Origin of the sequence: Pseudomonas putida (assembly GCF_022627325.1) — a bacterium.
Taxonomy (GTDB): Bacteria; Pseudomonadota; Gammaproteobacteria; order Pseudomonadales; family Pseudomonadaceae; genus Aquipseudomonas; species Aquipseudomonas putida_X.
Map to the genome: position 1 here is coordinate 1 of NZ_JAETZZ010000021.1, position 57,671 is coordinate 57,671.

General features: G+C 58.1%; 39 protein-coding genes and 6 pseudogenes (1 of these 45 running past the window's edge). 23 read left to right on the plus strand and 22 right to left on the minus strand.

From position 1 onward, the window contains the following. Positions 1-160: 160 nt before the first annotated feature. From uvrA to JNA92_RS24570, 17 genes are all read right to left on the minus strand, one after another. Positions 161-2,677: an excinuclease ABC subunit UvrA gene (gene uvrA / locus JNA92_RS24490; protein WP_241807096.1), complete on the minus strand. Its 2,517-nt coding sequence runs from the start codon at positions 2,675-2,677 to the stop codon at positions 161-163. 63 nt (positions 2,678-2,740) lie between these two features. Continuing rightward, complete coding sequence (tssA, locus tag JNA92_RS24495; RefSeq protein WP_241807097.1) at positions 2,741-3,835, minus strand: type VI secretion system protein TssA; 1,095 nt, start codon at positions 3,833-3,835, stop codon at positions 2,741-2,743. A gap of 94 nt (positions 3,836-3,929) precedes the next feature. Then, positions 3,930-4,448 (minus strand): Hcp family type VI secretion system effector, encoded by a 519-nt coding sequence (locus JNA92_RS24500; protein ID WP_241807098.1) that lies wholly within the window; start codon positions 4,446-4,448, stop codon positions 3,930-3,932. A 143-nt stretch (positions 4,449-4,591) separates the two neighbouring features. Beyond that, on the minus strand, positions 4,592-7,087 hold the full coding sequence (tssM, locus tag JNA92_RS24505) for a type VI secretion system membrane subunit TssM (protein WP_241807099.1): 2,496 nt from the start codon (positions 7,085-7,087) through the stop codon (positions 4,592-4,594). Beyond that, on the minus strand, positions 7,084-7,992 hold the full coding sequence (gene tagF, locus JNA92_RS24510) for a type VI secretion system-associated protein TagF (RefSeq protein ID WP_241807100.1): 909 nt from the start codon (positions 7,990-7,992) through the stop codon (positions 7,084-7,086). The genes tssM and tagF overlap by 4 nt, the downstream gene beginning before the upstream one ends. Continuing rightward, positions 7,989-11,795, minus strand: coding sequence for a type VI secretion protein IcmF/TssM N-terminal domain-containing protein (locus JNA92_RS24515; RefSeq protein WP_241807101.1), 3,807 nt, complete (start codon positions 11,793-11,795; stop codon positions 7,989-7,991). Before JNA92_RS24515 ends, tagF begins: the two co-directional genes overlap by 4 nt. Before the next feature lie 30 nt (positions 11,796-11,825). Then, a complete protein-coding gene (icmH, locus tag JNA92_RS24520) occupies positions 11,826-12,542 on the minus strand; it encodes a type IVB secretion system protein IcmH/DotU (RefSeq protein WP_241807102.1) in 717 nt (238 codons plus the stop codon). Beyond that, positions 12,539-13,882, minus strand: coding sequence for a type VI secretion system baseplate subunit TssK (tssK, locus tag JNA92_RS24525; protein WP_241807103.1), 1,344 nt, complete (start codon positions 13,880-13,882; stop codon positions 12,539-12,541). Before tssK ends, icmH begins: the two co-directional genes overlap by 4 nt. Next, positions 13,879-14,601, minus strand: a complete 723-nt coding sequence (tssJ, locus tag JNA92_RS24530) for a type VI secretion system lipoprotein TssJ (RefSeq protein WP_241807104.1) — start codon at positions 14,599-14,601, stop codon at positions 13,879-13,881. Before tssJ ends, tssK begins: the two co-directional genes overlap by 4 nt. A gap of 25 nt (positions 14,602-14,626) precedes the next feature. Further along, positions 14,627-17,224, minus strand: a complete 2,598-nt coding sequence (gene tssH / locus JNA92_RS24535) for a type VI secretion system ATPase TssH (RefSeq protein ID WP_241807105.1) — start codon at positions 17,222-17,224, stop codon at positions 14,627-14,629. Further along, a complete protein-coding gene (gene tssG, locus JNA92_RS24540) occupies positions 17,221-18,291 on the minus strand; it encodes a type VI secretion system baseplate subunit TssG (protein WP_241807106.1) in 1,071 nt (356 codons plus the stop codon). The genes tssH and tssG overlap by 4 nt, the downstream gene beginning before the upstream one ends. Next, positions 18,255-20,075: a type VI secretion system baseplate subunit TssF gene (gene tssF / locus JNA92_RS24545; RefSeq protein WP_241807107.1), complete on the minus strand. Its 1,821-nt coding sequence runs from the start codon at positions 20,073-20,075 to the stop codon at positions 18,255-18,257. Before tssF ends, tssG begins: the two co-directional genes overlap by 37 nt. Continuing rightward, positions 20,075-20,557 carry a type VI secretion system baseplate subunit TssE gene (gene tssE / locus JNA92_RS24550; protein WP_012314368.1) on the minus strand — a complete coding sequence of 161 codons (483 nt, stop codon included), beginning with the start codon at positions 20,555-20,557 and terminating at the stop codon, positions 20,075-20,077. The genes tssF and tssE overlap by 1 nt, the downstream gene beginning before the upstream one ends. 26 nt (positions 20,558-20,583) lie before the next feature. Next, positions 20,584-22,086 carry a type VI secretion system contractile sheath large subunit gene (tssC, locus tag JNA92_RS24555; protein ID WP_012314369.1) on the minus strand — a complete coding sequence of 501 codons (1,503 nt, stop codon included), beginning with the start codon at positions 22,084-22,086 and terminating at the stop codon, positions 20,584-20,586. A gap of 14 nt (positions 22,087-22,100) precedes the next feature. Continuing rightward, positions 22,101-22,634 carry a type VI secretion system contractile sheath small subunit gene (gene tssB, locus JNA92_RS24560; RefSeq protein ID WP_012314370.1) on the minus strand — a complete coding sequence of 178 codons (534 nt, stop codon included), beginning with the start codon at positions 22,632-22,634 and terminating at the stop codon, positions 22,101-22,103. Positions 22,635-22,695: 61 nt separating this feature from the next. Next, positions 22,696-23,445, minus strand: coding sequence for a hypothetical protein (locus JNA92_RS24565; protein WP_241807108.1), 750 nt, complete (start codon positions 23,443-23,445; stop codon positions 22,696-22,698). A gap of 545 nt (positions 23,446-23,990) precedes the next feature. Continuing rightward, a complete protein-coding gene (locus JNA92_RS24570; RefSeq protein ID WP_241807109.1) occupies positions 23,991-24,542 on the minus strand; it encodes a hypothetical protein in 552 nt (183 codons plus the stop codon). Between the two features lie 130 nt (positions 24,543-24,672). Here JNA92_RS24570 and tri1 point away from each other — a divergent pair, with 130 nt between their 5' ends. Continuing rightward, positions 24,673-25,788 (plus strand): ADP-ribosylarginine hydrolase Tri1, encoded by a 1,116-nt coding sequence (gene tri1 / locus JNA92_RS24575; protein WP_241807110.1) that lies wholly within the window; start codon positions 24,673-24,675, stop codon positions 25,786-25,788. A 373-nt stretch (positions 25,789-26,161) separates the two neighbouring features. Continuing rightward, positions 26,162-26,635: a hypothetical protein gene (locus JNA92_RS24580; protein ID WP_241807111.1), complete on the plus strand. Its 474-nt coding sequence runs from the start codon at positions 26,162-26,164 to the stop codon at positions 26,633-26,635. Positions 26,636-27,541: 906 nt separating this feature from the next. Here the strand turns inward: JNA92_RS24580 and JNA92_RS24585 are convergent. Further along, positions 27,542-28,558: a hypothetical protein gene (locus JNA92_RS24585; RefSeq protein ID WP_241807112.1), complete on the minus strand. Its 1,017-nt coding sequence runs from the start codon at positions 28,556-28,558 to the stop codon at positions 27,542-27,544. A gap of 211 nt (positions 28,559-28,769) precedes the next feature. On the opposite strand from JNA92_RS24585, the gene tssI reads away from it, so the two are divergent. The 15 genes and pseudogenes from tssI to JNA92_RS24660 all read left to right on the plus strand — a co-directional run bounded on the left by tssI (position 28,770) and on the right by JNA92_RS24660 (position 49,112). Beyond that, on the plus strand, positions 28,770-30,620 hold the full coding sequence (gene tssI / locus JNA92_RS24590; RefSeq protein WP_241807131.1) for a type VI secretion system tip protein TssI/VgrG: 1,851 nt from the start codon (positions 28,770-28,772) through the stop codon (positions 30,618-30,620). Positions 30,621-30,630: 10 nt separating this feature from the next. Continuing rightward, a complete protein-coding gene (locus JNA92_RS24595; RefSeq protein WP_241807113.1) occupies positions 30,631-31,212 on the plus strand; it encodes a hypothetical protein in 582 nt (193 codons plus the stop codon). A gap of 37 nt (positions 31,213-31,249) precedes the next feature. Then, on the plus strand, positions 31,250-31,717 hold the full coding sequence (locus JNA92_RS24600) for a DcrB-related protein (protein WP_241807114.1): 468 nt from the start codon (positions 31,250-31,252) through the stop codon (positions 31,715-31,717). A gap of 4 nt (positions 31,718-31,721) precedes the next feature. Continuing rightward, entirely contained in the window at positions 31,722-35,942 is a 4,221-nt protein-coding gene (locus JNA92_RS24605; protein WP_241807115.1) for an RHS repeat-associated core domain-containing protein, read from the plus strand. A gap of 9 nt (positions 35,943-35,951) precedes the next feature. Continuing rightward, entirely contained in the window at positions 35,952-36,479 is a 528-nt protein-coding gene (locus JNA92_RS24610) for a hypothetical protein (protein WP_241807116.1), read from the plus strand. A 1,285-nt stretch (positions 36,480-37,764) separates the two neighbouring features. Continuing rightward, a pseudogene (locus JNA92_RS24615) lies at positions 37,765-39,395 on the plus strand (RHS domain-containing protein); the annotation flags it as partial. A gap of 43 nt (positions 39,396-39,438) precedes the next feature. After that, positions 39,439-40,107 carry an Imm26 family immunity protein gene (locus tag JNA92_RS24620; protein ID WP_241807117.1) on the plus strand — a complete coding sequence of 223 codons (669 nt, stop codon included), beginning with the start codon at positions 39,439-39,441 and terminating at the stop codon, positions 40,105-40,107. Between the two features lie 344 nt (positions 40,108-40,451). Then, a pseudogene (locus tag JNA92_RS24625) lies at positions 40,452-42,968 on the plus strand (RHS repeat-associated core domain-containing protein); the annotation flags it as partial. A 9-nt stretch (positions 42,969-42,977) separates the two neighbouring features. Next, positions 42,978-43,562, plus strand: coding sequence for an imm11 family protein (locus JNA92_RS24630; RefSeq protein WP_241807118.1), 585 nt, complete (start codon positions 42,978-42,980; stop codon positions 43,560-43,562). Between the two features lie 283 nt (positions 43,563-43,845). Then, a pseudogene (locus JNA92_RS24635) lies at positions 43,846-44,616 on the plus strand (RHS repeat domain-containing protein); the annotation flags it as partial. Further along, positions 44,601-45,140, plus strand: coding sequence for a hypothetical protein (locus JNA92_RS24640; protein ID WP_241807119.1), 540 nt, complete (start codon positions 44,601-44,603; stop codon positions 45,138-45,140). The pseudogene JNA92_RS24635 and the gene JNA92_RS24640, both read left to right, overlap by 16 nt. 921 nt (positions 45,141-46,061) lie before the next feature. After that, positions 46,062-46,490, plus strand: a pseudogene (locus JNA92_RS26225) (type IV secretion protein Rhs); the annotation flags it as partial. Positions 46,491-46,868: 378 nt separating this feature from the next. Next, entirely contained in the window at positions 46,869-47,276 is a 408-nt protein-coding gene (locus JNA92_RS24650) for an SMI1/KNR4 family protein (protein ID WP_241807120.1), read from the plus strand. 355 nt (positions 47,277-47,631) lie between these two features. Continuing rightward, positions 47,632-48,042, plus strand: a complete 411-nt coding sequence (locus tag JNA92_RS24655; protein WP_241807121.1) for an immunity 22 family protein — start codon at positions 47,632-47,634, stop codon at positions 48,040-48,042. 578 nt (positions 48,043-48,620) lie between these two features. Further along, the gene (locus tag JNA92_RS24660) at positions 48,621-49,112 is read left to right on the plus strand and encodes an SMI1/KNR4 family protein (RefSeq protein ID WP_241807122.1); all 492 of its coding nucleotides are present in this window, start codon (positions 48,621-48,623) and stop codon (positions 49,110-49,112) included. Positions 49,113-49,161: 49 nt separating this feature from the next. On the opposite strand, the pseudogene JNA92_RS24665 reads toward JNA92_RS24660, so the two are convergent. Further along, positions 49,162-49,477: pseudogene (locus tag JNA92_RS24665) on the minus strand (IS5/IS1182 family transposase); the annotation flags it as partial. Positions 49,478-49,924: 447 nt separating this feature from the next. Here JNA92_RS24665 and JNA92_RS24670 point away from each other — a divergent pair. Continuing rightward, complete coding sequence (locus tag JNA92_RS24670; protein ID WP_241807123.1) at positions 49,925-50,521, plus strand: hypothetical protein; 597 nt, start codon at positions 49,925-49,927, stop codon at positions 50,519-50,521. A gap of 215 nt (positions 50,522-50,736) precedes the next feature. Then, a pseudogene (locus JNA92_RS24675) lies at positions 50,737-51,190 on the plus strand (type IV secretion protein Rhs); the annotation flags it as partial. Positions 51,191-51,306: 116 nt separating this feature from the next. Here the strand turns inward: JNA92_RS24675 and JNA92_RS24680 are convergent. From JNA92_RS24680 to JNA92_RS24690, 3 genes are all read right to left on the minus strand, one after another. Further along, positions 51,307-51,678, minus strand: a complete 372-nt coding sequence (locus JNA92_RS24680; protein WP_241807124.1) for a hypothetical protein — start codon at positions 51,676-51,678, stop codon at positions 51,307-51,309. A gap of 609 nt (positions 51,679-52,287) precedes the next feature. Continuing rightward, a complete protein-coding gene (locus JNA92_RS24685; RefSeq protein ID WP_241807125.1) occupies positions 52,288-52,557 on the minus strand; it encodes a DUF3077 domain-containing protein in 270 nt (89 codons plus the stop codon). A 164-nt stretch (positions 52,558-52,721) separates the two neighbouring features. Then, positions 52,722-52,964: a hypothetical protein gene (locus JNA92_RS24690; RefSeq protein WP_241807126.1), complete on the minus strand. Its 243-nt coding sequence runs from the start codon at positions 52,962-52,964 to the stop codon at positions 52,722-52,724. 481 nt (positions 52,965-53,445) lie between these two features. Between JNA92_RS24690 and JNA92_RS24695 the strand changes: the two genes are divergently transcribed. The 4 genes from JNA92_RS24695 to JNA92_RS24710 form a co-directional block, all read left to right on the plus strand. Beyond that, positions 53,446-54,615 carry a M20 aminoacylase family protein gene (locus tag JNA92_RS24695; RefSeq protein ID WP_241807127.1) on the plus strand — a complete coding sequence of 390 codons (1,170 nt, stop codon included), beginning with the start codon at positions 53,446-53,448 and terminating at the stop codon, positions 54,613-54,615. Between the two features lie 156 nt (positions 54,616-54,771). Next, a complete protein-coding gene (locus tag JNA92_RS24700; RefSeq protein ID WP_241807128.1) occupies positions 54,772-56,082 on the plus strand; it encodes a citrate-proton symporter in 1,311 nt (436 codons plus the stop codon). Next, complete coding sequence (locus JNA92_RS24705) at positions 56,079-57,536, plus strand: amidase (protein ID WP_241807129.1); 1,458 nt, start codon at positions 56,079-56,081, stop codon at positions 57,534-57,536. Before JNA92_RS24700 ends, JNA92_RS24705 begins: the two co-directional genes overlap by 4 nt. A 69-nt stretch (positions 57,537-57,605) precedes the next feature. Then, a protein-coding gene (locus JNA92_RS24710) for an IclR family transcriptional regulator (protein WP_241807130.1) crosses the window boundary here: on the plus strand, positions 57,606-57,671 show its 5' portion. 708 nt of this gene lie beyond the right edge of the window; the window shows 66 of its 774 coding nt (coding positions 1-66); its start codon is at positions 57,606-57,608; its stop codon lies off the right edge, out of view.

Consider the following 57,671-nt stretch of genomic DNA (forward strand, 5'->3'; position numbering starts at 1 on the left):
CGCTTTGGTGGAAGGGGTGGGGCGATGTCTCCCACAGTCTGTACTGCGTCAACAGTCAGAATCCGGCATTTAGTCCCACCACCCCTTCAAGTCTAACCATACAAGCCGGCTTGCCGGCGATAGGGCCAGTGCAGGCGCCAAAATGCCAAAGGTCTGAGAACTAGAGAGCTCTGGCCAAAAACTCGGCTGTGCGGCTTGCAGAACACCTCGCCACATCCCCGGGCGTACCACTCACCACCACCGTCCCGCCCGCATTCCCAGCCCCTGGCCCGATGTCGATCACCCAGTCGCTCTGCGCGACCACGCGCATGTCATGCTCGACCACCACCACACTGTGCCCGCCGTCTACCAGCCGGTTCAGCTGCACCAGCAGGCGATCGATGTCCTGCGGGTGCAGCCCGTTGGTGGGCTCATCCAGCACATACAGCGTAGCGCCGCGGGCGGTGCGTTGCAGTTCGGTGGCCAGCTTGATCCGCTGCGCCTCGCCGCCGGACAGCTCGGTGGCCGGCTGGCCCAGCCGCAGGTAGCCCAGGCCGATGTCCTGCAGCACCTGCAGGCAGCGCCGGGCCGGGGGCTGTTGGGTAAAGGCTTCAAGCGCCTGGTCGACCGTCAATTGCAGTACCTGGGCGATGGTCATGCCTTGCCATGTCACGGCCAGGGTCTGCGGGTTGTAGCGTGCGCCGTGGCAGGTCGGGCAGGGCGCATAGACGCTGGGCATGAACAGCAGTTCGACACTGACGAAGCCTTCGCCTTCGCAGGTCGCGCAGCGGCCCTTGGCGACGTTGAACGAGAAGCGCCCGGCATCGAAGCCAAGGGCCTTGGCCTGCTCGGTTGCGGCGAACAGCTTGCGCACATGATCGAACAGCCCGGTGTAGGTGGCCAGGTTGGACCGTGGCGTGCGGCCGATGGGTTTCTGGTCGACCTGCACCAGCCGCTTGATACGCTCCAGCCCCGCACTCACGCGCCCGCTGCTGGGCAGTTCAGGCTCGTCCTCCAGGCTCTGCTCCTCGGGCTCGGACAGCTGTTCGGCATGGCCCAGGTGTGTACTCACAAGCTCCAGCAAGGCCTGGCTGACCAGGCTCGACTTGCCCGACCCAGAGACGCCAGTGACCGCCGTGAAACAGCCCAAGGGAAATTGCGCACTGAGCTCACGCAGGTTGTTGCGGGTGATGCCTTCAAGCCGCAACCAGGCCTGCGCTGGGCGCGGCGTGCGGCGGGTCGGCTGTTGGCCGGCGAACAGGTAGGCGCCGGTGCGCGACGCCGCGACCTGTGCGAGGCCTGGTGGCGGGCCGCTGTAAAGCACTTGGCCGCCGTGTTCACCCGCCGCCGGCCCGACATCTATCAGCCAGTCGGCCCGGCGCATGGTGTCCAGGTCGTGCTCCACCACGTACACCGAGTTACCCGCCTGCTTCAGCTGCTGCAGCGCCTCGAACAGCGCCTCGCTGTCGGCCGGATGCAGCCCGGCCGACGGCTCGTCGAGCACATAGATGACGCCAAACAGCTGCGAGTTGAGCTGGGTAGCCAGGCGCAGGCGCTGCAATTCGCCCGAAGACAGCGTCGGTGTGCTGCGCTCCAGGGCCAGGTAGCCGAGCCCCAGGTCGATCAGCGGCGCGATGCGCTCCAGCAACTCGTGGGCGATGCGTTGGGCCGCCAGGCGTTTTTCCAGGGTCAGGGTGTCGTCATGCTGCTCCAGGTAACCGGGCGCTGCCACTGTGCGCAACACCTCGGCCAGTGCCTGCAGCGGCAGGCGCGACAGCTCGCCGATGTCACGGCCGGCGAAGGTTACAGCCAGCGCCTCACGCTTCAGGCGCTTGCCCTGGCACAGCGGGCATGGGCTGGGGCGCATGAACTGGGAGACCCGTTTGCGCATCTGCGCACTCTGCGAATGCATGAACGTGTGCATCACGTAGCGCCGGGCGCCGCTGAAGGTGCCCTGGTAGCTGGGTTCGAGCTTGCGCTTGAGCGCGGCGCGGGTCTGCGCCGGGGTGAGGCCGGCATACACCGGGACGGTGGGTGTCTCTTCGGTGTAGAGGATCCAGTCGCGTTGCGCTTGGGGCAATTCACGCCAGGGGATGTCGACGTCGTAGCCCAGGGTCACGAGGATGTCGCGTAGGTTCTGCCCCTGCCAGGCCATCGGCCAGGCTGCCACCGCCCGCTCACGGATGGTTAGCGACGGGTCGGGTACCATGGTCGCCTCGGTCACCTCATAGACCCGGCCCAGGCCATGGCATTCGGGGCAGGCGCCCTGGGGCGTATTGGGCGAAAAGTCCTCTGCATACAGCATCGGCTGCCCCACCGGGTAGCTGCCGGCGCGCGAGTAAAGCATGCGGATCGAGCTGGAAAGGGTAGTGACGCTGCCCACCGACGAGCGTGCGCTAGGGGTGCCACGTTGCTGCTGCAGGGCCACCGCTGGCGGCAGGCCCTCGATGGCGTCGACATCCGGCACGCCGACCTGGTCGATCAAGCGCCGGGCATAGGGCGCGACCGATTCGAAGTAGCGGCGCTGGGCTTCGGCGTACAGGGTGGAGAAGGCCAGCGAGGACTTGCCGGAGCCAGAGACGCCGGTGAAAACCACCAAGGCGTCCCGGGGGATGTCGACGTCGATGTTCTTGAGGTTATGCTCACGGGCGCCACGTACGCGGATGAAGCCTGGCGGGGTCGGGGGGCGGGGTGGCATGGGGTGGTCCTTGGCGGGGTGGCAAGCCACAAGTTTGCACCATTTGTGCCGGTAGTGCAGGCCTCAGGAGCGCTGCTCGCGTGTCCCCAGCACGTCGCGGATGTTGTCCACCACATTACTGTCTTTGATCACATCGCTCAGCCAGCCCTCGAGCGGCATGTTGCCCCACTTGATGGCGCGCTCTATCAGATACGGTACCGGGCTTTGCGGCTCGGTCTGTTTGAAGAACTGGGCAATGCCGGCGAGCATCGTAAAGGCTTCGTCTCGGGTCAGCGGGGTGGTGCGCATGGGCGCAGGCGCTGTGGTCTGAACGGGCGTATTCATCGGTTCACCTGGCTCGCTGGCTGCGCTGAGGGTGACGGCAGGCTCTGGCTCTGCGGCGGCAGGATGCAATTCAATGCCGCGGTCCTTGAGCAGTTTCTCTGCCAGTTGGCTGGCCCGCGAAAGCATGTCGGCGAGGCTGGCAAAACTTGGCGCTTCGGTACCGAACAGGCGGTCGGTGGTCGCTTGCAGGCGGTGGCAGGCCTGCAGGCTCGCGGCAATTTGCACGGCCTTGGCCTGCAGGTGCTCGGTGTCGCTGAGCACCACCGAGCGCTGGAAGATCTCGGCGTTGATCTTGCCCTCGCTGAGTGCGGTTTGCATCGCCTTGGGGTTTTGCAAGGCAAGGTTTTCTACATGGCGTGATTCGTCGTAACGCAGCACGCCGAAATTCTGCCCTTGGGTAATGGGCAAGCCACCGACGATGTCGGTGAGCGTGGTCTTGAGCCAGGACAGCCGCGCGGCGCGCTCGTCCAGGCCGTCCTCGAGCGACGGGTAGGCGGTCTCCCAGAAGGTTTCTAGGATGCGTTCGCACAGGTTCAGGCCGAAGGTGATGCCCTGGAAGTGATCGCGCTGGGCCAGCCCTTCGTTGAGCCAGGCGACCAGCATCAGGTCCTTGCTCTGCTGCTCAAGCCCTTGGGCCGACAGGTTGATGACCTTTTCCCAGTCGGCGGTTTTCAGGTCGGTCTGCCAGTCACCCTGGGTCAGGTAGTCAGGGTCTGCCCGGCGCGCCTCCTTGATCTGGTCGAACAAGGCAGAGAAGCTCAAGTCTTCGCCGCTGCCACCGTCGATCGGCGCGGCCAGCGCGGCCAGCGAAAGGCCGTTGAGGAATTCAGGCATAAAACACTCTGATCAGGGGTATAGAGCAACGTGCCGGGAAGCCCGGCACGCCACAGGGTATGGGCCGCTCGCGCGGCCCAGGCCAAACAAGTGCTTAGGCAAACACTTTGTTCGCGGTGCGGTCCCAGCCACCGACGATGTTGCCACCAGCCTGGCCGTCGGTACGGTTCTGCTGGGTGTAGGTGGTTTTGATGCGGGCGAAGTTGAAGCTGATTTCTTCGATCGGCAGGTCGCTGACCGCCTTGTCTTCACCGCCCTGGTTGCCACCGGCGACGAACCTGACCGAGGACACCACCACTTCTTCCATGTCGATGGTCAGGTAGGTGACCTTGTCACCACCGGCACGGTTGACGTTCAGCTTCAGCTTGGCGATGTGCTTGCCGGTGCAGCAGTGCTCGAAGAGCTTGGCCGAGGCCTTGTCGACTGCCTTGCGGATCTTGAAGTCGGTCAGCGACACGCGCTCGGACGACGCACCGCCCGAGGAGCTGGCAGTGGCCGAGGTGGCCTGGGTGGCGCCGTACTCGTAGCCCAGCACTTCGATCCAGTCCTTGTGTTTTTCATCCAGAACTTCGCCCGGGATGCCGTCGATTTGGATATACGCGTCAAATGCCATTGTAAAACTCTCCATTAACATCAATTAAAGGCCGCTCATGCGCCCCTTCGTGTTGACCTCGCTGAACGCGTCAGCAGAGGTAGCTTGCCGCCACCTCGGCCTCCTCCTGTGAGGCCCCGGTGGCCGGTTCTTGCAGCGCGCGCTCAGTTGAGCCCGCGCACTTCGATTTCGACCCGCCGGTTGGGCTCCAGGCACTTGATCAGCTGCGCCCGCGGTTGTTGCATGTCGCAGTTGACCAGCGGTTTGCGGCTGCCTTCGCCCTGTGCACTCACCAGCTCGGCGGGTACGCCCTTGCCGACCAGGTAGGTGCGGATGGTTTGCGCCCGTTGCCGGGAAACCTGCAGGTTGCCTTGGGCATCGCCGAGCTGGTCGGCGTGGCCCGAGATGATGATCTTGCCAATGTTCGGTGTGTTCAGCAGTTTGCTGGCGATGGCACTCAACTGGTTCTGGCCTTCACGCTTGAGGCTCTGGAAGTCGGCGCGAGCAAAGGCGAACAGGGTGTCGGACTCCAGCGTGATGGTTTCGATCGAGCGTAGCGACTGGGTCAGCAGGCTGTTGATGTAGTTGCGCGAGCTGGACATCAGGAAGGCATTGTCGAGAATGCGCGGCACATCGGGCTCGCGGATCTGGTCGCTGTAGAACACGATCTGGCGGCTGGCGTACAGGTAGTCCTGGTTGCCGGCAGTTTCGCTGCCAGTGGCGCCCATGCGCTTGCCGGTGTGGCGGGCGATGGCCGGGTACCAGTAGTCCGGCAACCTGGCCTTGAGCAATGCCGGGTCGGCCTTTTCCCGCTGGGCAGGCGACAGCATTACGTAAGTGTCCAACGCTGCCTTGCCGAAGTCGGCGATCGACTGGGCGCGGTTGTCATGCGGCAGGGCTTCGGCCTCGACGCTGTCGACACCGGTCACCGGCTGCAACTCTCGGGTATTGCGCTGGTAGACCTTTAGCGTGGTCAGCAGGTACAGGGTGCGTGTCAGGTTGTCTGCTGTAGGCTTGAGCATCACGTTTTGCAGGGTGGCGAAGTAGCGCGCACGCAGTACCGGTTCCACCGCATGGCCCTGGTACAAGCCCAGGCGCATGCCCAGCGGCACGGCCTGGTCGTGGTGCTGCTGGTAGTAGTGCGCGGCCCAGAAACGCAGGCGGTCGAGGCTGTGCCATGGGGCATATTGGCCAGGGTTGGCCTGGTCCTCACGCTTGGCCTGGGCCAGTTCGGCGGCCATCGTGTCGAGTGTGTTGCGGTTGTTGATGTACGACCAGCCCCACAAGCTGCACAGCAGCAGGCCCGCCAGGCTGGCAGCACCCACCCAGGCGGCCTTGCGCTGGCGTTCGCGGTGGTTGCTGGTGTATACGGCCACCAGATGCTGGTCGGGGATGATCACCTTGCGGAACAGGCTATTGATGAACAGCGGTGCCGGCTGGCTGTTACCCGCGCTATGGTCCTGGCCGTGGGCGAGGGCGAAACGCTCGGCGACGTGCTGGCCATGGCTGCCCCACAGGGCGTCGTCGGCTTCCAGCGCGGCGGTGAAATAGAAACCACGCAGCAGTTCGGCGTTCTGGTACGGGTTGGCCCGCAGCAGGCTGTCGACGAATTGCTGCAGGCGCGGCTTGAGCGCAGCCAGTTCGAGGGGGAAGCGGTAGGCAGCATTGTTCTGGCGGGTTACCTGGATATCCTGCTGCATCAGTTGCTGGCTCGCTACCTGCTGCCAGTAGCCGGTCAGCTCGTCCATGGCCGTGCCGAAGCGCTGGCCCCAGTCGGCTTGTTCGTAGCCTTTGTGCGAGAACGTCTTGCCCATTACCTCGCCGCGCGCTGCGTCATCCAGCTGGCGATAGAAGGGCCTGAAGCCCGGGATCAGGTCGCATTTGGTGAACACCAGGTAGATGGGCAGGCGCACCTCCAGCAGGGCGCAGCTTTCCTGGATACGCTCGCGCAGGCGCTTGGCCACGCGCTCCTGGTCTTCAGCCGAGCCGTGCAGGATATCGGCGATGCTGACGCTGACGATCAGCCCGTTGAGTGGGCGGCGCTGGCGGTGCTGGCGTAGCAGCTGCAAAAAACCGCGCCACTTGCCCGCTTCCTCGGGGCTGTTCATGTAGCGGCCGGCGGTGTCCAGCAGCACCGCTTCGGAGCTGAAGAACCAGTCGCAGTTGCGCGTGCCACCCAGGCCTGCAACCCGCGCACCTTCGCGCTCGGCGTAAGGGAAATTGAGCCCGGATTGCAGGATCATGGTGCTCTTGCCGGCGGCCGGTTGGCCAATCACCAGGTACCAGGGCAGGGCGTACAAGGCGTCCTTCGCTGGGGTGCCGCGTGGTTTGTTGCTGTGCAGGCGTTCGATGCTCTGCAACAGGCGCTCGCGCAGCAGGCTGATTTCTTCGCGGTCGGCCGGGGTGGCGTTGAGTACCGCTTGGTCTGCGTCATCACGCAGCAGCGCCTCAAGGTTGTGGTGCTGGCCTGCGCCACGATAAAGCAGTAGTACATAGCCCGCCGACAGCAGCAGAAACACACCAATGCCTGCCAGCAGGCTGTGCAGCGAGGCAAAGCCCAGGGCACGGCCCAGGGCCCAGACCACGAAGATCGCCAAGAAGAAGGCCAGCCCCAGCAGGTAGGGTTGATAGCGCAGGCAGTAGTACTTGATCTTGTTCATACAGGCGTCGCATCCAACGCATCGACAAAGCGGTCGATAACGTGTTGTAGGGGTCGGTCGTAATCGTGCACGGGCGCTTTTGGCGGCAATGGGTCGAGCAGGTCCAGGCGCTGGCCGGCTGCAGCCGTGCCGCTGAGCAGGCGGTACGCTGTGCCGGTATGGCGTGACGGGAAGCAGTACAAGCGCGGGTGCATGAAGTCGTCGGCAAGCAGGCTCACCGCCGGTGCGTCATGGCGCCTGCCGATGCGTGCCAGCCAGGTCAGCCAGAGGTCGGCGGTAGGGTTTTTCAGGCCGCGCTCAGCCGGCAGTGGCAGCTCGATGCCGCCGTCGAAGTCGCCGTGCAGCACCGCTTGCGTAGCCTGCAAGCGTGCCAGTGCGGTAGCACTGTCGAAGGCCGGCCAGGAGCCGTGCAACGCACGGGCAACGTCACTGAAGCTGAAATCATGCAGGAACTTGCCGTGTACCCGCCGGAACAGGTCCAGGTCCTGGGCTTGCAGTGGGCGCAGGGCCTTGATGCGTTCGAACAGGCTGGCGCGCTCGGCGCCTTGCACTGCCTGATGCAGCAACGGCTTGATTTGCGCGCTGAACAACTCGCCGAGGGTGAACGGGTTGAGCAGCGTTTCACCTTCCTGGCCCTTGAGCACTTGGAAGATGAAGAAAGGGTAACGTCGGGCGCTGGCATCGCGGGAGCTGAGCAGGCCGCCCAGCAGCCAGTTGCCATTGCGCGCGCGGTAGCAGAAGAAGCACATCGGCAGTGCATCGAACAACGCCTGCCAGTCCTCGCGGTGGCGCATTGCCGCCAACGAGGCCTGCAGCCAGGCGTCGAACTCGCAGACTTCTTCTGCCGCGCCATGCAGGCTGACGAAGTCTGCGCTCGACGGCAACTTGCCGAAGCAGCCGATCATTGTGCGCCCCTGCCAGCGTCGTTGAGGGCGCTCAGCGCCTTGACGTCGCCCAGGTCGGTGAGTTTGACCCCACCGAAGTTGCGCACTACCAGGCTGACGCGACCATTGGCGGTGTTCCAGCTGAAGCGCTGCTGGATGCCATCCAGGTCATCGACCCGGGCGCTTTCGTTCATGCGCAGCAGGCCCCAGCGCCCTGGGAAGTCGAACACGGTGACGCGTGCACCGCTGAGGGTGACCACGTCCAGGCGCGCGCCCGGCGCGTTGCTGGTACCAGGCCAGGCAAAACGGCTCCAGCTGCTGCGGCCGTTGCGGTAGTGCTGCTCTTGGCCATCAAGGGTGAACACGATGTCGGTAAAGTTGGCCGACGGCTCAAGCATGATCTCGAAGCCGTTATCGCGGTCCGACAGGCTGGCGATCACCTGGCCCACGCTGCTGGCCTTGTCGATGCTGTTGAGCATCCCCGGGTTGACCAGCGCAGGCGCCTTGCCGTTGCTCAGCCCCAGGCCTTCATCACCGGACAGGTTGCCGATCTCGTTGCGCTTGAAGGTCGGCAGCAGGCCGCTTTCGGGGTCGACGAAACGCTGCAGGTCCTTGACCGAAGCCTCGTTGCGGCTGCCGGTGGCGATCGGGTAACGGTGCGCCATGACCTGCTCCCAGGGCTTGGCGATCTGCTGCTTCCAGGCTTTGGCGATCTGCTGGCCGGCCGGGTCGCGCAGGGTTTCCCAGGCGTACTGGATCGGCAGGCTGAACAGGCTCTGCAGCGAACGCGACAGGCCGTCCTGGCTGGTGTCGACGCTGGTTTCCACGTAGTTGCGCACGGTGGTCACTTCGCTTGGCTGGCCTTCCAGGGTTTCGCTGATCAGTTGCTTACTGCTTTTACCGACATCCTGTGAGCGCTGGATGTTGTTCATGCGCACCTTGAGCTTGCGCAGCGCGGCCAGGTAGCGGTCCATGATGGTGCTGTCAGCGCCTTCGGCGTTGTTGGCTGCGAACACACGGGCGACCGGCTCGAAACGCTTGGCCAGGCTGCCGTCGTCCACGGCCGGCAGGCTAGGGGCCAGGGCTTCAGGCGCCACGTCCTTGGCTTCGTCGATCAGGCCGGTGACCTTGCTCCAGAAGCCGTCCGCGCGGGCATTGCCCGTAGGCGTGGCGTCACGCTTGACCGGTAAGTCCCACTGAGTGTTGTCATTGACCGCTGTCAGCAGGTTCTTCACCGGCGAGTTCTGCACGTCGCTGAGCAGCCCGAGGTGTTCGGTGGCCGAGGCCAGGTCGGCGAAGTGGCGCACGCCCACGCTGCTGACCATCTTGTACCAGGCCTGGGTGTAATCGCGTTTGTAGCGGGCCATGAACTCGCGCACGAAGTTGGCTTTCTGCACGATGGCATCGCCGCCTTCGCCATCGAGCACCCAGTCCGACTCGTTGCGCAGGTTGCCCGACACCAGCTTGATCAGCTCGGGCTTGACGAAGGTGTCCCAGCCTTGGCGCGTATAGATCGCCGGCACGCCGGCAGAGCTGTACAACAGGTTACGGCCAGGCGTTGGCACCAGGTCGTTGAGGCTCAGCGCGGGGAACTGGCGGCTGGACTCCAACTGCAGGCGCAGGTATTCGCGATCCACCAGCGAACTGGAAATCATGAATGCCTTGAGGTTCTGCCGGGTTTCGTCGATCAGCTGTTGGTTACGCGGCAACGACGGCGCCTGGCCTTGCTCCAGCAATTGAACGTACAGAGGGGCGTTTTCGCTGATGACGGCTTCGTCGGTGGGGGAACCTTGGGTTGCGGCACCTGCCCAGGCCTGTGGCAGGCTGGCGGCGACGAAAGCTGGGTCCGGATGGGCTTGCGGCTCGGTCAGCAGCAGGTACAGCTTGAGGGTGTTGTAGGCCTCGATGATCGACGCCACCTGCTGTTCGTCCAGGCGCCCGAGCATCTCCTCGGACAGCGACAGGCCACCGGTGGTGGCGGACAGTTCGGCCGCGTCGCTCGCCGTGGCCAGGTTGACCTTGGCGGCGTAGGCGCCGGCACGGGTCTTGGTCAGGGCCGCCTGGGCCTTGGCCGCCAGGCGTGGCGCCAACGGCTTGCCATTGCGGCTTTTCGGCGCCGGGGTGAACTCCAACTCCTGGTTGATGCCGCTGGCAAAGGTGTTGAATGCACGCATCTGCACCTGCAGGCTGCGGGCGATCGGCTCCAGTGCCTGGCTGCGCAGTTGCGCCAGGTAGGCGTCGCGGGCCACCTGGTGAATCGCCTCACCGTGGTACAGGCCAGCGCTCAATTGCAGCGGCACGCCCTCCTGGCGATGGGCTTCGACCGTCGCCATCTGCCCGCGCAGCACTTCCAGGCCTTTACCGGCAGCCAGCAGTTGTGCGCGGTCATCGGCGCGTTCGATCTCGGCCAGTTGCCCACGCAGGCTGTCCAGCCATTGGCGGTTGTTGGCGAACGATAGCGCCTGCCAACCAATGAAGGCCACCCCGGCGGCAGCCGCAAGGCCAAGCAACAGGGGGCTGAAGCCAGCCTGGCGGCCTAGGCGCGACTGATACAGGGTCAGGTCGCGGTCGGGGAAGATCACCTGGCGGAACGTGTCGGTGATGAAGTAGCTGCGGTTGCCTTGCGGGTGGCTGGCCGGCTGGGCGCTATCGTCGTGGGCCGCTTGCAGGGCAAAGTTGTCGGCGATGGCGTCTTCGTACACCTGGCCCAGTTGCTGCTCGGTTTGCAGGGCACTGGTGAAGTACAAACCGCGCAACAGCAGAGGCGCACCGCCACCCTGGCCGCGGGTGAAGTGTTCAAGGAACTGCTCCAGCACGCCATTGAGTTCTGCGAAGTACTGGGGGAAGTTGAGCAGTGTGCTGTCGGCATCTGCGCCAAGGCTGATCATCTGCGCATCGACGTGGCGGCGAACGTGGCTCTGCAGGTTTTTCAGGCGGGTGTTGAGCACGGCCTGCAAACCGTTGTTGCGGAGTTCCGACAGGCCGAAGGTCATGCCCAGCGGCTGCTGGCGCTGGTGCAGGTCCAGCCCTTCGAAGGCCTGGTTGAAGCCGGGCAACTGGTCGGTCTTGCTCAGCATCAGGTACACAGGTGGGTTAGTGCCCAGGCACTCGGCGTATTCCGCCACGCGCGCCACCAACTGCGCGGCCAGCGCATTACGCCCGTCGCTGTTGGCCGCCAGCAGTTCAGGCAGGCTGACCACGAGCACCAGGCCGTTGATCGCTGCCTTACCGCGTTGCTTGCGCAGCATGCGCAGGAAGGCTGAGAACTCGCTGGCAGACTGATCGTCGCGCAGGTAACGGCCTGCGGTGTCGATCATCACTGCGTCGGGGCTGAAGTACCAGTCGCAGTGCTGGGTGCCACTTTCGCTGTCATTGGCGGTGGCGATGCTGGCCGAAAGGCCCGAGTGGGTCAGCAGCGAGGTTTTGCCTGCAGCCGACATGCCGATCACCAGGTACCAGGGCAGGTCGGACAGGGCTGCCTTGCCACCACCACCGGCGGAGCGGTCGGTGCGCAGCATGGCGATGGCATGCTTGAGGCGCTCGCGCAGCACCTGCTGGTCGCGGAATTCACCCGTGGCGTTCCACGAGCGATCGACCTCGATCTGCAGCAGGTTCTCCAAGTTATGCTCGGCGCGGATGCGCTGGTACTGGCGCAGTACGATCACCAGCAGGAAGCAGGCGCTGATGATGGCCAGCGCTTCAGGCACATGGTGGCGCAGCCAGGGCACCATCGGGGCCACCAACCAGCAGATCAACAGGGTCACCAACCACAGCAGTGGCAGGAGAATCCAGAAACTCTTCAACAGACGCAGTAATGTTTTCATGTCTTCCTGACTCGGCTACCTGAGGTGTGCTCAGGCACTGAACAGCTGGCGGATTTGTTCGGAAAGGGCGGCGACATCCTTGTCCAGCAACCAGTCGAGCGTCAGGTATACCGCGACGCAGACCAGCGCAATCAACACCAGGTACACCCACAGCGGCACTTCGTGGCGCAGCATCTGCGACACCTGATCGGGCAGGGCCCAGTCCGGCGAGAGGGTTTTGGGTGGCTTGCGGTAGCGCGCGATGTCCTGGCCCAGGGCGTTGGCCAGGTAGCGCAGCTGGTCTTTCTGGCCGAGGCTGAACTTGCCCTCGAAGCCCAGTGCCAGGCACAGGTGGTAGACCTCCAGTACATCGAGGTTCTGTTTGACGTCGCCGCGCAACGTTTCGACCTTCTCGAAGAAGCCTTCACCGGCCAGGTGCACACCGAAATAGCGGAACTGCAGCGGTTGCAGCTCGAAGTGCCCCCGCAGCTCGTTGTCGCCGGAGCGCAGCACGCTTTCGTCGAGGAAGGCGCACAAGGCGTACTGAGTGTCCTTGACCTGCTCGACGCTGTAGTTGGCCGCGCGGGCATCGCGCTCCAGGTTGGCGAAGAAGCGGTCGACGCTGGCTTCGAAGGCTTGTACCGAGGTCACCTGACGGCCACGGCGGACAATCAGCGCCATGCTGATGAAGTCCTGTACCAGGCTCTTGAGGGTTGGTTTGTCGGTGGCGGGCGCGACGGCGCCCTGTTGCAATACGGCTTCGGTCATTTGAGCACCGCCATCAGTTCAAGCTTGAGGTTGGTAAAGGCGCTGGGCGCATAGAAGCAGATGGTCTGGGCGTTCATCATTCGCTCGTAGACATGGCCATGTGGCTCGATGGCGAAATACTGGTTGTCCAGGCGTACTGGGATGGCGTTGGGCAACCGGGCAGCATGGTTGAGGGTGACGCCAGGCATGGCGCTGTTGACCACCACTTCGATGTCTTCCGGCGAGCCCACCTTGAACGCACGCGGCACCAGCTCCAGCAGGCTGGCACCAGGCATGTCGGCGTGTACCGAGATATAGAAGTCGGCCTCGACCAGGCGCGGGTCGCGCAGTTGCCCCTGCCAGTACGACGGCTTGGTCTGGGTGAGGTTGATGACGATGCATTGGTTGGGCACGACGTTATCGAGCATCACCCGGATCATCTCGTCCAGTTTGACCAGTGACGCCGCCGGGTCGTGGTGATCGTATTCGGGGACATCACTTAGCTGGGTATCGAGAGTGAACGTCAACAGCCCGCCGGCAAGGTCGGCCAGGAACAGGTACAGGCGCTCCGGGTGCAGCCGCGGATGGGCCAGCAGGTGGGCCAGTTGCGGGTGCGCACGGTTGACCGTGTTCAGCAACCAGAACAGTGTGACGTCGCTGGAACCGAACTCGGCGATCTGGTCGGCGCGCTCGCGGCGCCGGCCCGACAACGCCTTGCTCTTGGCCTGTAGGGCACCGAGCAAGCGCTTGCCGATGCCGGCCAGCGTCTCATGGCTGCCCAGGTGCAGGGTAGGGTGGACGAAGTGCGGGTCCAGGTTGAAGCCGCCCATGCTGTTGCGGGTGAGTTTGGCCAGCGGGCAATGGCTGTAGCCATCAAGGCTGTCGCCATCGACCAGCAGCACGACATTCAGGCGCAGGCTGGTGATTTCGTTTTCCAGTTCGCCTTCGTTGAGGTCGGGCAGGGTATCGAACTGTTTGCGAAAGCGCCGCGCTGCCTTGTGCTCTTGGCCATCTTCGACATAGTTCAGGCCGAAGGGCTCGGGCAGTTTGAGTGCGGCGTAAACCTTCAGGTCGTTGGCCTTGAGCAGGTCTTTGAGGTCGCGCGCGGCCGGCAGCGGGTCGTGCTGCGGCGCGTCGTACAGGCTGCCGTCCGGAAACACCAGTTTCAGCCGCTTGAGCTGCAGCGAACCGTTGGCCAGGGCATCTTCGTCCACCTGCAGCGCCTGTACCCCCCAATGAAACGGGGTGCCGCGCAATGTGGACTCGGCCAGCTGGTGCTGGTGGAACTCGTCCTGGTATTGGAAGTGCTGGGGCAGCAGGAACATGCCTTCCGACCACATCACCCTGCTCTGCTTGCTCATTTGACGCTATCCACTAAAGAATTGAAGGTTGAATCCATGGCGTTACTGGCCGATTTGCCGGCAGCGTCGGTGGCCTTTTCGATCACAGCGTCCTGCACTTTTTCGGTGAGAGCAGATGGCGCTTCTTCGGCCTTTTGCGCAGCAGCCAACTGGTCAGCGGTGGGCGGCTTGTTCAGCACATCGACGCCACGCAGGGCGCTGATTTCGGTGTTGTCCACCAGTACCCACAGGCCATCGGAAGAGAACCAGATACCGTCCTTGCGCAGCGACTCGGCATCGAAGGCGACCTTCCAGCGGGCATCGTGCTCATCACGGAAAAACGCCGCCACGCCGACATAGCGGGCGGACTTGGCCAGTGGCCATTGGTCGGTCTGGCCGATACCTGGCAGCAGGGTGAGCTCGCGGGCTTCTACCAGCGTGTTGCCCAAGGCTTTTTCCGGAGCGTCCCAAAGTGTCTCGGCGTCGGTGGCTGCAAAGCGCTCGAGGTCGGTCAGCTGGTACACGCGCATCACCACCGACAACGGCTTGCCTTCAGCGTCGGGGTTGAGCTGGTTGCCTCCGTCGGAGGTCAGGATGACCTTCTCGCTGTCGGCCAGCATGTCGGCCGCCCAGCTGTCTTCCATGCGCTTGCCGATGCGGTCGGTGACGCCGCAACCAGCCAGCGCCAGCAGCAGGGCTGCGACGGTCAGGCGCTTGAGGGCAGTGTGTGTGTGGTACATGACGGCTAAACCTCCGGGTACTCGTTCAGGCCATGCGATAGGCGAAATCGCCATCGCTGCCCAACTCGATCGTCAAGCGCTCGATCGGCGCGTCCTGGGCCATGCGCTCGAGAACGTGCTGGGCAAGCTCGGGCATCAGGGTGCGGGACAGGATGTTGTCGATGTTGCGTGCGCCGCTGTCGACCTCGGTGCACCGTGCCGCGATGGCCTTGACCAAGGCGTCGTCGTAGCTCAGCTCGGCCTGGTGGTTGCGGGCGAAACGTTTGGCGATGCGCTCGAGCTTGAGGGCAACGATGCGCTCGAGGATCTGGTCCTGCACCGGGTAGAACGGCACGATGCTCAGGCGGCCGAGGAAGGCCGGTTTGAAGACGTGGTTCAGCTCGTCGCGCAGGCCTTCGACGATGGCCTCGGGGGTAGGCAGCGTCTGGGCATTCAGGCAGGTCTGCATGATGCGCTCGGTGCCGGTGTTGGACGTGAGGATGATCACCGTGTTGCGGAAGTTGATCTCGCGGCCTTCGCCATCGTCCAGCACGCCTTTGTCAAACACCTGGAAGAACAGCTCGAGCACATCAGGGTGAGCCTTTTCCACCTCGTCCAGCAGCACCACACTGTAGGGCTTGCGGCGCACCGCCTCGGTCAGCACGCCGCCTTCGCCGTAACCGACGTAGCCGGGTGGCGAGCCTTTGAGGCTCGACACTGTGTGGGCCTCCTGGTACTCGGACATATTGATGGTGATCAGGTTGCGCTCACCACCGTACAGGGTGTCGGCCAATGCCAGCGCGGTTTCGGTCTTGCCGACGCCGCTGGGGCCCAGCAGCAGGAACACGCCGATCGGTTTGTTCGGGTCTTCCATGCGGGCGCGGGAAATCTTGATGCGCTTGCCGATTTCGTGCAGCGCGTGGTCCTGGCCGAGCACGCGTTCACCGAGCAGGGCAGGCAGGCGCTGCACGGTGTCGATCTCGTCACGCAGCATCTTGCCCAATGGGATACCGGTCCAACCGCTGATCACCTGGGCGATGGCGCCAGCGTCAACCAAGGCGTGGACCAGGGGCTGGTCGCCCTGCACGTTGCTAAGCTCGGCGCGCAGGGCATTGAGCTGGGCGGCGTCGGTGTCCTTGGCGCTGTCCAGGGCTTTGAGTTGTTCGACCAGTTCCAGCTCCTGCTGCCACTGGGCGCTCAGGCGCTGCTCGTGCTCCTGCTCGGCCTGTAGGGCGGCCTGCAGCTCGGCCAGCCGCCGGGCATGGTCGTGGCCCTTGCCGGCTTCGTGGTCGAGCACGGCGATTTCGGCCTGCAAGTTGTCGATAAGCCGACGGCAGTCTTCCAGCGCGCCGGGTTGCGACGACTGCGCCAAGGCGATGCGTGCGCAGGCGGTATCGAGCACGCTGACAGCCTTGTCGGGCAATTGGCGGCCGGTGATGTAGCGGTTGGACAGGCGTACGGCTTGTACCAGCGCTTCGTCCATCACCGCCACCTTGTGGTGCTCGCGCATTTTGCCCAGCAGGCCGCGCAGCATATGGATGGCCTTGTCTTCGTCAGGCTCTTCGACCTTGACTACCTGGAAGCGACGGGCGAGGGCGGCGTCTTTTTCAAAGTACTTCTTGTATTCGGCCCAGGTGGTGGCAGCGATGGTGCGTAGTTCGCCACGGGCCAAGGCTGGCTTGAGCAGGTTGGCGGCATCGTTCTGCCCGGCCTGGCCACCAGAGCCGATCAGGGTGTGGGCCTCGTCGATGAACAGGATGATCGGGTGCAGGCTGCGCTTGACCTCTTCGATCACCGCTTTGAGGCGGTTTTCGAACTCGCCCTTGACCCCGGCACCCGCCTGCAGCAGGCCCAGGTCGAGGGTGTGCACGGCGACGTCCTTGAGTGGGGCCGGCACATCGCCCTGGGCGATGCGCAAAGCCAAGCCTTCGACCACTGCGGTCTTGCCGACGCCGGCTTCGCCGGTGAGGATCGGGTTGTTCTGGCGGCGACGGGTGAGGATGTCGACCATCTGCCGCACTTCGAACTCGCGGCCCAGTACCGGGTCGATCCGGCCGTCACGGGCGCTCTGGGTGAGGTTGACGGTGTACTGGTCCAGGGCCGGGGTCTTGCCGCCAACCTTGCCGGCACCTGCCACTGGCGCCGAGGGGCTGGCCAGAGGGCTGGCGAGCCTGGATTCGGCACTGCTTTCGACCAGTGCGCTGAGGTTCAGGCGCAGGTCGTCGGCGTTGATCTTCTCAAGCTCCGGTGCCGAGGCGATGACCACCCGGCGCAGTTCGGCGTCGTCGAGCAATGCTTGCAACAGGTGCGCACTGCGCACCTGGCCTACCCCGTACTCGATCGACGCCAGCACCCAGGCCTGCTCGATCATGCGGGTGATGTGCGGGGACAGCGCCGGGGTGCGGGTGTTGCCTTTCTTGAAGGTACCCAGTGCGGTCACAAGTTGCGCCTGCAGGCGCTCGGCGACCACATCGTAGTGGCGCAGGATCAGCGGCAGGTCACTGTCGCTGTTATCCAGCAACTGCAGCAGCAGGTGTTCCACCTCTACGTCGTAGTGGTGCTCCGACAGGCACAGGGCCGCCGCGCTTTCAGTGGCCGTGCGGCTGGTTTCGTTAAGCTTGGCGAACAGAGACTTCAGGTTCACAAGGCGACCCCATCGTAAGGAATGTGGAAGACGGCGCAACGCGAAGGCTCTGCGTCACGACCAGGGCGTTTGAGCCAGCCCAGCCAGCCCAGCGCGACATTGCCGCTGCGGCCCAGTTGGGCACGGGGCACGGCCTCGCGCTTAAGTAGCGGGGCGATTTCGAAATCAAGCTCGGCACCCACGTAAAAGCGCACCAGTTCGACCAGCTTGCGGTAGTCGTCCGTGCCAGGCTGAAACCGACGGTAATCGGCCAGCGCCAGGGGGCCGAGCTCGATGCGGATGCACGACTGGTAGTCCCACACGCGGTTGCCGGCCACAGCGCTTTGGCCAAGCTGGGCGTTCTTGCGGCCAAGCTGGGTGCACTGTTCGGGCTGCAGGTTCAACCAGCGGCCGGCGAACTGCCTGACCTTGATCGGCAGGGCGAAATAAAAACCGAGCATTCGCTCAAGGTTCAGCGCATTGCGTGGCTTCTGGCTGAGCAGCCCGGCGAAGTAGCTGAACAGCTCGCGGCGCAGCACCGGTTGCTGTCGTTCGAACTTCAACTGCTGGGCACGCGGGCCCAGGCCGACCAGGTTGAGCAGGTAGCCATCGAAGCCCGAGGTACCGTTGCGCTCGTGCTCGATATGGAATTTGTACTTTTGCCAGGCTTCGTAGAACAGCGTGATCATGCGGTGCGAGAAAATATCGAGAAACGCGTGGGCGGCATCGTCTCGGTACTGCACGTGGCGTTCGAGCAGCAGCTCGGTGTACGGGCGAGGCAGTACGCCCGACGGGCCTACCAGGCCCATGAAAGTGACCTGCACCTCAGACAGCGGCAGGCCGGCCGTCGATACCTTGCCCTCACGCTCGAACTGCAGGTCGCTGACCTCGCTGGCCGGAAACGCCAGCGACAGCTGGGTGCGAAAACGCAGCGGGTCTTCGTGAGGCCGGGTTGCCAGGTCCATGCGCCCGGTACGGCTGTAGTGCAGGCGAAGCAGGCGCACCAATTGAAAGAATTCGAATCGGTGCGGCTCGGCTCTGGCTTGATCGATCAGACCAGGGGCTGATCGCCAGTACGTGCTGGCCATTGGACGACTCTCATTTCTCGTTGTTGGGTACGCAAAGTCAGTTGGGTGAAGCTGTTCATCGAGCAGTACTGGCCAAAGAAGTGGTCCAGCACCATGCCGAACAGGAACACACCGCTGCCGGTGAATTGGCTTTCATCGAAGGTCAGGGTGATGCCTACGCCACGCACGAAATTCGGCCGCGGGTGGCCGATACGCGCTACCACCGGCTCGCTACTGATTGCCTTGATGCCGTTGATCTGTTTACGGATGGCCGACACGTTGCGGTAGTTGTACAGCGACAGCAGCTCGAGCAGCACTTCGCGGCCCTGGCTCACCAGCGACAAGTGGTTGAGCGACAGGTGCGCGATCAGCCGCCAGATCAGGCCTTTACCCAGCGGCACGCGCACCGTGGCGGTGGGTTTGCGCAGGCAGCGGATATCTTTGATCACCGAGTTGGCCGGGATGTTGAAATCACCCCGTTCGCCACCGAACGGCAGCAGCAGGGGGACGTCGCGGTTGCTGCAGGTCAGGCTGATGCTCAGGGTATCGCTGTTGCCGTCGATCAGTTCCAGGTCGCGGTCGACCACGCGAATGCTCATCGCCGTGGCATCGCCCTGGTTACGCCGGCGGGCAATCCAGAAGCTGTTGTGCGGGTCTTGCTCGCCACGCGGCTCGAAGAATGGCTGGCAGGTGCCGACGTGGTCGATGCCACCGAGCTTGCGCACGCGCCGCACCCGGTCGATCGAGACCACTTCTGCCGCATTGTGCAGGCGAATGTCCGGGGTGACCGGGTATTCGTGCTGGGTGTGGGTGAGCTTGATCGGCTCGGCCTGTTGGCGAAACAGGTTGATGATCGGCGTGCAGTTGAGCTTGAAGTTGTTGCGACCGATGTTCTGGGCCAGCCGTGCCAGGCGCTCGCTAAGGTCGTAATCGTTGAAGTAGAAGTTGATCTCGACCTGCTCGATGGCTTTGCCCTGCAGGATGCGGGCAAAACCTGAGAGGTCGAAGAACATGAATTTGTCGGGAAACGTGAAGTACTCGTGCAACAGGCGGTAACCGAGGAATGAGCGCTCGGAATAATCCACCAGGCCCTCGTCACGGGCATAGCCCACCGCCTGCAGGGCGTCGGCGGGTAGCGCGACTTCCCGGCTGCGGCCTTCATCCTGGAAGCTGAGTGTGGCCTTGGCCAGGTTGTTGAACAGCAGCTCGTAGAGCTGGTGCATCAGTGTTGCTTCGCCATCGAGGAAAAAGCGCAGGCGGTCCAGCTCCATCTGGCCAAACAAAGCGTCGCCGGTGGCTTCCAGGCGGATGCGCAAGCGCGCCACCAGATCGGCGCTATGGCCGTTGAAGGCCGAGCGTTCCATCTCGGCGAAGGAGGCGTGTTGCACGGCCACCGGCCACAGCTCCACCGGATAGCAGGTGCGGAACTTGCACACGACGCCTTCAACGGCGTTGGCGCGCATCTCGGTGTGGCGCGCCACGCGGTAGGCTTCGGTGACCTTCTCCTGCTTGCCAAGGCTGAGCTCGGCGATCGACATCGACGGGGTAGGGCGCAGGTAGTGCGGGTACAGCACCTCAAGGAACGACTCGACAATCTCGGGGAACTCGTCATCGAGCTTTTTGTGCACCCGCGCCGACAGGAACGAGAACGCCTCGATCAGGCGCTCGGTATGCGGGTCCTCGCAGTTGTCGCCCTCGATCAGCAGCCGCGAGGCGATTTTCGGGTACTGCGCAGCAAACTCCTGGCCGAGGAAGCGCAGGTGCGACAGTTCCTTTTCGTAGTAGGGCAGCAGTTCGTCGAGCATCAGTTGAGGTTCTGCACTTTGTATTCCTGGGTGTTGACTTGCAGCACGGCGTCGAACGACACCTGGCGGCTGATGTCCTGCAGGCGCAAAACTGCGTCCACGCGGAAGGTCAACATGCGATGGCCGTTTTGCTGGGCCAGCAGCTGTACGCGCACCCGACGAAAACGCCGGTCGCCGGTACTGATCGCGCGCTCCAGCTGTTGCTGGATCAGCCGCCGGTCGTGCGGGTCGAGCACGCTGCGGCTGATGAAATCGGGCATGCCGTATTCGAGGATGGACCCACCGAGCTGGCTGAAACCTTCGATCTGCTCGGCGACCAGGGACTGGCGGGTATTCACCAGCACCTCCAGGTCGCGCACGATGCTCGCCTTGTATTCGGCCAGCGAGCAGGTGCGCTGCACAGCCGGCTCGGCCGACTGAAACGGACGGTCGTCCAGCAGCCGGTCGAGCAGCGAGGGCAGCAGGCGGGCCTGATTACTCATGTGTCATCCTTGAACACGCAGGCCGGTCAGCCGCGAGCGCCTTGCGGCAGCTCTGCGACCAGGCGCAGCGAAGCGGTCAGTTCGTCGAGCTGGTAGTGCGGGCGCAGGTAGGTCACGGCCTTGTACACACCTGGCTTGCCTGGCACCTCGAACACCTCGGCACGGGCTTCGCGCAGCGGGAACTTGGCCTTGGCCTCCTGGCTGGCGGTGTCGTCGAGCAGCACATAGCTGGCCAGCCACTGGTTGAGGAAACGCTCGACGTCCATGCGCGAGGCGAAGCTGCCGATCTTGTCGCGCATGATCGCCTTCATGTAGTGGGCAATGCGCGAGGTGGCGAAGATGTACTGCAGCTGCGCCGAGAGGCGTGCGTTGGCATTGGCGATGTCGGTGTTGTATTGCTTCTGCTTCTGCGCCGACTGGGTGCCGAAGAACGCGGCGTAGTCGGTGCCCTTGCAATGCACCAGCGGGATGAAGCCAAGGTCCGACAGCTCTTTTTCACGGCGGTCGGTGATGGCGATTTCAGTTGGGCATTTGAGGGCGATTTCGCCGTCATCGGTCTTGAAGGTATGTGTTGGCAGGCCTTCTACCAGGCCGCCACCTTCGACGCCGCGGATGGCCACGCACCAGCCGTAGCGCGAGAAGGCATCGGTGACGCGGGTGCCCAGGGCGTAGGCGGCGTTCATCCACAGGTATTTGTTGTGGTCACGGCCGTCGACGCTTTCGACGAAGTTGAATTCTTCCACCGGAGTGGTATCAGGGCCATATGGCAGGCGGCCGAGCACATGCGGCAGGGTCAGGCCGACATAGCGCGAGTCCTCCGAGGCGCGGAACGACTTCCACTTGGCGTATTCGACCGTGTCGAAGATTTTCGCCAAGTCACGCGGGCCGGACATGTCGGTGAACGAGTCCCAGCCAAACAGCTCGGGCGAGGCGGCCGAAATGAACGGCGCGTGGGCCGCAGCGGCCACGTGCGAGATCTCTTCGAGCAGGTACATGTCTTCGGGGTTGCGGTTGAATTCGTAGTCACCGATCAGCATGCCGAACGGGGCGCCACCGAAGGTGCCGTACTCTTCTTCGTACACCTTCTTGAACAGCGCGCTCTGGTCGAATTCGCTGGCGGCCTTGAGGTCGCGCACCAGGTCCTTCTTCGAGGCGTTGAGCAGGTGGATCTTCAGCGTGGTGCTGGTTTCGGTCTGGTCAACCTGATACTTCAGGCCGCGCCAGGAGGCTTCCAGCTGCTGGAATTCGCGGGCGTGCATGATCTCGTTCATCTGCTCGGAGAGCATCGAGTCGATCTCGGCGATGCGCGCGTCGAGCACGGCGATCAGGTCCTTGCTCGGGGTCATCTCGCCCTCGAGCACCTGGTTGACCAGCTCACCGATCAGGTCACGGGTGCGGTTGCGCTCGGTGTCGGAGCGGGCCACACGGCTTTGCGAAATGATGCTGTCGAGCAGCGAGGCCTGCGGGGCGAAGGTTTCCACCTCGACCAGGTCAGTGTCCTGTTGTGGCAATGTTTGCTTGTCGGTCATCGTCTGGCTCCTGCTTACTCTTTGCCATCGGCGGCGGGGACGGCGGCTTCGCGACCGAATTCCTTGCCCAGGGTTTTCAGCTTCTCGGTGTTCTGCAGCACGTCCATCAGCAGCTCTTCGAGCTTGTCGTTGCCGCCCATCTTGTTGCGCAGGTCGGCCAGCTTGTTACGCACTTCCAAGAGCTTGCGCAGCGGCTCGACTTGCTTCACCACGTTCTGCGGCTCGAAGTCTTCCATGCTGTTGAAGTTCAGCTCCACGCCCAGCTGGGTGCCGTTCTTGGCCAGGGTGTTGTCGACGCGGTAGGTCAGGCGCGGCTTGATGCCTTTGAGCACGCCGTTGAAGTTGTCGCGGTCGATGAAGACGAACTTGCGGTCCTTGAGCTTGGGCAAGGGCTCCAGCGGGTTGCCGGAAAAATCGCCCAGCACGCCAACGACAAAGGGCAGCTCCTTTTTCTCGATCGCATCACCGATGTCCACGTCGTAAGTGATGTGAACCCGCGGCGCGCGAACGCGGTCGAGTTTGTGCTGGGTACTTTCCTTCTTCGCCATCGTGTTCTCCAGTGCGAGCAATTCGCTGCGAATCATGGCGCGGCCCGGCAGGGCCTGCGCGTTACAGTCCTTCGATCGTCAGCAGCAGGCGCTGACGGATTTCGTCGTTCATTTCCAGAATGTTGTCGCGCCCCACCAGCTCTTCGAAACTGGTGTTGCCGGCAATTTGCGTGCTGCTACGGATGACCGAATCGTCGGGAAGTTCCGAACGCACCGGCGAGCTGATGACGCAGAAGGGCAGGTCACCCATGCCTTTGAGGCGCTCGAAGCTCAAGCCAAAGCGCAAGCCTTCGAACAGGCGGCCAAGGCCAGGCGACTTGCTCAGGCAGTAGAACAGCACCAGGTAGTGCACCACGAAGCGGTACAGCTCGGCGCTGCTGCGGTTGGGGTCGCTGATGACATTGCGAAAGCGCGCCAGCTCGAAGCCCTGAAAACCCACGACCCAGCGCACAGGGCTGGTGACGCGGATGACCTGCCCGCTGGGGGCCAGGACCTTGTCGTATTCCAGGGGGAACAATTCGGGGGTGGTGCTGATGAGGTTTAGCGGCACTTCCAGCTCGCTGACCAGCTGGAAAGGCGTGGCCGAGCCGATGCGTTCGTACAGTTCGATAAGCGACTGGAAGTGGCCTTGGGTTTCGCGCCCGCTGCTGCGTTGCGCACCCTGCAGGTATTCGCCGAACAGCGTTTGCGGACGGATCAGCGGCGCCACGGTAGCGAGGTAATCGCCCGCCTGCGCCTTGAGCGCATCGGAGATTGCCCGCGTTTGGCTACGCAGCTTGATCAGTGCTTCGACATCAAACGTCTGTGTCATCGGTACATCGTCCATGAGCCTTTTGAATCGTCCTGATACGCCGCTGGCGTGGACTGGAAACTCGGTACTGGCACATGAATATCGTGTTGCCAGTAATGCCGTGTAGGGCACCCCACGTTGGAAGAAGTTCCTGTGAGGGCCGCGATTTTTTCCCTGTTTGTGACGCAGCGCAATGATGTCGCATTGATATCGGGCAGGGGTTTTGAGTGCGTAAAATCTGGGCTTGGGCCCGTGGGGAAGGGGCTTGAGGCCTGTGAAAACAGCTGAAAAAGAGATTGGAAAATATTTTTCAAAAGGTGAAGCAGGTCGCATTTCTGGGTGGCCCTGGTGGTGCTGCGAGGGCTTTACCACGGGCCTTTCAATGATGGCAATGCGACGGAATACGCCGCATGCAGCGGCGGATGGAGAGGGTTCAAGATCCAGGAGCCGGCATATTTGAGCGGCGTGTTTGACAGGCTCACTGGCACGGGATGCGCCCGTGATCGCCGGCAAAGCCGATGCCATCCCACTTCGGCCGTGCCGTTCGGCGGCAGGTTGGGGCGTTGCTACCTACCGTCCACCTGGACGCAAATAGTCTTCTCCCCCACAACTTTGCACGGCCAACGGTCGTTGATGTAGGAATCGGGCGTAAAGCATATGCGCTCATCGTTCACCCAGAACATCTGCCATGCGGAGCCTGAAATACGGAGCTTTGGGCAAGACCAGTAGCCCTTCGCAGAGAGTGTGGCCGTGGTCGCAATGATCATGGCCGGGGCAGCGCAGCACATTATCGCGAACATCAACTGCAACGACCGGATTTCGAAGGTGTGAAGCCTGGACTTATTGGGCGGGTCGAATTTCTGACCGGTCCATACCGCGAAGGCGCAGACAACGAGCGAGTAGGGCGTCCCCGGAATCGCCGCGAGTACGAAAAAACTCATGAGCGGCGTTTCCACAACGGGTGCATTTCTGTAGAGGCGCCCATACAGCGGCAGCAGTTCGGTCCACAGCACGTAGAACGCAAGTGCGCACACCGCTAGCATGCACAGCGCAAAGCCGATGGCCACGCAGCGAAAGAGCAGCGGGGATCTGACATGGAGTTCGGGATGAGATTTCATGATGAGGTCAGCGTTCCTTGCTGTGCTTGATCGTTGATTTTGCCAGAGCCTGTCTGGCGGTGTTGTCAGGGGCTGACCAGGTCAGCAAAATGGGCCGATGGATGAGTGCAAGCCTTTGCAAGGAGCCAGCATGATCGACCTGAGAAGTCCGGACGCAGTCCTGAGCGAATACGCCCAGCGCTACATCGATCTGGTCCCCGACGTATCCCCCCAGTTACAGCAACGCATGGAGTACATATACGATCCAGACCCGCCCATATTGCCACGCATCAAGCCAGCCTGGCTGAGCGACAGGCCTTGCACGCTTTCACGCGAACAAGCACTCGACCGCGCGCAGGGCGCACTGCTGGGCCTGGCAATCGGTGATGCGGTGGGGACCACACTGGAGTTTCAGCGCCGCGGTCAGGGCCAGGTTACAGACATGGTCGGTGGTGGCCCATTCCGTCTGGCGCCCGGCGAGTGGACCGACGATACCAGCATGGCGCTGTGCCTGGCCGATACTTACGCGGCCAAGGGCAGGTTCGATTTCGCGACTTTTGCAGATGCACTGGTGCGTTGGTATCGCCAGGGCGAGAACAGCGTCAACGGGCGCTGTTTCGACATCGGCAATGCCACTCGGCGCGCGCTCGAAGGGTGGGAAGCTGAGGGCATTGCTTGGCAAGGGAATGCCGAGCCCATGACCGCTGGCAATGGTTCGTTGATCAGGCTTGCGCCCACTGCCATTTTTTGGCGCCACTCGCTCTCGGCGACTTGGCGAGAAAGTGCCACGCAGAGCACGGTCACGCACAGCGCGCCCGAAGTGCTGCAGTGCTGTAGCCTGTTCGGCGCGCAGTTGCATCTGGCACTCAATGGCGCCGACAAACACGAGGCGCTGGCAGCCAAAGTGCGCCCGCTGACATCTCGGCCGCGGATTATCAATGCTGGCGAATACAAGCTCAAATCTCGAGAGCAGATTCGCTCTTCTGGCTATGTGGTCGACACCCTCGAAGCAGCGCTCTGGGCGGTTTGGCACACTGATAATTTCAAGGATGCGATTCTGCTCGCGGCCAACCTTGCCGACGATGCCGACAGCGTGGCCGCCACGGCGGGGCAGTTGGCGGGTGCCTTGTACGGGGTATCGGGAATGCCGCCCGAGTGGGTAGCCAAGGTGGCCTGGTCGCAGCGTATAGGTCACTTGGCAAGGCGCTTGTTTGAGCATTCGCCGGCAACTGACGAACTCGATGAGCTGGTGTATGCCGACAACTGATGCTCAAGCCTTCCTCTGGTGAGCGGCTCGCAGAACGGGATCTTGCGCCACGTCGTTGAGGTACGAATCACTCCCAGGTTTGCTGCTTTCTACAAGGGGCTTCGGGTTGGGGGCGAATAGGGTGATTTATTAGTAGGTAACAAATAGACTTATGTTTACCACGGATAGATTTTTTGCAAAGATTTGGTCGGCCTGGACGCTGGTCGTAATAGTCACTGTACTTATGATCGGTCTGAACCCAACGCTTTTCGCTATACCAGCATTCATTGTGGTGGTCGCAATGACGCTGTGGTGTATCCATTGTGCTTATCGGACTGAGTACTTTGTAAGCTTCGCGAATTTGCGCGTGTTCTTCAATGTGTCGTGTGCGCCAATGTTCGCGTCGTTGCTGATATTGGGTATTACGTTCAAGAAAATGAAGCTGAGTGCGCCAGCGTCGTTGATGTTAGGCCTCGCGCCTGTCGTGTTGGTGTTGTTGGCCTACGCGGCAGCTTATTACTGGCGCAGCAAAAATGACATTCTCCAATACAAAGGGCGCCGCGTTGAATCCATAGAGCCGCCTCAGCAAGTTAGTTGGTGGCAGGCAGGTTTGGCCGCGGGCTTGAGCAGCGTAATTTACCCCCTGATGAAAAGTCATGACGTGCCGGCCACCGGGTTGATCTATTGCCTTATGCTCATCTCTGTGTATATGGTTTTTTATAATCGCGACAAGATCAGTGCGCTCAGAGACCTGAAAGCGCGCGAGGCGAAGGAAAACGGTCATTACATTTTCATGGACATTGAGGCTATTCAGAGCATGCGGGCTGCCTCGTGGCTGGGTAGGCTATTTGCCGTGCGGGCGCGCTAATGTTCACTGTTGCAGGGAGTCATTATTCTGACTGATGTTCTTTTAGTAGCATCTTCATGATTGGTCCCGCCATCGTTGGGGTTGGCGCTGGCTGGAGCGCAGGTGTCACTATCTGGCTGGCATGACTGAAGAAGTGATTTGCACAATTACCATGTCGTTATATATGGTTTTTTGATCGCCACAGTATTGTGCTTGACCTGTTGCCACGCCCCGAATACCACCACGCGTGATGCAGTCAGTATCCAAAATCTGAAAGGGGGCTTAACGTTCCGCTATGTTGCAGGAGGGTCAAGCTCGTTTAATAAGGAGCCGCAGAGAGATTTCGTGGCTCCTTTTCTACAGCTGGTTAGCGACTGTCAAATTGTACGCATACATTTTTGTCCCCAATGCGCTTACAGGGCTGGTTGTCGTTAGTGTAGAAATCAGGCTTGAAGCAGTACCGCGCATCGTTTACCCAATATACCTTCCATGCTGATCCGGAGATCAGCAATTTTTGACACGGCGTGTACCCCTTTACCCACAAACCAAGCGTTACAAGTACAGCCAGTGCTGGCGCTATGCAAATCATTGACCATAATGTCAATTTATAAGATTGATACTGGAATCGATAAAGGCGAGAGTTGATAGGCGGGTCAAACTTTTTGGCGCGCCAGCATGCGTAAGCGGAGGTTATGACGAGTATGGGGCTAACGGTGCACATGGCGATGAGCATAAAGCCCAAATAGGGTGTGACTACAATGGGTGTGTCTGTAAACAGGCTGCCGAATAGCGGCAGTATGTCGCTTACAAACCAGTTGGCTGAAAGGAGGCCTAAAGCAGCGGTCAATAGACAAATACTAAAAGCCACGAGGCGGAAGATATACGGTGAGCGCTCGTGAAATTCATAAGGGTGATGTGTGGTCATTGTTAGAACTTTGGCAGATTGAAAGTCGGGACGGAGGGCATGGACGGCAGCTCAGGCAATGACGGCCACCCAGGTAAATTGAGGTCTCCAGGCTGCAATTTTCTAAGTGCCCAACGCTTGGCCTCGCTGTACAGGTTCTCCGCAATTTCACTTACAATGTTCGTGACGGTTTCTTCTGCGTATTTTTGCATGTCTTCAACGCTGATGAGGCTGGCCTGCTGGTGTAGATATTGAATGTTATCTACGGCGTAGCGGAGTCCGGCTTTAACAGAATTTTTTATCCCGTATTCGGCGTCGAGTACGTTAAGCCCCCAGCCCACTGCGAACACAACAGCCGCACCCGCGATCACCGGTGCGGCGGCGAAAGTGGCCATTGTGCCAATAGCAAGTCCAACAGCATATCCCACTGCTGTCGCAATCCCAGCTTTCACCAACTCCACCCCGATACCACCAAACAAGTCACTCATCACGTGCTCGTCGCCAAACGCCCACTCCGCGACTTCGATACCGACGGCTACATAGCAAGAGAGCTTAAGCGCCTTGAGGGAGGAACCGCGAATGCCGTATTTGCCGATGCCCATGCTGATCAGTTTTGCGTTCTGAATACCATAGCGCGGCGCATTGAGCGTTTTACGCAACCCAGGGTACCCCGTGATAATTACGTACTGTTTACCCTTGTAAAAGGTGTAGCGTATCTTGGTGAGTAAACCACCCATATCTCTAACGAAAGAAGCCGCGTTACGTGCATCCCAGGCGGCCATGGCTGCGGGAACGCCCCATGTGGTATTCACAAACGTATGAGGCAGCCCGTTGTAGGCAGACTTGACACTTTGCCCGATGCCGCTCAGCAGGTCTGCCTGTGTGCGAGTGCATACCTGCGGAGGCTGTGTTACGGCGTGTGCTTGCGGTGTGGAGCGGTCCTGTGCCTGGAAAGCTTCAATCGGCATCATCACCATTTCCATGTGGTTAGAATCCATCTCCCGGTCAAGTTGGCTGAGTTGGCTCTCACTCACGCTCATCGCAGTTCTCCCTGAAAAATTCGCTATGTGCTGCCTCATGGCTATGCGCAGGGAGCCTACACCTCAGACGTCAGCCAGAGCAAACTCATGGTCATGACGTCATGTGATTTCAGCTTGGGTGAAAGGGAGATGGCTTAATGGCATCATTTGACAGCACCGGCGAACCACGTTTTCATTGGTAGATTTCCAGCTTGATGCAGGATGCATTGAAATGATTACGGACGCCCTCGAGTCGATGCTCACGCAGAATAAACGCCTGTTCACCTTCGACTCACCTTTGCCTCCCGAACAAGAGCTCCAACTGCTTAGTTTCAGCGGCCGCGAGGCGATTTCGGAACTCTTCAGCTTCCAGGCAGAACTCATCTCCCAGGATGCTCGGATCGAGCTCAAGAAACTCATTGGCAAGAAGGTAACTGTAGGCATCGCGCTTGCCGATGGGAGTACCAGATACCTCAGTGCGCATGTGTCTGACTTCGTGCATACCGGTGCCGACGGGGGTATTGCTAACTACAGCGCAGAGCTGGTGCCATGGCTCTGGATTCTCAGCCGTCGCCGTGATTCGCGCATTTTCCAAGACAAGACCACCGAGCAGATCGTCAAGGAAGTCTTCGACTACTACCTGACCTTGGCCGACCATGAATTCCGCCTGAGCCAACCGCTCAAACCGATCAGTTACTGCACGCAGTATCAGGAATCTGACCTGAATTTCGTGCTGCGTATGCTTGAACATGAAGGTCTGTTCTTCACTTTCGAGCATTCTCAGGAAGGCCATCGCATGATCATCAGCGATGACAGCAGCATCCTTCCGCAGTTGGAGCGCCAGCCGCTGATCCGTTACCACAGTGCGTCGGTAACTGAAACTGCAGACTCGATCACCGCGTGGTCTTCGGCGCGGCGGATGCAGCCAACACGCTTGGCTCTAAAGTCGTTCGACTACAAGCAACCTGCCAACCCGCATCTGGTACAGCTGAATTCCGTCAACCAGCAGGGCGAGGTCGGCCAGTACGAAGTCTTCGAATACGAAGGCCTTTACGGCTACGCCGATTCAGATGAGGGCCTGCGCAAGGCTCGGCGTCGGCTCGAGGCAATAGAGGTGGACGGCAAGACATTCCACGGCAAGAGTAATTGTCGCGCCATGGAGCCGGGTCATTACTTCGAGCTTAGCCAGCATTACGATCACGACAACGACACGCCGGACGATCGCCAGTTTCTTCTGCTATCCGTCACTCACTGGGGGCGTAACAATTACGCGAATGACGGTGAGGCAGGCTACGGGAACAGCTTTACGTGTATCCGGCGCAAAATCCCGTTCCGCCCGTCATTGAGCACGCCTAGGGCAGGCATCTCCGGGCCCCAAACGGCCATCGTTGTCGGCCCGCCCGGCGAAGAGATCTATACCGACGAACTGGGGCGTGTGAAGCTGCAGTTCCACTGGGACCGCAACGGTGAGTTCAACGACCAGAGCTCCTGCTGGGTCCGCGTGGCCCAGTCCGGTGCCAGCGGCGGCTTCGGCAGCATCCAGATCCCCCGCGTCGGCGATGAAGTGGTGGTGGTGTTCCTCGACGGCAACCCAGATCGCCCACTGATCATGGGCAGCCTGTACAACAGCAGCAACACCCCCCCATGGTCGTTGCCAGCGAACAAGACCCAGAGTGGTTTCCTGACCCGTTCGATGAAGGGCGACGGCGGTACCGCGAACTTCTTCCGCTTTGAAGACAAGGCCGGCGCCGAGCAGATCATCATGCACGCCGAGCGGAACATGGACACCGAGATCGAGCTGGATGAGAAACATGAGGTGGGGAACAACCGTACGATCAAGGTGGGCGGGGCGCACACCGAGATCATCAAAAAAGATACGGTGGTGAATGTTCAGGAAGGGAGCTACACCCTGCAGGTGGATAACAAGTTCGTACAGGTAAGCGCCAAGGAACGCATTCTGCTCCAGGTCGGGCGGAGCAAGATCGCTATTACATCCGAAGGCATCACCATCGAAGCTGACAAGATCGACATCCTTGGTAAAAACACCTTCGTCAAAGGTGATCGTGTCGACATCAACGAGTAAGGCGCAGCCGATGGCCACCAGCATTTACGACAGAATTTCTCAGAAACGTGAGGCCGCCGAAGCACTAGCCCGGCAGCAGGCCGAGCAAGAGCGGGCGGCCGCCGAAGCCGTGACCACAATGCCCGAACCTGTTCCGGTGTTGCCGTTGGATGTTGAGCAAAACGCATTAAGGGTAGCAGGGCTTAATTTGCGGATGCCTTCAGGTTTCAGCTTTCGCGATATCGAAACTACCTTGGAGTTCGCAGGTTGCGAGGTAACGTTCAGCGCGCGCCGAAGAGCGGCTCCTGAGGGTTTGAATCTGCCCAAGGCAGTTGATCAATATGTTAAAAACCTGCGCGCAGCTCATCCCGAAATGACCTTGGTACGCCAGGATCACCGCCTGTTGGCAGGGCACCCGGCCTTAGCGCTCGATTACCTATTCCCTGTTGCCCAGCAGCGTCAGCACGGGCGCACCGTATGCGCCATCATCGCCAGCGACGATGGCGCACGGCAATGGCTCGAAATGTCCACGCACATCGACCCTAGCCAGCCTCAACTGGCCGAGTGGCTGATCGAGTTTGATGCCATGCTTGCCGGCATGACCGCACAGTAAGTACTCCTAATTTTTGTGTTAATGGAATTTTAAAACAATGGACTATCAGCTTCAGGAAGGATCTATCACGTTGCCGGAAGGCTTCCAGGACCGGACAGTGAACATGTTCATCCTGGGCAATAACATTCCAGCGCCGCTGAATATCACGCTTTCGCGTGACAACCTGTTACCTGCCGAAGACCTGAAGGCTTACATTGACCGCCAAGTGAAACTGATTGCCACAAAGCTTCGCGGTTACACGGTCCTCAGCAAAACGCCCGCGCAGTTGTCCTCCAGCCAACCATTGGCCGGCATCCAGGTCGAGGGGTATTACATGAACGAGGGCCGGCCTGTTTATCAGCGCCAGGCCGCTTTTGAAGTCGCCCCAGGCCGAATTCTGGTGTTCTCCACCACCAGCCAGAAGGATTTCAGCGGTAAACAGAATGAAAGCTGGCTTGAGCTTCTGAGTAGCTTCCAGCCGCGCCAGGATGCAGCGGCATCGTCCGAAAACGCTACTCAGGACTGAGCTCATGTTTGAAGCAGCGCGGTGGGGGGATGAGATCGAACACACTGGCGCCCTAGCTGGGTTTCTTGCCGGTGCAGTAATTGGGTTGGCGATCGCGACAGCCGCAGCCTTCACGATTTGCACGGCTGGCCTTGGCGGTTTTTTGCTGGGCGCGGCGATTGGCTTGGGCGCAGGCCTGCTGCCAATGCTAGGGGAGAAATTCGGGTCAATGTTCAGTTCACCGGCTGGGCAGATCGAGTTAGCCGGGTGTTCGACGAATGTTTTCATCAACAAACGCAATGCTGCTCATGCTGAACTGAGCACCGCCAAATGCGACAAGCATCCACCACCAGTGCTGGTGGCCGAAGGGTCTTCGAATGTATTCATCAACGGCGTAGCAGCGTCGCGCAAAGGCGACAAGCTCACCTGCGGTGCCAAGATCTCCGGCGGCTCGAACAACGTCTTCATCGGCGGCGGTACCCAGCGCTACCTGCCGGTGGACGAAGAAATCCCGGAATGGCTGCGTGTCACGGTCGACGTACTGATGATCGCGGCTTCAATGGGCCGGTCGATACTCGCGGTTGGCCGTTTGGGGTTACAGGCAGGCCTCAAGGCTGCCGGCCCCTGTGCCTTGCAGACGGGCGCGACGATCGCGGGCAGCTACCTTGCCGGGCGCTTCATCGTCGGCCCGGCCATAGAACGTGCGATCGGCGGTTTCACCGGTAATCCTGTAGATATGACGACTGGCCGCAAACTGCTGGCCAACGAAACGGATTTCGTCCTGCCAGGGATGATGCCAATCGAGTGGTCACGCTTCTACGCCAGCGACCTGGCTGTCGACAGCGTGTTGGGCCAAGGCTGGATACTGCCTTGGGAGCAAAGCCTGCGCCGCAGCGGCGGCTTCGTTTATCACACCGACAACCAAGGGCGCAGCGTTCCGTTCATTGACCTTGAGCCGGGCGAAAGCATCTACAACCCGAACGAGAAAATCCATCTGGTGCGCACGGTAGGCGGCCACTACCTGCTGCAGACCCTGGACAATGTGTTCTTCTACTTCGGTGAGGTACCGGACGATAACACCGCCGTACCGCTGTACCGGCTGGAAAACGCGCTGGGTCACTATCTGCATTTCACTCGTGATGCCGAGCAGCGCCTGACCGACATCAGCGCGCCCGGCGGTGTGCGGGTACACCTGCATTACGAGCACCCCCTCGGTCGCCTGACCGACGTCAAACGCATCGTCGACCAGCAAGCCGTGGAAACCCTGGTCCGCTACCGCTATGACGACAGCGGTCAACTGACTGAAGTCATCAACCGTAACGGTGATTCGGTCCGACAGTTCCATTACGCTGAAGGCCTGATGATTCGCCACAGCAATGCCCTCGGCCTGATCTGCGAATACCGGTGGCAAACCCAGAGTGACAAACCCCGCGTTGTCGAGCACTGGACCAGCGACGGCGAGCATTATCATTTCCGCTACGACTTCGCCCTGCGCACGAGCTGGGCCACGGACGTACTGGGCCGGGAGCTGGAGATCCACTACAACGAAGACCACCGGGTCGTCGCCAGCCGCGACTTTGGCGGCGAGCGCTACGGCATGGAATTCGATGCGTTCGGCAACATCATTGGCTTCACCTTGCCGGACGGTAATCACCTGGCGCTCAAGTACGACGACTTTGGCAGGCTGGTCCAGGAAACCGACCCACTGGGCCGCAAGATCAGCTACAAACATCACCTCGCCACGCCACTGGTGACTGAAACCTGCTTCCCCGATGGCAGCATCTGGAAATCTCGTTACGATGCCAAGGGCAACCTGATCGCCGAAATCGATCCCCTAGGCCACAAGACCGAGTACCTCAACGGCGAAGACGGCCTGCCGCACACGATCATCGATGCGAACTTCAAGTCCAAGTACCTGTGGTGGAACGCCTACGCCCAGGTCGATCGTTTCGAGGATTGCTCAGGCAAAAGCACCTACTACCGCTACGATGAGCGGCAACACCTGGTCGCCGTCACCGACGCGCTGAACCAGACCACGACGCTGGAGCGCAAACCCGACGGCGAAGTGCTGCGCATCTGCCATCCGGATGGCACCGCCGAATCCTTTACCTACAACGCCCTGGGCCAGGTGCTGACCCACACCGACGGCAAAGGCCAGATCACGCGTCTGCAGCGCACCTCGCGTGGCCTGCCCAGCAGCCGCCAGGATGCCAAAGGGCAGTGGATTCGTTACGAGTACGACAAAGCGATTCGCCTGACTGCGTTGGTCAACGAAAACAGCGCGGCCTACCGCTTTGCCTATGACGCCTCGGACCGCCTGAGTGAAGAAGTGCGGGTGGACAACCTGACCCGGCGCTTCAGCTATGACGTTGGCGGCAATCTGGTTCGCCTGGACGAAATCGGCTATGGCGAAAACGGCGAGCGCCCAGAACGCAACACGCTGTTCGAGCGTGACGCGATTGGCCGCTTGCTGGCCAAGGTCAACCGCGATGCCCGCCAGGATTTCGAGTACGACGAGGCCGACCGACTGCTGAGCATTCAGCGCACGCCGAGCAGTCTGGGCAAGCAATTGGGCATCACGGATGAAAAGCTAAGTTACCGCTATGACCTGCTGGGACGCTTGACGCAGGAACTGACCCCGAGCGGAGCACTGGATTATAAATACGACCCGCTGAGCAACCTGACCACACTGACCCTGCCAGACGGGCGCAAGGTCAACCACCTGTACTACGGCAGCGGTCACCTGCACCAGCTGAACCTGGACGGTCAGGTCATCAGCGATATGGAACGCGATGACCTGCACCGCGAGGTGTATCGCACGCAGGGCAAGCTAACCAGTTGCTTTGGTTACGATGCCATGGGGCGCAAGGCGTGGCAGTTTGCGTCGACCTTGCCAGCGGAAAAGCTGTCGCAAGTGCACAACCCCGGGATCAATACGTCGTTGCTGGTGGAGCATGCGTACAACCCGATTCACCGCCGATACCAGTACGACCCGGCTGGGGAGTTGGTACGCACCCTCGACAAATTGCGTGGCGAAATCAAATACGCGTACGAAGCCAACGGCCAGTTGCACAGCCGTGATACCGGTTCCCTCGTAGGTAGTGAAGAGTTCCGCTACGACCCGGCCGCCAACAGGCTGGACTTCAATGCGCGTCAGTTTGAGAAGGTCCAAGACAACCGCATCAAGCGTTGGCGGGATCAGGAGTACCGCTATGACCCGTGGGGCAACCTGATCGAGAAGCGCTCGGGGCATAGCAAGTTGCAGAGCTTTAGCTATGACTGCGAGAACCGGCTGGTTCGAGCGGAGACGCTGGTCAATGGCAAGTTGGAAAGCACCGGCACGTATGGCTATGACAGCCTGGGGCGCCGGGTAGCCAAGCAATCGGAGATCAACGGCATCACGGAGCAGAAGCGCTTCCTCTGGCAAGGGCTGCGGATGCTGCGTGAGGAGACGCCTGAGCAGAGCATCCTGTATTGCTATGAGCCGGGTAGCTATGCGCCGTTGGCTCGTGTTGATCAAGCGGAGGGACAAGAGCAGAAGGTCTACTACTTCCATACGGACCAGATTGGAACGCCTCTGGAACTGACTGATAGCGAAGGCCAAATTGTCTGGCAGGCGATCTATCGATCCTGGGGAGCGATTGAGCAACTGTCGGTCAATGATATCGAACAGAATCTAAGGTTTCAGGGCCAGTATTTTGATAGTGAAACGGGCCTGCATTACAATACGTTCCGCTATTATGACCCTGAATCAGGTAGATTTACCACTCAGGATCCTATCGGCGTATCAGGTAATTTCAACTTATATCACTATGCTCCAAACCCCTGTATTTGGTTGGATCCATGGGGATGGTGTGGTGAGTTAAGTGGGAAGGCAAGGCAAGTTCACGATCTTGCGGGGGGGGGCGATGCCAGGGCAATCCGAAACTCAACAGTCTCGATTGTCGAGGCAAACGTAAATGGCAAGCCGCAATTGTTTGCTGCTGGTAGCGGCGGGCGATTGTCGCCCGCACAGCGTGAATTGTTGCAAGAATTAGGAGTGCCTAAGGAAAACATTTTCAATGGTAGAGCTTTTGTAAAGGATTTTGAAAGGCTTGAAAATCACGCTGAACGTATAATTTTGCGAAATCTTCCAGAAAACTCAGTGGTGTCACGGTGGGGTGTTTCATGGGGAGGGCTTCAGAGAAATGCTTCATGCGCAAGCTGTCAGCCTCATGTAGATATCGCTGGCGGAATATTTGACTAGGGAGTAGAAATGGTATTTCCATCCGAGAGGCAACAGATAATTACAGATGCACTGAGAGCGCTTGATCTTGATGAGAAGGCAAAATTTAGTGCATGGTGTTTGTATTACTTCGAGACGGAGCCGGTGTTAACTAGCTATTTTGATATGGAGTTGGGCCCCTCTGCCAAAGAGAGAGTTATCGCCCTGGCAAGGAAGTTGTGGCTTAATGACTACGACATAGATTTATTGCAGGGCGACTTGAAGTTTTTAGAGGCATTGGATTGGGATATAGATGCTGTCAGTGAGTCAGATATCAATGCATCTGAAGGCGTGACGGATTATCTTGCTGCAGCGACCTTTGCTGTGAAAGGTGTATTGGCTGACAGTGAAGATTATTTCTATGCTTGCTCTGAGAATGTGATCAACAGGCTGGATTATATTATGAACTTTAGCGAGTCCGACTTGGTAGAGAACCTTGTTGATGCTGAATATGAGAAGCAGAAAGTTTTTCTAAAGCTCATTAAATCTGAGCCACTAGAGATTAATTGGTCTCGATAGCTTTTCGTTTTGGCTATGGCGATTTTTTTGGGGTGTGGAATTTATAGTACGTTGTAATTTCTGGTTGCCATGCTGTAACCGGTGTTATATTCCACGCCGTTCAGGCCTACACGCCTCTAGAAATGAGGAGAAGTGAGGGTGAGATTGTTTGGCAGGCGGCATATCGTTCGCGGCTGGGCTATTGAGCACTTGGTTGTGAATGAGGTAGATCAAAACTTGTGGCTCGAAAGCCAGTACTTCGATCACGAAACAGGACTCTACTACAATATTCCAAGCCTGCGGTGCTGAGCTCAGCGGTTTTTTATCCCCAGGATTCAATAGGATTGACAGGAAGAATTAAAATTTAGTCGTACACTACAAGCCTTATTCTTATCATTGGTCAGCCGGGATAGCGTTCTCCCAAGTTTGCGCATAACATGGACATAGGGGATGCTAACCACCTTTTTATCCCTGAGCAGTTCATATATAGGCCTGTTTTCAGCTCTACGCTTAAAAGGTTGAGGGGGTGGACTGTGAGCGCATGTGCGATCCCTGTTAGGCTTTTGGGTGCAGTTTTCCGATTTGGTAAATGAACTGTATCTTGAATTACTCTGAAATAGTGCTTGGCGCTCTTTAATAAATTGGAAGTGGATAAGGGGGTGTTTATGCTCCCTTATACACACTTACAGTCTGGAAGAGCGTCGCCAGCCGTGACTTTGGCGGCGAGCGCTACGGCATGGAATTCGATGCGTTCGGCAACATCATTGGCTTCACCTTGCCGGACGGTAATCACCTGGCGCTCAAGTACGACGACTTTGGCAGGCTGGTCGAGGAAACCGACCCACTGGGCCGCAAGATCAGCTACAAACATCACCTCGCCACGCCACTGGTGACTGAAACCTGCTTCCCCGATGGCAGCATCTGGAAATCTCGTTACGATGCCAAGGGCAACTTGATCGCCGAAATCGATCCCTTGGGCCACAAGACCGAGTACCTCAACGGCGAAGACGGCCTGCCGCACACGATCATCGATGCGAACTTCAAGTCCAAGTACCTGTGGTGGAACGCCTACGCCCAGGTCGATCGTTTCGAGGACTGCTCAGGCAAAAGCACCTACTACCGCTACGATGAGCGGCAGCACCTGATCGCCGTCACCGACGCGCTGAACCAGACCACGACGCTGGAGCGCAAACCCGACGGCGAAGTGCTGCGCATCTGCCATCCGGATGGCACCGCCGAATCCTTTACCTACAACGCCCTGGGCCAGGTGCTGACCCACACCGACGGCAAAGGCCAGACCACGCGTCTGCAGCGCACCTCGCGTGGCCTGCCCAGCAGCCGCCAGGATGCCAAAGGGCAGTGGATTCGTTACGAGTACGACAAAGCGATTCGCCTGACGGCGTTGGTCAACGAAAACAGCGCGGCCTACCGCTTTGCCTATGACGCCTCGGACCGCCTGAGTGAAGAAGTGCGGGTGGACAACCTGACCCGGCGCTTCAGCTATGACGTTGGCGGCAATCTGGTTCGCCTGGACGAAATCGGCTATGGCGAAAACGGCGAGCGCCCAGAACGCAACACGCTGTTCGAGCGTGACGCGATTGGCCGCTTGCTGGCCAAGGTCAACCGCGATGCCCGCCAGGATTTCGAGTACGACGAGGCCGACCGACTGCTGAGCATTCAGCGCACGCCGAGCAGTCTGGGCAAGCAATTGGGCATCACGGATGAAAAGCTAAGTTACCGCTATGACCTGCTGGGACGCTTGACGTAGGAACTGACCCCGAGCGGAGCACGGGATTATGAATACGACCCGCTGAGCAACCTGACCACACTGACCCTACCAGACGGGCGCAAGGTCAACCACCTGTACTACGGCAGTGGTCACCTGCACCAGCTGAACCTGGACGGCCAGGTCATCAGCGACATGGAGCGCGATGACCTGCATCGCGAGGTGTATCGCACGCAGGGCAAGCTGACCAGTTGCTTTCGTTACGACGCCATGGGGCGCAAGGCGTGGCAGTTTGCGTCAACGGTACCCGCCGACAAGCTGTCGCAAGTGCACAACCCCAGCATCAATACGTCGTTGCTGGTGGAGCATGCGTACAACCCGATTCACCGCCGTTACCAGTACGACCCGGCTGGGGAGTTGGTACGCACCCTCGACAAATTGCGTGGCGAAATCAAATACGAGTACGAAGCCAACGGCCAGTTGCACAGCCGTGATACCGGTTCCCTCGTAGGTAGTGAAGAGTTCCGCTACGACCCGGCCGCCAACAGGCTGGACTTCAATGCGCGGCAGTTTGAGAAGGTCCAAGACAACCGCATCAAGCGTTGGCGGGATCAGGAGTACCGCTATGACCCGTGGGGCAACCTGATCGAGAAGCGCTCGGGGCATAGCAAGTTGCAGAGTTTTAGCTATGACTGCGAGAACCGGCTGGTTCGGGCTGAGACGCTGGTCAATGGCAAGTTGAAAAGCACCGGCACGTATCGCTATGACAGCCTGGGGCGCAGGGTAGCCAAGCAATCGGAGATCAACGGCATCACGGAGCAGAAGCGCTTCCTCTGGCAAGGGCTGCGGATGCTGCGTGAGGAGACGCCTGAGCAGAGTATTCTGTATTTCTATGAGCCGGGCAGCTATGCACCGTTGGCTCGGGTTGATCAGGCGGAGGGCCAAGAGCAGAAGGTCTACTACTTCCATACCGATCAGATCGGTACACCGCTGGAGCTTACGGATAGCGAGGGTGAGAATGTCTGGCAGGCGACGTATCTGCCTTGGGGGGGCGATTGAGCAGTTAGCCATCAATGAAGTCGAGCAAAATCTGCGCTGCCAGGGCCAGTACTTCGAAAGTAGGTAGATTTACTACTCAAGATCCCATTGGAATTGATGGTGGATCCAATCTTTATTTATATGCAATCAACCCTATAGCGTGGGTTGATCCATCAAAAAGTCGACGTCGAGCGCCGTTGCCTGTTGAGGAGATTGATGATGGGATGGTGGAATGTACCCGGAAAAAATGAATTAGTTGTCGGAGATATTCCCTTAGATCGAATTGGGAAGTTGTTGGAGGAGCTTCAGGAGCTTTATCTCGAATCCTTGGGTAGACGTCCTGCGCTTGGTGAAATAAGCTATATGATTGAGTTATCTCTCAAGGTTAATGGTCCCGGGTTGTTTCATGGCCTGGAAACTGGCTCAGATAAGTGTGAGGATGCTTCAGTGCGCAAAAATCAAGCCATCAAATATTCTTCGGGCGACATCCTTGCTTTTAAAATTGATGAGGAAGTGTATGGATTCGCGAGGTTGATAAGAAAGATAGAGCTGGGTTATGTCTCTGAGATTTATTGTGAGACTGCTGTGTCGCCCAGTGAGGGGTTATCTGTCATAAATAAAATAAAAAAATTCCCGGTGATATTGGATACTTTTTCGTTGTTAGAAATGGGAGAGGGGGAATGGTCTGTGATCGGTAATGCGAAAGGAGAGAATGATGATAAAATAGATGGTTTGCGGTTTGTGTTTGGCACTCCGCCATTTGACTTGAAAAGTATTGATGTAAATGAGGATGAGAAAAAAATATCAGAGAATGATTCTCTAGGTCTGCCTCCTTATGAGCAGATGGGCGACGAGGATGTTAAGGAGCTGTTTGAGGCAGGCTGAATGATATTGTTGGCGTAGCTTGTTGAATTTTTTATAGGCGAAATTTAAACTCGAATGCAGTTTTAGCTTTTTCTGTAGATTGATGGCAATGTTCTGGTAAATTAGTTCCGATCGTAAGATTTTTGATTTGCTTTGCTTCCTGTAGGTCTTTGAATATTGGCGTCGATCTGGAGTGATGCTCACCTGCTGATTAAATACTTGAATGACGATCTTTAAAATTGTTGAATCGGAAGCGGGTGCCGACTTTGTTTCATTCGCTTCCATCTCCTTGAGACCCGCCTGACCGGTCGACGGAGGGTCAACAATCAGGCCGTGGAAACCCTGACTCAATACCGCTACGACTTCCGGACGGCAGCACCTGGCAGGCGCGCTACGACGACAAGGGCAACCTGCTCGCCGAAATCGACGCGCTGGGCCAGATGACCGAGTACCTCAACGGCGATGATGGCCTGCCGCACACCATCATCGATGCGACGTACAAGTCCAAGCACCTGTGGTGGAACACTCTGGCCCAGGTCGAGCGGTATCAGGACTGTTCGGGCAAGAACACCTATTACCGCTATGACGAGCGCCATCACTTGGTGGCCGTGACCGATGCGCTGAACCAGACCACCATGCTGGAACGCAAACCGGACGGGGAGGTGGTCAAGATCGACCATCCGGACGGCACGGCAGAGACGTTTACCTACAACGTCTACGGCCAGGTGCTGACCCACACCGATGGTAAGGGCCAGACTACCCGCCTGCTGCGCACCGCCCGAGGCCTGCCGAGCAGCCGCCAGGATGCCAAAGGTCAGCAAGTTCGCTATGAGTACGACAAGGCCGTGCGCCTGACCGCGTTGGTCAACGAAAACAGCATGCCGTACCGCTTTACCTACGATGCGTCGGACCGGCTGGTGGAAGAAGTGCGGGTGGACAACCTGACGCGGCGTTTCACCTACAACGACGGCGGCCATCTGACCCGGCTGGACGAAATCGGCTACGGCGAGAACGGTGAACAGCCACAACGCGAAACGCTGTTCGAGCGCGACCCCATTGGCCGCCTGATGGCCAAGCTCAACCGTGATGCGCGACAAGACTATGCCTATGACGATGTTGACCGGTTGCTGAGCATTCAGCGGCACCCAACCAGCATCGGCAAGCAACTCGGCATCACCGAAGAAAAGCTGGAATACGCCTATGACCTGCTGGGGCGACTGACCCAGGAAATCACCCCACAGGGCGTGCTCGGCTACGAATACGACCCGCTGAGCAACCTGACCACACTGACCCTCCCGGACGGGCGCACGGTCAACCACCTGTACTACGGCAGCGGCCATCTGCACCAGCTGAACCTGGACGGCCAGGTCATCAGCGACATGGAACGCGATGACCTGCACCGCGAGGTGTATCGCACGCAGGGCAAGCTGACCAGTTGCTTTGGCTACGACGCCATGGGGCGCAAGGCTTGGCAGTTTGCTTCGACCCTGCCGGCGGAAAAGCTGTCGCAAGTGCAGAACCCGGGCATCAACACCTCGCTGCTAGTGGAGCACGCCTACAACCCGATTCACCGTCGCTACCAGTACGACCCAGCGGGCGAATTGGTGCGCACGCTGGACAAGCTGCGTGGTGAGATCAAGTACGAATACGAAGCCAACGGCCAGTTGCATAGCCGCGATACTGGCTCCCTGGTAGGTAGCGAAGAGTTCCGCTACGACCCGGCAGCCAACCGACTGGACTTCAATGCGCGGCAGCTAGAGAAGGTCAAGGACAACCGCATCAAGCGTTGGCGGGATCAGGAGTACCGCTACGACCCTTGGGGGAATCTGATCGAGAAGCGCTCGGGGCATAGTAAGTTGCAGAGCTTTAGCTATGACTGCGAGAACCGCTTAGTGCGGGCCGAGACGGTGGTCAACGGCAAGCTGGAAAGTACGGGCGCTTATCGCTATGACAGCCTCGGGCGACGGGTTGCCAAGCAATCTGCATTAAACGGTGTGATAGAGCAAAAGCGTTTTGTTTGGCAGGCTTTCAAGATGCTGCAGGAGATGGCGCCGGGGCGTAGTACGCTCTACTTGTATGAGCCGGCAGGATACATACCTTTAGCACGCATTGATGACGTTGAAGGTGAAATGCAGCAGATTTATTACTTTCATAACGACCAAATGGGATCGCCGTTAGAACTGACGGATAGCGATGGTGAAGTTGTCTGGCAAGTGCGTTATAAGTCTTGGGGAGTAGTTGATGAGTTTTGTGTCAGAAGAGTTGAGCAAAACTTGCGCTTCCAAGGGCAGTATTTTGATGAGGAAGCAGCGCTTCATTATAATCTTTACAGGTACTACGATCCTGAAATAGGCCGATTTATTACACAGGATCCAATCGGTGTCTTGGGTGGGGAGAACCTGTATGTATATGCTCCTAATCCAATCTCTTGGGTAGATCCTGCTGGATTATCACCTAGCAAGCTTCTTGCTGCGGCCATGGCAAAGGCTGGAAATACAGTTCCCTCTGGATATGCTGCCCACCATTTAATTCCTACTAATGTTGTAAATAAGTCTAATCTCATTCAAGAGGCAATGAAGCGAGGTATATATAATCCAAATGGCGCTAGCAACGGATCACCACTCCCTACCACATCTGCGGAATCCCTAGCCTCAGGTAAACCGCTGCATAGTGGTGGCCATTTGGGTTCTTACTATGACGCAGCTAGGAACCGCTTATTGATAGCGGAGCAGAAGATTGGCAATGTGGCTACTGCATCTGATAAGACTCTTCTTAAAAAGATCGGCGCTGTCGAACGCAGTATGAGGATGAGTCTTGGTTCAGATACCTTGCGCTTACAAAATACGGACCCTAGGCCGAAAGGCACCAGGTCGACATGTTAGGAGAAAATCATGAAATATTTCACAATGTCGCATGAGTTGGTTGAGGGAGGATATACGGATGGCGATGTTTCATTCTCACCGGGGCTCGAAGACTACTATCAAGTAGGGAAATTCCTTCCGTTAGAAGGTCTATCAATTACCGTAGTGTTGGATAAAAAAGTTCGCAGTCTGAAATCTGATTTTTTCTTAACAGCATGCGGTGCGTTTTTTGGGTCGAAAGAGTTAAGGGTTGTATGTGAGGAGTTGGGTTCTGATGCTAGGTTCGTAAAGGCTGAGGTAAAATATTTTGGCGGGATGTCTGTAGAAAAGGATTACTTTTTGATTCATTTAGATGAGAAGATCAAATGCTTCGATTATGACCAATCAGATTATTCTGGTAAGAACATGGTTTTAAGAAGATTGCAGTCAGGGGAGTTGGATGCTGAGTACCTGGCCCGAGGTGTAACAAAGCTGTGTATCGATGAATCCAAAGCAGATGGTTCTCATTTTTTATTTTTGGGTGGCGTGGCTTGGATTGATCCGATAGTGTCGGAGGTTTTTGTTAGTAAGGTTGAAAGCAAAAAACTCGCTATAAGGTTCATTGCTCTCGGTTGAGTATTCGCTCTCGCTGGTGTCTCCAAGTGTTGATTTGCTAAGTATAGTAGAGTGGGGTTCGTCAAAGTTTGTGTATCAGAGATGCTCAAGGTCGCTAGCCAGAAAATTATCGTCAGAATAGCTGATTGGGAAGTGGGTGTCAGATTGTTCTAAAAGTTCCAGGGTTATTTACCTTTTTAAAATTTGGATTATTTTTTTGATTGGTTTTTTTGCTGCATTGCTGCGCCTTTTTGATCTAATTAGCTGTGCGCTGTAGGCAGCAATCATCTAGCGCTCAAATACGGAGACGCCGGAGCAGAGCATTCTGTATCTCTGTGAGCCGGGTAGCTATGCGCCGTTGGCACGGGTTGACCAGGCGGAGGGACAGGAGCAGAAGGTCTACTACTTCCATACGGACCAGATTGGAACGCCTCTGGAGCTGACTGATAGCGAAGGCCAAATTGTCTGGCAGGCGAGTTATCGGTCTTGGGGTGCGATCGAGCAGATGACGGTCAATGAAATCGAACAAAATCTAAGGCTTCAAGGGCAATATTCGGACTCAGAAACAGGGCTACACTACAACACGTTCCGGTACTACTCACCTGACACTGGACGATTTGTTACACAAGATCCCATAGGCTTAATTGGTAGTGTTAACTTTTATGCGTATGCTGTAAACCCTGTTGGGTGGATAGATCCTTTGGGCTTGTCTGAGCTTTTAGCACTGGTTAGAGAAGCCCATGGTCTCCTAGATAAGACTGCCCAGAAATTTAAGACAACCGCTATAGGGCTTGATAAAGATGGTGGCATGTTTATCTCCTCAAGTGATAAAACTGTGCCAAGAATACAAAGGGAGTGGGCCCAGCAACGTGGGATATCAGTGGTGAGCGGGGTTGGGCACGCTGAAGAAACTATTATCAAGGCAGGCAAGGGGGCAACGACTATTGACGCATCACGAGGCGTGTGTTTGGATTGCGAGCATTTAATGAAAGAGCATAATGTAAAGACCAATACCCATACAACAGGTAGGAAAAGTAGGAAGCGTATTGGAGGCTCGACATGCAGTGGGGTGTGATTTTTGGAAGTGCCAGTATTCTACCGAGATTTTCTGGCTTGTCTGATAATGAGAAGGCTATAGTTGGAGCTGCTTATTTATATAGGCAGCTGCGGCTGGTCGAGCAGTTTGATGCTTGTTATGACGAAGATTTGACTCAGGTGTTCAAGGAGGGGGTGGTCGCTTGTACCAATACCAATTTAGCAGCAGTACAGTTGGTGGGGCGCGTTGAGTCGAAGATACCGGACACTGACGAGTTTCCGGAGGAAGAAGGGGCATACGCCCAGAATCTATTTATTGCATTAAAGTATCTATTGGAGTTTGTCTTTGAGGGGGGGGTAGAAGCTTTCGAAAGCGCTATTTCCATGGCTATGGAAAATATAGATGTAATCAACTATAATATCGATCCTAATTATGATAAGTCTGCTGCGTTAACTGGAGAAGTAGCAGTAGCGTCATCTATTATAGATAAGTTTGCTCTCAGGAGGCAGGATAGGTCTGGATTGGATCTACTGAACTGGCTCTGTGCAGGGAACTTCATCTGATCTAAGTTGGTTGCATAAAACGACGGTATTAGAGAGGGCTAGGTATGATCAAACTAGTGAAAAACGATAATTACGATTATTGCTCCAATAATCCTGGCTCGGATTAGTTATCCTTAAACGGCACCTGCTCGCGCTTTTCTTGTTTAGGTCTGACCTTCAAAGGTTCCTAATGCGAAAGCGAATCTCGGGCTTGCATTCTTCACTTTCTTCTTATGCTACTGATGTTGGTCGGAGTTGAGCTGGTTCGATAGAGTAAAGTCGTTAAGTTGAAGCCAGAAATCCAGCAGTACGTCCGTGGGCTGCTGGTGGGAAGTGCTGAGGTAAAATAAGCCGATCTGACTCTTTGAAGGCGCATATTTTAAACCAGCCTAAAGATTGCAGCGGTTGTTGTTCGGCTGATGAGACCCATTAGGTGGTGGTTCTAGTGGCGCTAGCGATTATCTGTCTCTAACTAAACCTCCGGCCGAGAATATGATGGCATACGGAGCCGAACACACCAATGCCAACTAGTTTCTTGTGGGATGTGATGGATGCAAGGTCAAGGACAACCGGATTAAGCGGTGGTCGGATCGGGAGTACCGCTACGATCCGTGGGTAGGTTTAAACCTAATGTTCTTTAACATTGAGTATTTTATGGGGGCATGTGGTCCCCTTAATACATGGCCTATTGACTACAGGGGCTAACCCTACGCCATCGACCTGGACGATTTCGGCAACATGGTCGGCCTGACCCTGCCGGACGGCAACCAGCTGCGCTTCAAGTACGACGAGTTCGCCCGCCTGCTCGAAGAAACCGACCCGCTGGGCCGCACCATCGCCTACGAATACCATCACCTGACCACCCTGGTAACCAAGGTCACTTACCCGGACGGCAGCACCTGGCAGGCGCGCTACGACGACAAGGGCAACCTGCTGGCTGAAATCGATGCGCTGGGCCAGATGACCGAGTACCTCAACGGCGATGATGGCCTGCCGTACACCATCATCGATGCGACGTACAAATCCAAGCACCTGTGGTGGAACACCCTGGCCCAGGTCGAGCGGTATCAGGACTGTTCGGGCAAGAACACCTATTACCGCTACGACGAGCGCCATCACCTGGTGGCCGTGACCGATGCGTTGAACCAGACCACCATGCTGGAACGCAAACCGGACGGGGAGGTGGTCAAGGTCAACCATCCGGACGGCACGGCAGAGACGTTTACCTACAACGTCTACGGCCAGGTGCTGACCCACACCGATGGTAAGGGCCAGACCACGCGTTTGCTGCGCACCGCCCGAGGCCTGCCGAGCAGCCGCCAGGATGCCAAAGGTCAGCAAGTTCGCTACGAGTACGACAAGGCCATCCGCCAGCCGCTAAACGTGAGTCCAGAGGCTACTCTGGTGTTCAGTTGACGGAAGAGGATGGTTAAATTATGCAGAAAGCAATGCTCTTTACTCTAAAAAGTCCTATGTCAATCCAATAGTCGAAATATCGTATGTTGGCGACGACTACTTGAATTTTGAAGCTGCTAATCATAACGCTGGGCTTTATTAGAAGACAACTCCTACCGGCCATGTATGGCATCCTGTGGATGATTACGGCCCGGTCACTAGTAAAGGTACTATGTAGTTGGTTGAGCAGCCCACTCACAGCGGTATTCCTCATAAATTTGGAGTGTGTCAATATAAGGCCGAAACGTGAAAAGCATATCATCACCCGGCACTTAAAGGGAGTGGCAAATCTTCATGTTGATTCCAATGATTAGTACTGAAAAAGAAATATCGTCCGCTGACCTTGACCTTTTGGAAGAAGTGTTGGGCGATAGGTTGCCGCCGGAATTTCGCCGTTTGTATTTGTCATCGAACGGCGGTTATATTGACGATGCGCAAGGTGGAAATGATTTGTTGCTTGCTGGATTTATTCCTATTAAGTATGGTCGCATTCCAATAGATATAGCGTATAAAGAGTTGGTCCTGGATTTTCCGAGAATGAAAGGACGAGTGCCTTTTGCGTTTGATGAGGGTGGTAACTATTTTTTGCTTACCCTGTCAGGAGAAGCGCAAGGTGAAGTCGGATTTTGGATTATGGATACTGAGGAATATCATGTGGTTGCAGATGCTTTCCGTGAGTTTTTAAGTCGTCTTAATCAATGAAATTTAAATTCTTAGGTTTTGCATGGTTGCTTTTGTATTTAGAAGTCTCGTGCCCGCCAATTCTCGTGTTCGCTTGCTGTTTTAGGTGATGTTGAACCTGGATGGCCAGGTGATCAGTGACATGGGGCGCCATGACCTGCACCGGGAGGTATTTCGCACCCAGGGCACGCTGACCAGTTGCTTCGGCTACGACGCGATGGCGCGCAAGCTGGCAGTTTGTCGATATGGAAGTAGTGCGAGAAGGCTTTTCTATAATAAGCTGATTAAAGATTTTGTTAAAACGCAGAGTATAATTGAAGCGATAAGATTAATTGAGGTCTAACAGCGTAGTCATATAAGACTGGGAGCTTGCTAAGTGGATATTTATGATATTGAGAGGTATGAAAAAATCCATGTGTGGGTTGGAAGTAATTTTGAGTCGGAAGCTGATTACTTGAGGTATTTCGAGTTGGATTATTCTGTAGATATAGATGATCCATCATACAAAGTGTGCGGTTTTTGCAAGGATATCGGTATCCGATGGTATGATGAGGACTTTATCGGAATAATCCCGAGGAGGCCTCAGGAAGTCAGTTTGGATGAAATAATCAAGGAATCTTCAGTTGATCCTAGTGAACTTGACAGATTGAGGGCTGGCTGTCTCAGCAAAGGTATCGCTAAGGCCAATGCTATTTTTTGGTATTCAGATGGTGGGGTTGTAGTGTCTGAGCCCTTACAGGTAAATTATAATGGGTTGGTATATATAGGGCTTTTTGAAGTAAATTGACGTTAGGATTATTGGATTAAGCCTGTTTTTTGCTAATCATGGAGCTGCTTGGTCTGCGTGAGGCTGCGGTTGTTTCTTTAAGAGTATGGAGTAGGATTAGGTTGCTGTGGCATATGTGCTTTAACTCTAATGATTTCCGAGAAAGGGGTGCTGTAGTGTCCCGCACGTTAATTCGTTTATCTACACAAATTGTTTAGCCCAACGACTTCGGGCCTTTAGGCTAGCGAACTACCCGAGCGGGACACTATTGAGTGCTCACGATGTTAAAACACCGACCTCATCTCAGACCGACAACTAGGGGCGCAGCGTTCCGTTCATTGACCTTGAGCCGGGCGAAAGCACGTACAACCCGAACGAGAAAATCCATCTGGTGCATAGGGGGCTATGCCGTTGATCCCGCAGTCAGCGGATGAGGCATCCTTGCGGCTACAGGATCCATAGCACAAATTGAGAAATACTTGGGTCTAGATTCTGGTCCATATAGAACACCTGAGGCCATAGCTATAGCGCAAGATAAGGGGTGGCTTACGCATCGCCCCCCCCCAACATTAACATTTTCCACTTGTTGAGCGTTGGTAATGACTGACTTTAAGCTGTTGCAGAGCGGCCCGCCGATTTCTGATGCTGATATTGAGGCGCTGGAGGCGCAGATTGGCATTAAATTTCCCGTGAGATTTAAGTCGATCTATAGGGCATACAATGGTGGCTCACCTGTTCGAGAGTTTTGGATTTCGGATGAAGATTTTGAACCAGTGAGAGTGGTGGATTTTAAAAGCATTTCAAGTCTGGAGGCTGAGGATACTAATGACACAAAATACATCGGTGGATGTTATAGGTTGATGCGCGAGAAAAATGTTGTTCCGCCTCAGTTAGTCCCTTTTGCAAATGATGAGGCTGGTAACTTTATCTGCTTGGAGATAGGTGCGGAGAGAGTTATTTATCTTGCTGTGGATACTTTTCAAGCGGATCTTGGCATGCGACTTAATCACATCAATTCCCAAAGAGTCATGTCATGTTCCTTTAGTGATTTTATCGATTCTTTAGTTGATGAAGGTGATGTTGATTTTTGATTGTCTGTGGTTCGTTAAGTATCTTGAGGTGCAATTGTTGTGATCAATGTTAGGTTCTGTGTAAAAAGAGATGTCGCACACACCGCATGGAGCATGCGAGTGAGACCATGGCGGCATAACTTTTTGGGAGCTTGTCGAGCGTGTCACGATCCGGCGGTTCTCTTTCAGTCAGCCAAACGTGCGTTCGATGATGTTGCGCTGTCGGTATTTGGGCCGGTCGAACAGGGAGGGTAAGCAAGGCTTGGGCTTGGGCTTGCGCTTCATCGAACGCAATATGGAATGCTAACCTCATTCAACAGTGGTTGTACGGAGCTGATGTCACTGGCTTGGCCGCCGGAGAGGAGAGAGCGTAGCGGTGTGCTATTCAATTTTTTGGCTGAATAAAAAAATGCATTGCGAAGCATAAAGGTTGGAGATATTTTCTGCTTTGTAATAAATGGCAGAGGCTATGGTGTGGGGCGAATTATGACTCGTAGTATAAAAGGTTTCAACTCAATAAAATTTGGTACTCTGCCGATAGAAACATCAATGAAGGAGTATGCAAGTCAAGATCGCACACATCAAGCCTATAATCCTTTTGCTTATGAGTGTGGTGGAAGCAGTTTTATGCTTTCGCTGAACAAGGAAGATGCCGGGATGGTGAAGCCCGGAAGATTATATTCCTGAAGAGTGCCAACCATTCAAGCGTAATTGATGGGTAGTTGAATGCCGATCAAGGGCATCGCGGAAACTACAAGAATCCGTAGAAGGCGGTCTGATCGTCCGCTTTAGAAGTGTAAAAACGGGCTTGCGGGTAACTATTGGAGGCTGGGATGAGTGATATAAGAGATGCGCTGAAGGAATTGAGCTTGGTGCATGATAAATATCAGATTGATGGTTGTTATCGAGCGTTACATGCCGCTGAGTCTAATTGGCCTGCCGAGCTTCCCCGCTCTATTGAAACTGACCTTTTCTATGATGAATACGACCCTTGTGGTGTGCGGCTTGAGACGGGTCTTACACCTCTTAAGATGTTTGATCTAGCCTCTTTGAAGAAAGCGCAGCTTGGCTATCGTTGGGTCAATTCTGCCGAGAGCGTTGTCTTGAACGATGACTGGCCACACCAACATCTGGTGATAATGGATGATAGTGGCGGCGGCAAGCCAATCATCGCTGTAACTGATGTTGAGAAAACTCCGGTCTTCGCAAGTTATGATGTCGTAGAATGTTTCCAGGTCGCTGATTCTTTGGCCGACTTTATATTGGCGCTCGCGAGATTGGTAGATATAGTTTACGGTCGGTTTAATATATTTGATATTTCTAGTGATGAGGGTGTTAGTAGCATATTTTTAACGTTGCTGAATGAAGAAGTTACTCCGATTTTGGGTGAGCATAATGCTGCTCGCTTCGTAGACTATTTTTATGGATAAGTAATCGCTGCTAGCGTTTGCTGGCTTCTCGTTTAGTTTCGTGTAGGTAGTGGCCGAGCGTTCGGTCACTACAAATTTTTAAAACGTTGATCGCGTATCGGAACACCCGTTTTTTCGTACCACTCCCGATCTTCGATGCAAACTTCAAGTCCAAGTATTTGTGGTGGAACGCCTGCGGTCGCGTTGAGCGCTTCGACGACTGTTCGGGCAAGCTCCGCGAGGTGTACCGCGCGCAGGGCAAGCTTACCAGATACTTCGGGTACGACGCCATGGGGCGCAAGGGGTGGCAGTTTGCGTCAACGCTGCCGGCAGAAAATCTCTCTCAAGTGCACAACTCCGGCATCAACGCCTCGCTGCTGGTGGTCGACGCTGTAACCCGATTCACCATCGCTTCCCATACGATCCGGCAGGTGAACAGATACGCTCCCTCGACAAAGTGCGTGGCGAAATCAAGTGCGAGTACGCAGGCCAAGTTCAGTTGGACAGTCGCAATACCCGCTCGGACAGTGGTAAACGGCTAGATTGAAAGTACGAGGGTTTTATAGCTATGAAAGCCTGGTGCGGCGGATTGCCAAGCAGTCGGAGATTAATGCCACCGCGGACCAGAAGCGTTTCCTGTGGCAAGGGCTCCGGATATTGCGTGAGGAGACGCCCGGCCAGAGCATCCTGTGTTTCTAGGAGCCGGGTCGCTATGTCTTGTACCTTGAGACTGTCGATGAGCAAGCCAAGCTTTATTGACTTCTGATTTCTAGGCCTAATTCAAGCCCTATCTGCTCCCGATAAGGTTACTCATCCATGTTAAGGCATAATTTTTTCCCATCCACCATTTTGCAGGGCCATCTATTTTCTGTGTAACTGTCGGGCACAAAACAGAAACCGGGGTGGCTTACCCAATAGGTCTGCCAGGCCGAGCCTGACTTCCTCAGTTGTGGGCAACTGGTATAGTCCAGTTTATTAAGCGCAATTGTCGTGATGATGCCCGCTAACGGCGCGAGCACGATGAGCGAGTAAACAGAGGCTTTCATCATTCCCGTCTGAAATTTCGCAAGGCCGGATTTGGTAGGTGGATCGAACCTTTTTCCTGTGTATATTGCGAACGCGCTTGCAACGACGCAAACAAGCATCACGGGCGGGGCCATGAGCAAGCCGAAAGCCATGTATTGAACCTCAATTGCCGACGCCTGTCGCCACAGCTGCCCGTAAATTGGCAGCACATGAGCGACCAACCAATACGTAGAAAATCCACCTATGGTCGCACATATCAAGAGCGTCAATGCGGCACGTAGCCTGAACTTGAGAGATTCAGTAGAACATTTGCTCGGAGTCATTGGTGCGTGCTCAAAACCTAGGGTGATGAAGTCCGGAAAGCGCGGGCAGCTTGACGCCTTAGGCCATTCGAAGCCTGGTGTGCTTGGAATAAAATTAGCGGGGAAATCATCGAGTAACCCTGATTACCCTTGTCGATGGCCGTACGCGATAAGCGCTTCAGTGAAACTGTTGATAACGTCATTCTATATCGCTCAAGGTCGCTCGTGTCGATGGGTTCGGTCAATTGTCGGATATTGTCAACGGCGTAATTGAGTGTTGCATTGATCTCAAGATTATTGTCCCCAGGAAGAGCACCCAGAGCACGCCATTGAGTCGCCCCCGGCGATGCGCTTCGATCAGAGATCGGAGCCCGCATCCCAGGCCTGGTCCGATGACTAAACACAGAGCTGGCCCATCAAAATCTGCCACACGAAAAGGCCAGCCTGAAGATTGGCTACCTAACGACGCATCCCCAGCTCAGCATCATCCAGCAGCGCCTTGGCCAGCGCGCTCAGGTAGTAGGACGCCCAGATCAGTTGCGGATTTTCATCCATCACCCCGGTGATGGTCAGATCGCGCACGCAACCCATCAGCTCCGAGGCTTGCTCCCTGGCATCCTGGCAGGGGATGCCTGGGGCGATGCAGAACAGCGGGCGGGTTTGGCCCTCTGCCTGGTAGAACATGGTTTTGCCGGGTGTGGTGTATTCGTTTGTGCCGTCTTTTGGCATTGGTTAGCTCCCTGAAAATGCGGGTGCCTGGGCTGGCCCTTTCGCCGGCAAGCCGGGCCCACACGGGTTCACCACGCGCCTAAGGGTCGTCTACAACCTCAGGGGCGACGCCGTGCGAGTGGTTAGCCTTCGAAAGCGCCAGAACAGGCCTGACATGATGCGGCTTAGTGCAGCGTTCTCGGCTCTGTCGGCATTTGCACTTGCACCAAGGCCACCTCAAGCAGCTTGCGCAAGGTTTCGAGCTCGTGCATGGAGGTCATGATCAACAAGGAACAGGGCGATTTGGGGTGCATCATCATCGCCTGCTGGGCAACGGCTTCTGCGCAAAGTGCGTAGTCCGCAGCCATCATGAGTGTGTCTTCCAGGGAGTGGGGAGTGTGGGGTGGGTCGGGGACTATCTTCAGCATAAAACCCTCTCAGTGCCTGCAGGGCTGCCGCAAATCCGCTGTCAAACGGAAAGGGTGGCAGCTGTTCGTGGGTTGACAGACCGAGGGCACTGAGAATCCCGGCGCACACAGAGGTGCCCCACGTACAGCTGCCATAACAGGCATTGCACATGCTCTCAGTGACTCACGGTCTGTCAAAACCGTATCGCCGATTGGCAGCGACCGGCCGAGACTATGACTCACGTTTAGCGCATGCAACGAAAAACAGGCGCACGCATTATCTTTGGGAAATGGACTACAACAAAGGGAATTAATCTGATCTTTTCAGCCGTTTTCCGTAGGAAAACATCCCCGCCATCGTGATGTTCCACCACGTGAAACCACATTCAATTGTGCTCCCGCCCCACTCGCGCTTATCTGTTCGCAACCACGACCTGCCTCAACCGTCGTGACCTCAAAACGAACAACAAGAACGGGACCCACCCGCGCGAGGAGATTCCCCATGCAGCAGCACCAGCACATCCTGGCCTGGCTCACCGACGTGGCCAGCGACCTGCGCGCCATCCGCCACGATATCCATGCCCACCCCGAACTCGGTTTCGAAGAAAGCCGCACTGCGGCCCTGGTCGCGCAATTGCTCAAAGACTGGGGCTACGAAGTGCACACCGGCATCGGCAAAACCGGTGTGGTCGGCGTGCTGCGCAATGGCAGCAGCCCACGCAAACTGGGCCTGCGTGCCGACATGGACGCACTGCCCATCGTAGAAACCACCGGCGCTGAATACACCAGCCGCCACCAGGGCTGCATGCACGCCTGCGGCCATGACGGCCACACCACCATGCTGCTCGGCGCAGCTCGCTACCTGGCGGCCACGCGCCAGTTCGACGGCACGCTGACGCTGATCTTCCAGCCGGCCGAGGAGGGCCAGGGCGGGGCCGAGGCGATGCTGGCCGATGGGCTGCTGGAGCGCTTCCCGTGTGATGCGCTGTTCGGCATGCACAACATGCCGGGGCTGCCGGCGGGGCACCTGGGTTTTCGTGAAGGGCCGATGATGGCTTCGCAGGACCTGCTGACCGTGACCATCGAAGGCGTCGGCGGGCATGGCTCGATGCCGCACCTGACGGTCGACCCATTGGTGGCGGCAGCCAGTGTGGTGATGGCGCTGCAAACCGTGGTGGCGCGCAATATCGATGCGCAGGAGGCGGCGGTGGTGACCGTGGGCGCCCTGCAGGCAGGCGAGGCGGCCAACGTGATCCCGCAGCAGGCGCTGCTGCGGTTGAGCTTGCGTGCGCTGAACGCCGAGGTGCGGGCGCAGACCCTGGAGCGGGTGCAGGCGATCATCGTCAGCCAGGCCCAAAGCTATGGCTGCAGCGCCCGCATCGAACACCGCCCGGCGTACCCGGTGCTGGTCAACCACCCCGACGAAAATGCGTTTGCCCACCAGGTCGGCGTCGAGCTGCTCGGCGCCGAGGCGGTGGATGGCAACACCCGCAAGCTGATGGGCAGCGAAGACTTCGCCTGGATGCTGCAACGCTGCCCCGGCGCCTATCTGTTCATCGGCAACGGCGTACAGCGCCCGATGGTGCACAACCCTGCCTACGACTTCAACGACGACATCCTGCTGACCGGTGCCGCCTACTGGGGCGCCCTCACCGAGCGCTGGCTCAACTAGGCAGCTTCAAGCTTCGAGCTTCGAGCTTCAAGCTGCAAGTAAAGGCCGCGCATGGCCCGCTTCTGCTTGCAGCTTGCAGCTTGCAGCTTGCAGCTTGCAGCTTGCAGCTCGCCGTTCGCCGCCGTTTCTGGCCAACAGATTGATGGAGTGTCCCGCATGCAGACTTCACACACAGGCGCGTCGCGTACCCGGCAAGTGGTCGCGGCGGTCATCGGTAACGCCCTGGAGTGGTATGACTTTATCGTGTACGGCTTTCTGGCCAGCATCATCGCCCGCCAGTTCTTCCCCTCCGACGACGAGTACGCCTCGCTACTGATGGCCTTGGCCACCTTCGGCGTGGGCTTTTTCATGCGGCCGGTGGGCGGGGTGCTGCTGGGTATCTATTCCGACCGCAAGGGACGCAAGGCGGCGATGCAACTGATCATCCGCCTGATGACCGTGTCCATCGCCATGATCGCCTTTGCGCCCAGCTACCTGGCCATTGGCATGGGCGCGCCGCTGTTGATCGTGGTGGCGCGCATGCTGCAGGGCTTTGCCACGGGCGGGGAGTACGCCAGTGCCACGGCGTTTCTGGTAGAAAGCGCACCGGCCCACCGCAAGGGGTTGTATGGTTCGTGGCAACTGGTGGGGCAGTGCCTGGCGGTGTTTTCGGGCGCGGCCATGGTCGCGCTGGTGACCCACCTGTGCACTCCCGAGGCGTTGGACAGCTGGGGCTGGAGGATCCCGTTCGTGATCGGCTTGCTGATCGGGCCGGTGGGGCTGTGGATTCGCAAGCACATGGAAGAGCCCGAGGCGTTCCTTGAGGCGCGCAAGCAGGCCAAGGGCCAGGCGCCGAGCTTGTGGCAGGTGCTGCGCGAGCATCGGCGCAGCTTGCTGGTGTCGATGGGGCTGGCCTGTGGGGCGACCGTGTCGTTCTACGTGGTGCTGGTGAACATGCCCACCTTCGCCCACAAAAACCTTGGCCTGCCACTGGACCAGGTGCTGCTGGTGCAGATGCTGGCCGTAGGCCTGATGACCGTGGTCATCCCCCTGGCCGGAGCACTGTCGGACCGGCTTGGCCGGCGCCCGGTGCTGATGGCCTTTACCTTGGCATTTTTCGTGATGGTGTACCCGCTGTACGTGTGGGTAGCCGCAGCACCGTCGATCGAGCGCCTGCTGGTGATGCAACTGCTGCTGTGTACCGCCATCGGCGGCTTCTTCGGCCCGGCGCCCACCGCCTTGGCCGAGCAGTTCCCGATCGAGGTGCGCTCCACCGGGGTGTCGGTGGCCTATAACGTGGCGGTGATGGTGTTCGGCGGCTTCGCGCCGTTGATCGTCACGTGGCTGAGCAAGGTGCTCGGCACCCCGGTGGCGCCGTCGTTCTATGTGCTGTTCGCTTGCTTGTTGACGCTGCTGGGCACCTACTGCCTGAAAGAAGTCCCCCGCGCTGGCAAAGCTGCCGCTTTCAACCTTGGAGTGAAACCGTGAACCCGTTAGCCATCGACCCGATCGTTGCCCTGGATGCCCAGGCGCTGTCCGAAGCGATCCACGCGCGCCAGGTGTCGTGCCGTGAAGTGATGCAGGCCTACCTGGGCCACATCGAGCGCTTCAACCCACAGGTCAATGCGCTGGTGTCGCTGCGCGAGGGCGCGGTGCTGCTGGCCGAGGCCGAGGTGCGTGACCGCGAATTGGCCGCCGGCCAGTCGCGCGGCTGGATGCATGGTATGCCGCAGGCGGTCAAGGACCTGGCGGCCACAGCGGGGCTGCGCACGACGCTTGGCTCGCCGCTGTTTGCCGAGCAGGTGCCGGCGCATGACGCCATCAGCGTGGCGCGGGTGCGGGCAAGCGGGGCGATCTTTGTCGGCAAAAGCAATGTGCCGGAATTCGGCCTCGGCTCGCAGAGCTACAACACGTTGTTCGGCACCACCACCAATGCCTATGACCACAGCCGTGTGGCAGGCGGCAGCAGTGGCGGCGCCGCGGCGGCGTTGGCCATGCGCCTGCTGCCGGTGGCTGACGGCAGCGACATGATGGGCTCGCTGCGCAACCCGGCAGCGTTCAACAACGTGTTCGGCTTGCGCCCTTCGCAAGGGCGGGTGCCTTACGGGCCAACGCCGGAGCTGTTCGTGCAGCAGCTGGCCACCGAGGGGCCGATGGGGCGCACAGTGACGGACGTGGCGCGCTTGCTGTCGGTGCAGGCCGGGCACGACCCGCGCGCGCCGCTGTCGCTCAGTGACGGCCCGCGTGACTTTGCCGCCGGTTTGCAGCGCGATTTCAAAGGGGTGCGGGTGGGCTGGCTGGGCAACTTTGACGGCTACCTGCCGATGGACGAGGGGGTGATGGACCTGTGTCAGGCAGCATTGGCAGACTTCGCCGACCTGGGCTGCGAGGTCGAGGCGTGCCAGCTGGGGTTCGACCCGGGGCGTTTATGGCAATGCTGGCTCACCCTTCGCCACTTCCTGGTGCACGGCAACCTGGGCGCGGCGTATGCCGACCCAGGCAAGCGTGCACAGCTCAAGCCTGAAGCGCAGTGGGAAGTGGAGGGCGGCCTGCGCCTGACCGCGGCGGACGTCTACCAGGCTTCGCTGGACCGCAGCGCGTGGTACCTGGCGTTGGGCAAGTTGTTTGAGCGTTACGATTATTTGCTGTTGCCGGCTGCCCAAGTGTTCCCTTTCGATGCAGCCCAGCCGTGGCCCAAGGTGGTTGGTGGGCAGGCGATGGACACCTACCACCGCTGGATGGAGGTGGTGATTGGCCCGACTTTGGCCGGCCTGCCGAGCATGAGCGTGCCGGTGGGGTTCAACGCCGCCGGGCTGCCGATGGGCCTGCAGATCATAGGCCCGGCCCAGGCGGACCATGCCGTGCTGCAACTGGCCTATGCCCACGAACAACTGACCCGCTGGGTAGCGCGGCAGCCGCCTGGGTGCCTGCAGGTGCGCTGAAAGCCCTGGGCAGGCCCGTATCTTGCTGGGCATGATGACCATCCACGCACAGACACGGAGGTCGAACCCATGGGTATTACCGCAGACAGCGGGGGCGTGCGCTCGGTGGAGCGGGCACTGGCGATTGTCGAACTG

Bases quoted from the DNA above. Each gene is read 5' to 3' on its own strand.
- uvrA (WP_241807096.1), bottom strand. From the start codon at position 2,677: ATGCCACCCCGCCCCCCGACCCCGCCAGGCTTCATCCGCGTACGTGGC.
- tssA (WP_241807097.1), bottom strand. From the start codon at position 3,835: ATGCCTGAATTCCTCAACGGCCTTTCGCTGGCCGCGCTGGCCGCGCCG.
- JNA92_RS24500 (WP_241807098.1), bottom strand. From the start codon at position 4,448: ATGGCATTTGACGCGTATATCCAAATCGACGGCATCCCGGGCGAAGTT.
- tssM (WP_241807099.1), bottom strand. From the start codon at position 7,087: ATGAACAAGATCAAGTACTACTGCCTGCGCTATCAACCCTACCTGCTG.
- tagF (WP_241807100.1), bottom strand. From the start codon at position 7,992: ATGATCGGCTGCTTCGGCAAGTTGCCGTCGAGCGCAGACTTCGTCAGC.
- JNA92_RS24515 (WP_241807101.1), bottom strand. From the start codon at position 11,795: ATGAAAACATTACTGCGTCTGTTGAAGAGTTTCTGGATTCTCCTGCCA.
- icmH (WP_241807102.1), bottom strand. From the start codon at position 12,542: ATGACCGAAGCCGTATTGCAACAGGGCGCCGTCGCGCCCGCCACCGAC.
- tssK (WP_241807103.1), bottom strand. From the start codon at position 13,882: ATGAGCAAGCAGAGCAGGGTGATGTGGTCGGAAGGCATGTTCCTGCTG.
- tssJ (WP_241807104.1), bottom strand. From the start codon at position 14,601: ATGTACCACACACACACTGCCCTCAAGCGCCTGACCGTCGCAGCCCTG.
- tssG (WP_241807106.1), bottom strand. From the start codon at position 18,291: ATGGCCAGCACGTACTGGCGATCAGCCCCTGGTCTGATCGATCAAGCC.
- tssF (WP_241807107.1), bottom strand. From the start codon at position 20,075: ATGCTCGACGAACTGCTGCCCTACTACGAAAAGGAACTGTCGCACCTG.
- tssE (WP_012314368.1), bottom strand. From the start codon at position 20,557: ATGAGTAATCAGGCCCGCCTGCTGCCCTCGCTGCTCGACCGGCTGCTG.
- tssC (WP_012314369.1), bottom strand. From the start codon at position 22,086: ATGACCGACAAGCAAACATTGCCACAACAGGACACTGACCTGGTCGAG.
- tssB (WP_012314370.1), bottom strand. From the start codon at position 22,634: ATGGCGAAGAAGGAAAGTACCCAGCACAAACTCGACCGCGTTCGCGCG.
- JNA92_RS24565 (WP_241807108.1), bottom strand. From the start codon at position 23,445: ATGACACAGACGTTTGATGTCGAAGCACTGATCAAGCTGCGTAGCCAA.
- JNA92_RS24570 (WP_241807109.1), bottom strand. From the start codon at position 24,542: ATGAAATCTCATCCCGAACTCCATGTCAGATCCCCGCTGCTCTTTCGC.
- tri1 (WP_241807110.1), top strand. From the start codon at position 24,673: ATGATCGACCTGAGAAGTCCGGACGCAGTCCTGAGCGAATACGCCCAG.
- JNA92_RS24580 (WP_241807111.1), top strand. From the start codon at position 26,162: ATGTTCGCGTCGTTGCTGATATTGGGTATTACGTTCAAGAAAATGAAG.
- JNA92_RS24585 (WP_241807112.1), bottom strand. From the start codon at position 28,558: ATGAGCGTGAGTGAGAGCCAACTCAGCCAACTTGACCGGGAGATGGAT.
- tssI (WP_241807131.1), top strand. From the start codon at position 28,770: ATGATTACGGACGCCCTCGAGTCGATGCTCACGCAGAATAAACGCCTG.
- JNA92_RS24595 (WP_241807113.1), top strand. From the start codon at position 30,631: ATGGCCACCAGCATTTACGACAGAATTTCTCAGAAACGTGAGGCCGCC.
- JNA92_RS24600 (WP_241807114.1), top strand. From the start codon at position 31,250: ATGGACTATCAGCTTCAGGAAGGATCTATCACGTTGCCGGAAGGCTTC.
- JNA92_RS24605 (WP_241807115.1), top strand. From the start codon at position 31,722: ATGTTTGAAGCAGCGCGGTGGGGGGATGAGATCGAACACACTGGCGCC.
- JNA92_RS24610 (WP_241807116.1), top strand. From the start codon at position 35,952: ATGGTATTTCCATCCGAGAGGCAACAGATAATTACAGATGCACTGAGA.
- JNA92_RS24620 (WP_241807117.1), top strand. From the start codon at position 39,439: ATGATGGGATGGTGGAATGTACCCGGAAAAAATGAATTAGTTGTCGGA.
- JNA92_RS24630 (WP_241807118.1), top strand. From the start codon at position 42,978: ATGAAATATTTCACAATGTCGCATGAGTTGGTTGAGGGAGGATATACG.
- JNA92_RS24640 (WP_241807119.1), top strand. From the start codon at position 44,601: ATGCAGTGGGGTGTGATTTTTGGAAGTGCCAGTATTCTACCGAGATTT.
- JNA92_RS24650 (WP_241807120.1), top strand. From the start codon at position 46,869: ATGTTGATTCCAATGATTAGTACTGAAAAAGAAATATCGTCCGCTGAC.
- JNA92_RS24660 (WP_241807122.1), top strand. From the start codon at position 48,621: ATGACTGACTTTAAGCTGTTGCAGAGCGGCCCGCCGATTTCTGATGCT.
- JNA92_RS24670 (WP_241807123.1), top strand. From the start codon at position 49,925: ATGAGTGATATAAGAGATGCGCTGAAGGAATTGAGCTTGGTGCATGAT.
- JNA92_RS24680 (WP_241807124.1), bottom strand. From the start codon at position 51,678: ATGGCTTTCGGCTTGCTCATGGCCCCGCCCGTGATGCTTGTTTGCGTC.
- JNA92_RS24685 (WP_241807125.1), bottom strand. From the start codon at position 52,557: ATGCCAAAAGACGGCACAAACGAATACACCACACCCGGCAAAACCATG.
- JNA92_RS24690 (WP_241807126.1), bottom strand. From the start codon at position 52,964: ATGCTGAAGATAGTCCCCGACCCACCCCACACTCCCCACTCCCTGGAA.
- JNA92_RS24695 (WP_241807127.1), top strand. From the start codon at position 53,446: ATGCAGCAGCACCAGCACATCCTGGCCTGGCTCACCGACGTGGCCAGC.
- JNA92_RS24700 (WP_241807128.1), top strand. From the start codon at position 54,772: ATGCAGACTTCACACACAGGCGCGTCGCGTACCCGGCAAGTGGTCGCG.